General features: G+C 39.8%; 60 protein-coding genes and 2 pseudogenes (1 of these 62 cut by a window edge). 33 read left to right on the plus strand and 29 right to left on the minus strand.

The window, feature by feature from the left end:
• Nucleotides 1–22 precede the first annotated feature (22 nt).
• Nucleotides 23–238 carry a chlorophyll a/b-binding protein gene (locus WA1_RS19575; protein WP_017741865.1) on the minus strand — a complete coding sequence of 72 codons (216 nt, stop codon included), beginning with the start codon at nt 236–238 and terminating at the stop codon, nt 23–25.
• Nucleotides 239–479: 241 nt separating this feature from the next.
• Here WA1_RS19575 and WA1_RS19580 point away from each other — a divergent pair, with 241 nt between their 5' ends.
• The gene (locus WA1_RS19580) at nt 480–1988 is read left to right on the plus strand and encodes a thymidylate synthase (RefSeq protein ID WP_017741864.1); all 1509 of its coding nucleotides are present in this window, start codon (nt 480–482) and stop codon (nt 1986–1988) included.
• A gap of 635 nt (nt 1989–2623) precedes the next feature.
• Nucleotides 2624–3076, plus strand: coding sequence for a hypothetical protein (locus WA1_RS19585; protein WP_017741862.1), 453 nt, complete (start codon nt 2624–2626; stop codon nt 3074–3076).
• A gap of 133 nt (nt 3077–3209) precedes the next feature.
• Here the strand turns inward: WA1_RS19585 and dcd are convergent, their stop codons facing one another.
• Together dcd and WA1_RS19595 are read right to left on the minus strand one after the other, a co-directional pair.
• Nucleotides 3210–3779 carry a dCTP deaminase gene (gene dcd / locus WA1_RS19590; RefSeq protein ID WP_017741861.1) on the minus strand — a complete coding sequence of 190 codons (570 nt, stop codon included), beginning with the start codon at nt 3777–3779 and terminating at the stop codon, nt 3210–3212.
• Between the two features lie 132 nt (nt 3780–3911).
• Nucleotides 3912–4448: a P-loop NTPase family protein gene (locus WA1_RS19595; RefSeq protein WP_026134485.1), complete on the minus strand. Its 537-nt coding sequence runs from the start codon at nt 4446–4448 to the stop codon at nt 3912–3914.
• Nucleotides 4449–4808: 360 nt separating this feature from the next.
• Between WA1_RS19595 and WA1_RS19600 the strand changes: the two genes are divergently transcribed.
• The 6 genes from WA1_RS19600 (at nt 4809) to WA1_RS19630 (ending at nt 9543) form a co-directional block, all read left to right on the plus strand.
• Nucleotides 4809–5366 (plus strand): adenylate kinase family protein, encoded by a 558-nt coding sequence (locus WA1_RS19600; RefSeq protein ID WP_017741859.1) that lies wholly within the window; start codon nt 4809–4811, stop codon nt 5364–5366.
• A 156-nt stretch (nt 5367–5522) separates the two neighbouring features.
• The gene (gene rph / locus WA1_RS19605; RefSeq protein WP_017741858.1) at nt 5523–6254 is read left to right on the plus strand and encodes a ribonuclease PH; all 732 of its coding nucleotides are present in this window, start codon (nt 5523–5525) and stop codon (nt 6252–6254) included.
• A 221-nt stretch (nt 6255–6475) separates the two neighbouring features.
• Nucleotides 6476–7201, plus strand: a complete 726-nt coding sequence (pgl, locus tag WA1_RS19615) for a 6-phosphogluconolactonase (RefSeq protein ID WP_017741856.1) — start codon at nt 6476–6478, stop codon at nt 7199–7201.
• 170 nt (nt 7202–7371) lie between these two features.
• The gene (locus WA1_RS19620; protein WP_017741855.1) at nt 7372–8316 is read left to right on the plus strand and encodes an FHA domain-containing protein; all 945 of its coding nucleotides are present in this window, start codon (nt 7372–7374) and stop codon (nt 8314–8316) included.
• Between the two features lie 34 nt (nt 8317–8350).
• Entirely contained in the window at nt 8351–8656 is a 306-nt protein-coding gene (locus tag WA1_RS19625; protein WP_017741854.1) for an FHA domain-containing protein, read from the plus strand.
• A gap of 143 nt (nt 8657–8799) precedes the next feature.
• Nucleotides 8800–9543 carry a M50 family metallopeptidase gene (locus WA1_RS19630; RefSeq protein WP_017741853.1) on the plus strand — a complete coding sequence of 248 codons (744 nt, stop codon included), beginning with the start codon at nt 8800–8802 and terminating at the stop codon, nt 9541–9543.
• Between the two features lie 418 nt (nt 9544–9961).
• Here the strand turns inward: WA1_RS19630 and WA1_RS19635 are convergent, their stop codons facing one another.
• Nucleotides 9962–10978, minus strand: coding sequence for a 2-hydroxyacid dehydrogenase (locus tag WA1_RS19635; RefSeq protein ID WP_017741852.1), 1017 nt, complete (start codon nt 10976–10978; stop codon nt 9962–9964).
• A 421-nt stretch (nt 10979–11399) separates the two neighbouring features.
• On the opposite strand from WA1_RS19635, the gene WA1_RS19640 reads away from it, so the two are divergent.
• Both WA1_RS19640 and WA1_RS52955 read left to right on the plus strand, forming a co-directional pair.
• Complete coding sequence (locus WA1_RS19640) at nt 11400–11693, plus strand: DUF2281 domain-containing protein (RefSeq protein ID WP_017741851.1); 294 nt, start codon at nt 11400–11402, stop codon at nt 11691–11693.
• On the plus strand, nt 11690–12070 hold the full coding sequence (locus WA1_RS52955) for a type II toxin-antitoxin system PemK/MazF family toxin (protein WP_017741850.1): 381 nt from the start codon (nt 11690–11692) through the stop codon (nt 12068–12070). The genes WA1_RS19640 and WA1_RS52955 overlap by 4 nt, the downstream gene beginning before the upstream one ends.
• A gap of 254 nt (nt 12071–12324) precedes the next feature.
• Here WA1_RS52955 and WA1_RS19650 read toward each other — a convergent pair whose 3' ends face one another.
• From WA1_RS19650 to msrB, 11 genes and pseudogenes are all read right to left on the minus strand, one after another.
• Nucleotides 12325–15480 (minus strand): plasmid replication protein, CyRepA1 family, encoded by a 3156-nt coding sequence (locus WA1_RS19650; protein ID WP_017741849.1) that lies wholly within the window; start codon nt 15478–15480, stop codon nt 12325–12327.
• Between the two features lie 375 nt (nt 15481–15855).
• Nucleotides 15856–16203: a hypothetical protein gene (locus tag WA1_RS19655; RefSeq protein WP_017741848.1), complete on the minus strand. Its 348-nt coding sequence runs from the start codon at nt 16201–16203 to the stop codon at nt 15856–15858.
• A gap of 140 nt (nt 16204–16343) precedes the next feature.
• Nucleotides 16344–16688 carry a hypothetical protein gene (locus tag WA1_RS19660; protein ID WP_017741846.1) on the minus strand — a complete coding sequence of 115 codons (345 nt, stop codon included), beginning with the start codon at nt 16686–16688 and terminating at the stop codon, nt 16344–16346.
• Nucleotides 16689–16703: 15 nt separating this feature from the next.
• The gene (locus WA1_RS19665) at nt 16704–17096 is read right to left on the minus strand and encodes a hypothetical protein (RefSeq protein WP_017741845.1); all 393 of its coding nucleotides are present in this window, start codon (nt 17094–17096) and stop codon (nt 16704–16706) included.
• Between the two features lie 25 nt (nt 17097–17121).
• Nucleotides 17122–17328, minus strand: coding sequence for a type II toxin-antitoxin system Phd/YefM family antitoxin (locus WA1_RS19670; RefSeq protein ID WP_017741844.1), 207 nt, complete (start codon nt 17326–17328; stop codon nt 17122–17124).
• Between the two features lie 42 nt (nt 17329–17370).
• On the minus strand, nt 17371–19062 hold the full coding sequence (locus WA1_RS19675; RefSeq protein WP_017741843.1) for an IS200/IS605 family accessory protein TnpB-related protein: 1692 nt from the start codon (nt 19060–19062) through the stop codon (nt 17371–17373).
• Nucleotides 19063–19118: 56 nt separating this feature from the next.
• Nucleotides 19119–19744: pseudogene (locus WA1_RS61745) on the minus strand (IS607 family transposase).
• A gap of 728 nt (nt 19745–20472) precedes the next feature.
• Nucleotides 20473–21072, minus strand: a complete 600-nt coding sequence (locus WA1_RS19685; RefSeq protein ID WP_017741841.1) for a hypothetical protein — start codon at nt 21070–21072, stop codon at nt 20473–20475.
• A 191-nt stretch (nt 21073–21263) separates the two neighbouring features.
• Nucleotides 21264–22790 (minus strand): ferredoxin:protochlorophyllide reductase (ATP-dependent) subunit B, encoded by a 1527-nt coding sequence (bchB, locus tag WA1_RS19690; RefSeq protein ID WP_066612921.1) that lies wholly within the window; start codon nt 22788–22790, stop codon nt 21264–21266.
• A 345-nt stretch (nt 22791–23135) separates the two neighbouring features.
• Nucleotides 23136–23660: a tetratricopeptide repeat protein gene (locus tag WA1_RS19695; protein ID WP_017741839.1), complete on the minus strand. Its 525-nt coding sequence runs from the start codon at nt 23658–23660 to the stop codon at nt 23136–23138.
• Between the two features lie 217 nt (nt 23661–23877).
• Nucleotides 23878–24342, minus strand: a complete 465-nt coding sequence (gene msrB / locus WA1_RS19700) for a peptide-methionine (R)-S-oxide reductase MsrB (RefSeq protein WP_419183591.1) — start codon at nt 24340–24342, stop codon at nt 23878–23880.
• Nucleotides 24343–24811: 469 nt separating this feature from the next.
• On the opposite strand from msrB, the gene WA1_RS19705 reads away from it, so the two are divergent.
• On the plus strand, nt 24812–25000 hold the full coding sequence (locus WA1_RS19705) for a hypothetical protein (protein ID WP_017741837.1): 189 nt from the start codon (nt 24812–24814) through the stop codon (nt 24998–25000).
• Here the strand turns inward: WA1_RS19705 and WA1_RS19710 are convergent.
• Nucleotides 24997–25278: a DUF7219 family protein gene (locus WA1_RS19710; RefSeq protein WP_017741836.1), complete on the minus strand. Its 282-nt coding sequence runs from the start codon at nt 25276–25278 to the stop codon at nt 24997–24999. The two genes, WA1_RS19705 and WA1_RS19710, sit on opposite strands and share 4 nt — an antisense overlap.
• 296 nt (nt 25279–25574) lie before the next feature.
• Here WA1_RS19710 and WA1_RS19715 point away from each other — a divergent pair, with 296 nt between their 5' ends.
• A complete protein-coding gene (locus WA1_RS19715) occupies nt 25575–26141 on the plus strand; it encodes a GNAT family N-acetyltransferase (protein ID WP_017741835.1) in 567 nt (188 codons plus the stop codon).
• Nucleotides 26142–26143: 2 nt separating this feature from the next.
• On the opposite strand, the gene WA1_RS19720 is transcribed toward WA1_RS19715, so the two are convergent.
• A complete protein-coding gene (locus tag WA1_RS19720) occupies nt 26144–26329 on the minus strand; it encodes a hypothetical protein (RefSeq protein WP_066612923.1) in 186 nt (61 codons plus the stop codon).
• A gap of 573 nt (nt 26330–26902) precedes the next feature.
• Nucleotides 26903–27247, minus strand: a complete 345-nt coding sequence (locus WA1_RS19725) for a hypothetical protein (RefSeq protein WP_017741834.1) — start codon at nt 27245–27247, stop codon at nt 26903–26905.
• Between the two features lie 32 nt (nt 27248–27279).
• On the opposite strand from WA1_RS19725, the gene WA1_RS59980 reads away from it, so the two are divergent.
• Both WA1_RS59980 and WA1_RS19730 read left to right on the plus strand, forming a co-directional pair.
• Nucleotides 27280–27408 (plus strand): hypothetical protein, encoded by a 129-nt coding sequence (locus tag WA1_RS59980; protein WP_017741833.1) that lies wholly within the window; start codon nt 27280–27282, stop codon nt 27406–27408.
• 147 nt (nt 27409–27555) lie between these two features.
• On the plus strand, nt 27556–28359 hold the full coding sequence (locus tag WA1_RS19730) for a hypothetical protein (RefSeq protein WP_017741832.1): 804 nt from the start codon (nt 27556–27558) through the stop codon (nt 28357–28359).
• A 125-nt stretch (nt 28360–28484) separates the two neighbouring features.
• Here WA1_RS19730 and WA1_RS19735 read toward each other — a convergent pair whose 3' ends face one another.
• Complete coding sequence (locus WA1_RS19735) at nt 28485–29699, minus strand: acetate kinase (protein WP_017741831.1); 1215 nt, start codon at nt 29697–29699, stop codon at nt 28485–28487.
• A gap of 142 nt (nt 29700–29841) precedes the next feature.
• Here WA1_RS19735 and WA1_RS19740 point away from each other — a divergent pair, with 142 nt between their 5' ends.
• The 5 genes from WA1_RS19740 (at nt 29842) to WA1_RS19760 (ending at nt 31884) form a co-directional block, all read left to right on the plus strand.
• Complete coding sequence (locus WA1_RS19740; protein ID WP_017741830.1) at nt 29842–30390, plus strand: hypothetical protein; 549 nt, start codon at nt 29842–29844, stop codon at nt 30388–30390.
• A gap of 26 nt (nt 30391–30416) precedes the next feature.
• Nucleotides 30417–30911 carry a hypothetical protein gene (locus WA1_RS19745; protein WP_017741829.1) on the plus strand — a complete coding sequence of 165 codons (495 nt, stop codon included), beginning with the start codon at nt 30417–30419 and terminating at the stop codon, nt 30909–30911.
• 135 nt (nt 30912–31046) lie between these two features.
• Complete coding sequence (locus WA1_RS19750; RefSeq protein WP_026134482.1) at nt 31047–31280, plus strand: hypothetical protein; 234 nt, start codon at nt 31047–31049, stop codon at nt 31278–31280.
• Nucleotides 31281–31286: 6 nt separating this feature from the next.
• Nucleotides 31287–31544: a type II toxin-antitoxin system VapC family toxin gene (locus tag WA1_RS19755; protein WP_017741827.1), complete on the plus strand. Its 258-nt coding sequence runs from the start codon at nt 31287–31289 to the stop codon at nt 31542–31544.
• 214 nt (nt 31545–31758) lie between these two features.
• The gene (locus WA1_RS19760; protein ID WP_017741826.1) at nt 31759–31884 is read left to right on the plus strand and encodes a hypothetical protein; all 126 of its coding nucleotides are present in this window, start codon (nt 31759–31761) and stop codon (nt 31882–31884) included.
• A gap of 308 nt (nt 31885–32192) precedes the next feature.
• Here the strand turns inward: WA1_RS19760 and WA1_RS19765 are convergent, their stop codons facing one another.
• Nucleotides 32193–33377 (minus strand): transaldolase, encoded by a 1185-nt coding sequence (locus tag WA1_RS19765; RefSeq protein WP_017741825.1) that lies wholly within the window; start codon nt 33375–33377, stop codon nt 32193–32195.
• 446 nt (nt 33378–33823) lie between these two features.
• Between WA1_RS19765 and WA1_RS19770 the strand changes: the two genes are divergently transcribed.
• A complete protein-coding gene (locus tag WA1_RS19770; RefSeq protein WP_017741823.1) occupies nt 33824–34705 on the plus strand; it encodes a DUF5131 family protein in 882 nt (293 codons plus the stop codon).
• A gap of 37 nt (nt 34706–34742) precedes the next feature.
• On the opposite strand, the pseudogene WA1_RS19775 reads toward WA1_RS19770, so the two are convergent.
• Together WA1_RS19775 and WA1_RS19780 are read right to left on the minus strand one after the other, a co-directional pair.
• Nucleotides 34743–34979, minus strand: a pseudogene (locus WA1_RS19775) (type II toxin-antitoxin system RelE family toxin); the annotation flags it as partial.
• A gap of 40 nt (nt 34980–35019) precedes the next feature.
• A complete protein-coding gene (locus tag WA1_RS19780) occupies nt 35020–35283 on the minus strand; it encodes a type II toxin-antitoxin system Phd/YefM family antitoxin (protein ID WP_017741821.1) in 264 nt (87 codons plus the stop codon).
• A gap of 327 nt (nt 35284–35610) precedes the next feature.
• Here WA1_RS19780 and WA1_RS19785 point away from each other — a divergent pair, with 327 nt between their 5' ends.
• The 3 genes from WA1_RS19785 to WA1_RS19795 all read left to right on the plus strand — a co-directional run bounded on the left by WA1_RS19785 (nt 35611) and on the right by WA1_RS19795 (nt 41962).
• On the plus strand, nt 35611–36795 hold the full coding sequence (locus WA1_RS19785; protein ID WP_017741820.1) for a DUF4159 domain-containing protein: 1185 nt from the start codon (nt 35611–35613) through the stop codon (nt 36793–36795).
• A gap of 387 nt (nt 36796–37182) precedes the next feature.
• Entirely contained in the window at nt 37183–39375 is a 2193-nt protein-coding gene (locus WA1_RS19790; protein WP_017741819.1) for a WD40 repeat domain-containing protein, read from the plus strand.
• The gene (locus WA1_RS19795; RefSeq protein WP_017741818.1) at nt 39359–41962 is read left to right on the plus strand and encodes a COG1470 family protein; all 2604 of its coding nucleotides are present in this window, start codon (nt 39359–39361) and stop codon (nt 41960–41962) included. Before WA1_RS19790 ends, WA1_RS19795 begins: the two co-directional genes overlap by 17 nt.
• Before the next feature lie 114 nt (nt 41963–42076).
• Here WA1_RS19795 and WA1_RS19800 read toward each other — a convergent pair whose 3' ends face one another.
• The 7 genes from WA1_RS19800 to WA1_RS19830 all read right to left on the minus strand — a co-directional run bounded on the left by WA1_RS19800 (nt 42077) and on the right by WA1_RS19830 (nt 49626).
• Complete coding sequence (locus WA1_RS19800) at nt 42077–43630, minus strand: ATP-binding protein (RefSeq protein WP_017741817.1); 1554 nt, start codon at nt 43628–43630, stop codon at nt 42077–42079.
• 123 nt (nt 43631–43753) lie between these two features.
• Nucleotides 43754–43945 carry a DUF6887 family protein gene (locus tag WA1_RS19805; protein ID WP_017741816.1) on the minus strand — a complete coding sequence of 64 codons (192 nt, stop codon included), beginning with the start codon at nt 43943–43945 and terminating at the stop codon, nt 43754–43756.
• The gene (locus WA1_RS19810; RefSeq protein ID WP_017741815.1) at nt 43942–44124 is read right to left on the minus strand and encodes a DUF6888 family protein; all 183 of its coding nucleotides are present in this window, start codon (nt 44122–44124) and stop codon (nt 43942–43944) included. Before WA1_RS19810 ends, WA1_RS19805 begins: the two co-directional genes overlap by 4 nt.
• A gap of 16 nt (nt 44125–44140) precedes the next feature.
• Entirely contained in the window at nt 44141–44437 is a 297-nt protein-coding gene (locus WA1_RS19815) for a hypothetical protein (RefSeq protein WP_017741814.1), read from the minus strand.
• 183 nt (nt 44438–44620) lie between these two features.
• The gene (locus WA1_RS19820) at nt 44621–46672 is read right to left on the minus strand and encodes an ATP-binding protein (RefSeq protein WP_017741813.1); all 2052 of its coding nucleotides are present in this window, start codon (nt 46670–46672) and stop codon (nt 44621–44623) included.
• A 74-nt stretch (nt 46673–46746) separates the two neighbouring features.
• Nucleotides 46747–48276 carry a C2 family cysteine protease gene (locus WA1_RS19825; RefSeq protein WP_017741812.1) on the minus strand — a complete coding sequence of 510 codons (1530 nt, stop codon included), beginning with the start codon at nt 48274–48276 and terminating at the stop codon, nt 46747–46749.
• Between the two features lie 54 nt (nt 48277–48330).
• Complete coding sequence (locus WA1_RS19830) at nt 48331–49626, minus strand: Pvc16 family protein (protein WP_017741811.1); 1296 nt, start codon at nt 49624–49626, stop codon at nt 48331–48333.
• A 474-nt stretch (nt 49627–50100) separates the two neighbouring features.
• Here WA1_RS19830 and WA1_RS59985 point away from each other — a divergent pair, with 474 nt between their 5' ends.
• From WA1_RS59985 to WA1_RS19870, 10 genes are all read left to right on the plus strand, one after another.
• Nucleotides 50101–50271, plus strand: coding sequence for a hypothetical protein (locus WA1_RS59985; RefSeq protein WP_272819180.1), 171 nt, complete (start codon nt 50101–50103; stop codon nt 50269–50271).
• A gap of 5 nt (nt 50272–50276) precedes the next feature.
• On the plus strand, nt 50277–50516 hold the full coding sequence (locus WA1_RS59990; protein WP_272819181.1) for a hypothetical protein: 240 nt from the start codon (nt 50277–50279) through the stop codon (nt 50514–50516).
• Nucleotides 50513–51142 carry a hypothetical protein gene (locus tag WA1_RS19840; RefSeq protein ID WP_017741809.1) on the plus strand — a complete coding sequence of 210 codons (630 nt, stop codon included), beginning with the start codon at nt 50513–50515 and terminating at the stop codon, nt 51140–51142. Before WA1_RS59990 ends, WA1_RS19840 begins: the two co-directional genes overlap by 4 nt.
• A gap of 674 nt (nt 51143–51816) precedes the next feature.
• On the plus strand, nt 51817–53475 hold the full coding sequence (locus WA1_RS19845) for a phage tail sheath family protein (RefSeq protein WP_017741808.1): 1659 nt from the start codon (nt 51817–51819) through the stop codon (nt 53473–53475).
• A 189-nt stretch (nt 53476–53664) separates the two neighbouring features.
• On the plus strand, nt 53665–54132 hold the full coding sequence (locus tag WA1_RS19850; protein WP_017741807.1) for a phage tail protein: 468 nt from the start codon (nt 53665–53667) through the stop codon (nt 54130–54132).
• Nucleotides 54133–54216: 84 nt separating this feature from the next.
• Nucleotides 54217–54708 (plus strand): phage tail protein, encoded by a 492-nt coding sequence (locus WA1_RS19855; RefSeq protein WP_017741806.1) that lies wholly within the window; start codon nt 54217–54219, stop codon nt 54706–54708.
• A 68-nt stretch (nt 54709–54776) separates the two neighbouring features.
• Nucleotides 54777–55076, plus strand: a complete 300-nt coding sequence (locus tag WA1_RS19860) for a hypothetical protein (RefSeq protein WP_017741805.1) — start codon at nt 54777–54779, stop codon at nt 55074–55076.
• Between the two features lie 244 nt (nt 55077–55320).
• Complete coding sequence (locus WA1_RS19865) at nt 55321–57381, plus strand: PstS family phosphate ABC transporter substrate-binding protein (RefSeq protein ID WP_017741804.1); 2061 nt, start codon at nt 55321–55323, stop codon at nt 57379–57381.
• 14 nt (nt 57382–57395) lie between these two features.
• Nucleotides 57396–57542: a hypothetical protein gene (locus WA1_RS57090; RefSeq protein WP_017741803.1), complete on the plus strand. Its 147-nt coding sequence runs from the start codon at nt 57396–57398 to the stop codon at nt 57540–57542.
• Between the two features lie 5 nt (nt 57543–57547).
• A protein-coding gene (locus WA1_RS19870; RefSeq protein WP_017741802.1) for a phage tail protein crosses the window boundary here: on the plus strand, nt 57548–57671 show its beginning. The gene runs 392 nt beyond the window's last position; only the first 124 of its 516 coding nucleotides appear in the window; the start codon lies at nt 57548–57550; the stop codon falls past the right edge of the window.

Here is a 57671-nt window from a genome sequence, read left to right on the forward strand (position 1 = left end):
TTACCAAAAGTAAAAATAATTTTTACAAGTTTTGCAATAAACCAAAGATTCCATGCCCTGTAAACACCTCTAACGCTATCAGAGACAGGAAGCCAATCATTGCCAAACGACCATTGGTAAGTTCGGAGTAAGGAGTGAAACCAGTGCGATCGCCTTGCTCATCTACGTATACTTTAGGTTCTATGGCAAAATTGTTCATCTTACCTGCTTCGTCAATTATGGCACCTTTGTATTGCATGAGAATGTCCTGAATGAAATAATTGCTTTTATGTAAATAAATGTAACAAATTAATTAAGGAATGTAAAGCAATATAAGTTTTGTTGTGGATGTTGGCAGTTAAGCTTTTAATCTAGTTATGAAAAAATTTATAGATTTGGTGAGAAGTTTTTCTGTGGTGTAGGATTAGAAGTTTGTATATATGGTTTTAGATCCCCGACTTCTTTAAGAAGTCGGGGATCTGGCAGCGCATTAAGTAATTATGACAGTAAGCACATTTCATTTTGAATACAAAGCACTATACAAGCCCAATCAGTTGATTTACGGCCAAGGACAAACGGCAGTCATTACAGGGTGGACGGTGAAAACGAGTCTGGCAAAGCATTTGCTTCCACAAGAATATGCAGTCATCGGACAGTTGTACTCACCTACGCGGGGACTGAACTTACTGGTTCGCAATTTGCTATTTAACCCTCACGTTCGTTATTTGGTAGTGTTGAATGCGACAAAGGAAGATAAGAACGCAGGGGCGAGTCAATGTCTGCTGGATTTTTTCCATCACGGCTTTGACGAAGGTTTAAGCGATACTGGGCGACAGTGCTGGGTCGTTCGTTCTTGCTATCCTGGATACATTGATATTGAAGTTGATGCGAAGTCCCTACAAAAGCTGCGACAGTCTATAGAGTGTCGCGAAGCCAAATCCATTGCTGAAGCTGTATCTTGTGTGAAATCCTATGCACAAAGAGGAACAATGGAACCCTGGGAGTTACCTTTAAAATTTGATACCCCCAGCGTTGAGTCAACAATTCTACCTGGACAACGGTATGGACATCGAATTGAAGGAAAAACCATTGCTGAAACATGGGTAAAAATAATTCATCTGATTAAGACAACGGGAACTGTTCGACCAACTGCGTATGATGGACAATGGCAAGAATTGATTGATTTGATGGCAATAGTCACCTCAGAACCAAAAAACTTTTATTTTCCAGACCCTAATTATTTACCGATTGACCCTAGCTTTGTTCAAGAATACGTTTCTCAAATTTTAGATGATGCTCCACAACAGGAAGGCATTAAATATACTTACGGGCAAAGATTACGTTCTCATTTTGGGCGGGATCAAATTCAGTTTTGTATTGACAAACTTGTGAACGATATTAATTCAGCAAGAGTTGTGATGTCTTTGTGGGATGTGGGTAATGATGCCAACGATAGCCCACCTTGCCTTAATCATATTTGGGTTAGAGTCGTTGATAACGAGCTATCTCTAACAGCAACTTTCCGCAGTAATGATATGTTCTCAGCATGGTGTGCTAATGCTATGGGTTTGAGGGCATTGCAAATGCATTGCTTAGATGAAATTAATAAAAGATCGGGGTGTGATTTGGAACTGGGACCGCTTGTTACTATTAGTCAAAGCGCTCACATATATGATGATTGTTTTGAGAACGCAGAAAAAGTTATCAAAACTTACTACCCCAAAATTCGCCAACAACGAGACTATAGCGATCCTGCAGGTAGTTTTGCGATCGCAGTGCATTCCGGAGAAATTATTGTAGAACACATGACTCCCGGTTCGGGAGAAGTGGTAAATTGTTATTCAGGGAAATCCGCGAAACAAGTTTCAAGAGCAATCGCCGCAGACTGTCCTGGATTGCAAGTCGAACACGCCATGTATTTGGGGACAGAGTTACAAAAAGCAGAAATTGCTTTGTCAAGCAAACGAGAGTTTATCTACGAGCAAGATCAGCCATTAAGAAAAGTTTGAAGTTGCTGTTCACTCATATCCGATTCTTACAATTTCCCTAATTTTGGACAATCCTTTCCTCTTGTAGCTCCGTGTCTGTTAATGCACGCGATTTAGGTGTAATGCGAACGAAAATAGAATTAATTCGTGGTCAAGATAGCGTGACCGTAGAAGCATATTTACAGGACTTAACGCATAGCCCCCTTTTTAAGCGATCGCCACATTCAGGCTCCGAATGAGCGAACTCGGTCTTCAAGATCTGCTATATATTCAGGACAAAGTTAGCGAATTCGATCATAATAATTCATCGAAGAAACACGAGTTTAAATACTTAGTCTTAAACGTGGTTGTACCATGACATCAAAACATACTTTTGAAGAAAGCTCTAATCCTTTAGCACAATTAGACTATATTCCTGCACTAAATAGGATTTTAAACTTACTTCAGACCAACCTAGCTAATAAAAAAAAACATTTTTAAATTTTCTGATGATGGTAATAGACTTGGCTCTTCAGTACTTGTTAGTTTAGCATAACAAGTACTGAAGAACCGTTTATATCCAAAATAAAGATAGCCTTAAGCAATTAATTACTAATATTTCCAAGGAACGACCAAGTTTTAAGCTGCATCAAGAATATCTGGAAATACATGCTAGCTTGTCAGAAAGGGAAGAATCTGAGATTCAGAAATATCAAAACAAAGTAAAAGTAGTATTTATAACTGCCTCTGCATCTCGTGGTTTATCTTTCCCTAACACTAAATATATTCTTGTACAAATTCCAGGATTTCAAATTGAGCAAAACTTGATGGAAATCATACAAGTGATTTACCGGGGAAGAGGAGGTGAACTAGATAAAGGTGAGAAAAATTTGGTTTTTTACTTGTCTGATAAAGCAATTTATTACCTCAAAGAAGTCGATGAAGATGGAAAATGTCTAAGTGCTGATGAATCGGAAAAGCTTGCAAATCTCTCATTGCAAGAGGCTTGTTTGAATATGTTAAATATTCTCATTATTCTCAAAGCCTCCATTAGCCTATTTAATGAAAATCAAATTTTTCAATCGAAGGAAATGAATATTCTAAATTTAATTCTCTCACAAGATGAGTGAATTTAGTAGATGCTCAACAGTCAAGTTAGATACATGGGAGATGAAACAGCCCTGCTTTCAACCTGCACTCGTTGGGTGTAAAGGGGCTATTTATGCCCGTAAGAGCGATCTCGCTTACGTAATTAATTCTCTTTCAAATTCTTGCAAGCGTTACTCTTTCTAGCTGATCCTGATATTTACCTTGACGAGCCTCGTAACTAATTGCACAAGGCTCCCCTTCAAAAAATAGTAACTGTACAACACCCTCATTAGCGTAAATGCGACAATCAGCACTAGAAGAATTTGAGAACTCTAATGTCAGATGACCCCGCCATGCTGCCTCTGCAGGAGTTAAGTTTGCTATTATACCACAACGAGCGTAAGTTGATTTACCTATACAAATCACTGTAATGTTGTCAGGAACTTCAAGTTTTTCCAGAGCAACTCCCAACCCATAGGAATGAGCAGGTAGTATGAAGTAACTGCCATTTTCATCTACGTGTAGTGATGTAGGTTCTAGATTTTGAGGATTAAAGTTTTTGGGATCGACGACAGTTCCAGGAATGTGGCGAAAAATCCGAAACTCTACTGGAGAAAGCCTTATGTCATATCCATAAGAAGACAAGCCGTAGCTGATAACACGGCGCAAAGCTCCATCTTCGTCAATTGTTATTTGTCGAATCAGGCTAGGCTCAAAGGGTGAAATCATTCCTTTTTGAGCCATTTGAGTAATCCAAATGTCGTTCTTAATCACTGTGTCGAAAATAGGGAGTAGGGAGTGGGGAGTGGGGAGTAGGGAGTGTCTTGATTAGATTGCGGATGATGATAAAATCCAAAATCTAAAATCCAAAATTTCCTAGGGCTCATGACTGCGCCGAACCTCCGTAATCTGATCTGCCATATCCAAAATAGAGTGAGGCATTTCTGGTCCCGTAAGAATAATTTCAATGTGTACCGGACGATTGGCTAAAAATGCCAGAACTTCTGTTTCAGGAATGAAGCCAAAGTGAATGGCTAAACTGAGTTCATCCAATACAACAAGAGAATACTTATCCTCGAAGACAACTTTTTGTGTGTGTTGCCACAACTTTTGTAAAGATTGGGCTTCAGTTTCATCCAAATGTGGTGTCTCAACACATCGAGGCAAATCACAACGTATCCAGTCTAATTTTTGCCCCAAGCGCATTGGGCGATTGTGTCCTTGATGAATACCACCCTTAAGAAATTGTACAACTAACACTGGTGTACCCTGACCGGCTATTCTCAGTGATTGAGCCATAACACTGGTAAAAAAGCTACGGTGAGAACTTGTAAAAACTTGTACTAGCCCTTTCATGGAATACGGCAAGTCAAGGGTCGAATTTTCACTGGAGGTTTCTAGCTGAGCAACCATAAATAATGTCTAATAAAATACAAAGAAATAGAGTGTTTGTGCTGAGGCTGTTTTTGGCAAGCCTACCTGTATAATTTAGCTGTTTTTTACGATATGTAATTTTTGTAGCTTGTTGCATTCTTAGTCAACCACTAGGTTTGCGCTTAAGTCAAGAGTGACCGTTATTGAATTCCTTGCCTTTTTTGAGGAAGAAGCTGTAAAAAATAAAACGTAGAACTAGAAAAACAAGTTAATTAAGTAGGGGGCATTGCTGTAATATTTTGAAAATCTTTGAATTCCAGAGATATGCTATTTGCTGTCTGTAGGGACGGTACAGATATCAGAAGTTATAAATATGACATATAAAAGGAGCCAACATTTGTGAGATTAGTTATTTTGGGAGGATCGGGATCGGGGAAAAGTACTCAAGCACACAGGCTGAGTAAGTATTTTGAGGTTCCTTTGGTCTCTGTAGGTGGGATTTTGCGCTCTGCGATCGCTAGCCTAACAGATTTAGGTCGTTTCGCTCAGCCATACGTGGACACAGGGGAGCTTGTTCCAGATGAAATGATAATTGAATTTATAAGTGAGCGACTGACAAAACCTGATGTAGCCTGTGGTTGGGTGTTAGAAGGTTACCCCCGCACGGCTTTTCAAGCAGAAGAACTGGATTTTTTACTGGACGGTTTGGGGCAAAAATTAGATTGGGCGATTTATCTCCAAGTGTCGCAGGCGGTAATGGTAACTCGTTCAGTGGGGCGTTCTCTTCCAGATGATTTACCAGAAATCGTGCAGCGCCGTGTGGAGTTGTTCTACGATCGCACCGTTCCTATCTTGGAATACTACGATCGCCGCCGTCGATTGTTAACCATTAACGGCGATCAGTTACCAGAGATGGTACAGCACAACATTGTTTCTCTCCTTTGCAAACCGTTATAAAATTTGGGCATGGGGGATTGGGCATTGGGCATTGGGCAATCTCTCAATCCAAAATCCAAAATCCAAAATTGTATTCGTTATCTTTAAAAATACTTAAAGCATTACATTCAAATTTTAGTACGCTGTATTGTATATGAAAATTTCGAGGCAATCCCAATGGCTTGGCAGCGTCCAGACGGTCGGCGACCCCACCAACTACGTCCTATTAGCTTCCAGCAAGGTTTTACCCGTTATGCATCTGGCTCCGTGCTAACAAAATTTGGAGAAACTCACGTACTTTGTACTGTCAGCGTTACTAAAGGAGTGCCAAGATTTCTAGAAGGTACAGGTAAAGGTTGGTTGACGGCTGAGTATCGAATGCTACCATCAGCAACTCATCAACGACAAGAACGAGAATTTATGAAATTGTCTGGAAGGACACAAGAAATCCAACGGTTGATTGGACGTAGCTTGCGAGCTGCCTTGGATTTAGAAGCGCTAGGAGAACGAACACTGACTGTAGATACAGACGTGTTGCAGGCGGACGCAGGCACAAGAACAACAGCCATCACAGGGGGGTTTGTTGCCTTAGCAAATGCAATTTCCAAGTTATTGCAACAGGGAGTCATAGAGCGATCGCCCCTGATTGGACAGGTGGCGGCAGTATCAGTAGGATTACTGGAAGAAGAACCATTTCTAGATTTAGATTATACAGAAGATGTTGCAGCTGGAGTCGATTTTAATGTCGTGATGAATCAAAACTTGGGAATCATTGAAATCCAAGGAACTGCCGAAGAGGGGAGTTTTAGTCGCCAGCAACTTGGGGAACTTCTCAATTTTGCCGAAAAAGGAATTCAACAATTGTTAATTTTGCAACAGCAAGCGATCGGAAATCTATTGAGGGAGTAGGGAGTGGGGAGTGGGGAGTGGGATAAGGAGGACAAGGAAGCACTATTAATAACCAATCCCTACCCACTACCCCCTACCCACTACCCCCTACTCCCTACTCCCCACTCCCTAATCCCCACTCCCCAACCAAAGATGATGTTAAAAGTTTTAAAAGGGAAAAAGGGAAATTGTCAGAATTTCGCTATTGTAATGCTGGAAGTGGCTAGTGTTATGAGAGAGCGATGAGCAAAAAAGTTGAAGTTCTAACGGATCGAGCTGCCCTGGTTTCGCAAGCGTTAGAATTGATAATATCTAAGATGGAAACTGCTATTGCAGAGCAGGGACGATTTACTATTGCCCTTGCTGGAGGTAGTACACCCAAACCATTGTACGAGGCAATCGCGTCACAAAACCTGCCTTGGGATAAAATTCACGTGTTTTGGGGAGATGAACGTTACGTTCCGCCCGATCATCCAGATAGCAATCAACTCATGGCACGTAATGCCTGGTTAGATCGTGTCGAGATTCCGACGGCTAATATTCACTCCATGCCAACAGATGAAGCAGATCCCGCAATGGCAGCAGCCAAGTACGAAAAGCATCTGCAAGAATTTTTTCACTCTTCACCCGGAGAGTTTCCTTCTTTGGATGTTGTTTTATTGGGCATGGGAGATGATGCACACACGGCTTCTTTGTTTCCCCACACGGCAGCATTAAAAGTAAAGGACAAGCTGATTACTGTAGGTAACAAAGACGACAACCAACGTCTCACCTTTACATACCCCTTCATTAACGCTGCTCGTTGCGTTATGTTTTTAGCTACTGGTGCTAATAAAAAACCAGCCCTGGCTCAAGTCTTTGCTCCAACTGCAGATGACCTCGCCTACCCAACCCGCCTTATTCAACCTAAAGGAGAACTTTTGTGGTTGTTAGATGCAGCCGCAGGTAGTGACCTGAACAAAGGATGAAGTATAAAGGATGAAGTACAAAGTATGAAGGAACCATGATTTGGACTTCATACTTTATACGACCCACTGAATACTTTAAGAAGGTACTTGTTAAAATCGGAAGCTAGAGTAGCCCCTCTGCTTGTCGGCACTATATTTTACGATTGAACTTCAACTAAAGGCTTAACTCCATGATCGTCTGCCCAAATTGCAATCACCCAAACCCAGACGGCGCTGTCCAGTGTGAAGCTTGCTACACCCCTTTACCAGCAACCACTAACTGTCCCAACTGTGGGGCAACCGTACAGGCAGATGCGTCTTTTTGCGGTCAATGTGGCTATAACCTGCGTGCGGCTGCTCCTGCTGCTGCTATTGCGCCTACCGCTGTTGCAGTCACTGTCGCTCCTGACATTTCAGAACCGCCACCCTTGGTTGTACCCGATCCGCTAGTACCGCCACAGCCCGTGACGGTGAATGGTTCTGCCAACAACAACGCGTCTAACTCTTCACCTTTCACACCAACAGCTGTTTCGGTTCCCGATCCACAATTCACCGAAGCCCAGAACAGCGAGCCACCAACTATTGCTGCACCACCGCCTCCTGTTAGTCCAGAACCAGTTGCAGCACCAGAACCCGAGCCAATCACTGCTGCAGCGCAACCAGTAGCGCCTCCACCAGTGGTAGCAGCCCCCGCACCCACTGTAACACCACCCCCTCCAGAGCCAGTACCCGCACCAATACCCACCCCCGCGCCGCCACCTCCTACTCCAGTGGCTGTACCACCTGCTTCCAGGACTCAATTACAGCAAGTTACCGCACGCCTCATCCACGTCCAAAGCGATCGGGATATTGAGTTACCGCTCAATCTCTCTGTTGTACACATAGGCAAGCCGAACGATCGCATTCCACCGGATATAGATGTCTCAGGATTTCCAAATTCAGAGATTGTCTCGCGAATTCATGCTGATCTTCGTATTGAGGGAGATGCTTATTATATGGAAGATGTCGGCAGTTCTAACGGCACTTACGTTAATAATTTACCCCTATTGCCAGGGAACCGCCACCGCTTGCGACCTGGCGATCGCATCAGTTTAGGTAAAGGAGACTTAGTGACATTCCTGTTCCAAATCTCTTAGCCGATTTTATTTCTAACACAACACGCGTGCTTGTGTGATTAAACTCATCCTGTTACATTCATTGCAATCTCTCCCGGCTCAAAGTTGGACTTTTGAAGATGAACCCATCATCCGCATCGGACGGGCGACGGATAATCATGTTGTTCTCTACAGTGCCGTGGTTTCCCGCCATCACGTTGAGGTAAGACGGGTAGATAAGGGCTGGGAAATTGTCAGCGTAGGTGCAAATGGCACTTATGTGGATGGAGAACGGATTCACCAAGTAGCGGTTAGTGATGGAGTCATCTTTCGCCTTGCTCGTTCCGGTCCTCAAATCCAAATCCGCCTCAATAATTCGTAATTCGTAATTCGTAATTTGTAATTAAATTTATGAATTATGAATTATGAATTGTGGTACAGCGGTTCAGCACAAACAACAGTTAGGATGGATGTGCAACTGCGACCAAATGCATTATCTGGTCATACGATTAGGAAGACAAACCCATGAGCAACTTTGGGAAAGATTTTGAACCCCTGCTTGCTAAAGAGGCACCACAAGCAATTGACCGCATGGGATTTACTTGGTTAATTGCAGCTGCTGCAGCCACTATTGTGCTGTGGCAGGTTCCCAGAGGAGATTACATTTTATACCCATTTTCTATCTTGGCAACTTGGTTTCATGAAATGGGTCATGGTATAACGGCGCTTCTCTTAGGAGGAAACTTTCAGCAGTTACAGGTTTTTCCTGATGGCTCTGGTGTCGCATATCACAGTGGAGCTTTATACTTAGGACCAATTGGTCGCGCTTTGGTTGCAGCCGCAGGACCAATGGGACCCCCAATTGCAGGTGCAGCCCTAATTCTCGCTTCCCGCACTTTTAAAACTGCAAATCTTAGTTTGAAGATTTTAGGGGGTTTTTTGCTCCTCTCAACAGCTATATGGGTGCGATCGCTGTTTGGAATTGTGGCAATTCCCCTTTTAGGTTTAATTATTCTTGGTATTGCCTTGAAAGCTCCTCATTGGGTACAGGGGTTTGTCATTCAATTTCTTGGCGTACAAGCTTGTGTAAGTACTTACCATCAACTGAATTATTTGTTCAGTGCTTCTGCTGGTCCCGGTTTACTTTCTGATTCAGCACAAATACAGCAGCAGTTGCTTTTACCCTACTGGTTTTGGGGTGGGTTGATGGCGATCGCATCTCTCGTTATTTTGGTACAAAGTCTTCGTATAGCGTATCGTTCAAGGTAAATAATTAATACCCCTTTGTAGGTTGGGTTGAGGAACGAAACCCAACATATATACCAAAAACGGTTTAGAAGATGACTTTCCGACAATTGTCAAGCATTCGTAGGGGCGCGGCGGCCTTGCGCCCCTACATAGGCGGTGAAACCATTTTGAAAAAGAACAGTTGTTAGCCGTTCACAGTATAGCAATCTTATTTGAGATCTAAACAAGGGGGACACGGGAGACAAGGAAGAGGGGTTGTAACTCCTACACGGACTACTATAGAATCGAATCGTAGGGTTTCCTGAAACCCAACATAAAATCGAGTTGTTGGGTTTCGCTATCGCTCAACCCAGCCTACACTGTCTTAATGAATCACATATATCGCCACGAATCACGTCGAGACGTTACACATAACGTCCCTAGAGTAAAAAACTGCCATCTAAACCTTAGCTGCAACTTTTTGTTGAGCAGCTATTTCATTTTGACAAGGGCGACCTTGCTCAAAATCAGATATATTAGCTACAGTTGTCTCCGAAATATTACGCAATGCTTCTTCTGTAAAGAAAGCTTGATGTCCGGTAATCAAGACATTTGGAAAGGTTATTAAGCGTTGAAAAATGTCATCTTGGATAATTTTTTCTGACAAATCCTCGAAAAACAAGTCAGATTCCTGCTCGTAAACATCAATACCGAGATACTTAATCTTACCAGACTTTAATCCTTCAATTACTGCTGTAGTATCAATTAAAGCTCCCCTACTCGTGTTGATGAGCATTATTCCTTGCTTCATCTGCTGTATGGCTTCGGTATTAATCAAATGATGAGTTTGAGGTGTTAAAGGGCAGTGCAAGGTAATGATATCAGAATTAGCAAACAACTCTGATAGTTCTACATATTTAGCTCCTAATTTTTCAACTGCTGGATTGCGGTAAACATCGTAAGTCAGAAGGTGACAGCCAAATCCTTTTAAAATCTGTCCCACAATTTGACCTATTTTTCCAGTACCAATAATTCCTACCGTCCGCCCGTTCAGATCGAATCCCAAAAGCCCTTCAATCGAGAAATTTCCTTCCCTAACACGACTATGAGCGCGATGAATCTTACGATTGAGGCTTAATATTAATCCAACGGTGTGTTCTGCTACTGCATAGGGCGAATAAGCTGGAACGCGGACAACAGTTATACCCAACTCGGCGGCGGCTTTTAAGTCCACGTTATTAAAACCCGCACAACGGAGTGCAATCAAGCGGGTTCCTTGTGAAGCAAGAAGTTCTAAAGTTGGGGCGTCAGCGCGATCGTGTACAAATACGCAAACAGCAGGAAATCCGGTTGCTAAGATTGCTGTATCTCGGTCAAGACGTGGTTCAAAGAAAACCAATTCATGTTGATTTTGGGGATTTGCAGCTTCTAAAAACTGGCGATCGTAGGCTTTTGTACTGAAGACTGCTACTTTCATAAAAAACTTCAAGCCTTATGCTGGGTTACTTTCCAGTACATGATAGCTTGTGACGGATTACGTATTGTGCTGTATTCCTTGAAGGAATCTTAAAAAAAATGAGGTAGCTTTTGTAGGCGGCTCGTGCTCTAATAACCCAAGTTGCGGGTTATCGATTGCTGTGTGCAAGTCACTCCTCAATTGATGCGAATACGTACAAAAAGTAGTGGTGACGCCACGCGCCACCGCGCTTTAGATTTGACTGAGGATTTAAGTACTTAAATGGTCTCGTTGCAATCACCTGCTGAATTCAAGTTATCGGTGTTGACGGCTTCGATTACTTGCTACAACTGCTGGATAAATACAACCAATTATTTTCACCTAAAGTGATATAATTTTAGCAAAGAAGTATTTCACTATTAAGCAAAGATGGTAACTTAAAATGGATTCACTAAAAGCAAAAATTTTTAAAAAACTAGAACAATTTCCAGAAAATACACTTCAGGAGGTTCTGGATTTTGTTGATTTTTTGGAGTACCGAAAGGTCAATAATCAAGAAATTTCTTTATCTACAGCTAGCAATGACACGCGAGAAAAATCTGATGTTGAATGGCTAGATAATGATTTATCTAATTTGGGTAGCTATGAATCTTATGATTGGCAACCAGGAGAACTAGAGGAGGGGTTACCTGTTAAATACATTCCAGGAGAGGGGGTAGTCATCGTTAGGGAATGACAACTACTTCTTTAGAATTTGGTGACATTGTTACAGCACGCTTTCCCGAACACAATCCTCAAGGTCGTGAACAACAAGGCTACCGACCCTCTATTGTGGTAGGTTTTCCAAATCGCATAGGAATACCCCGGTTCTCGTTGGTGATAGTAGTTCCAATGACTACAGATAAGGGACAGTTATGGGCATTATCTTCTCCCCATTTATATCCACGTTTTCCAATAGGAATGGCGCAGTTAAGAACACCATCTATTGCTTTGTTAGATCAGGTAAGGGTTATAGATGTTAACCGGATTGTTGCTTATCGCGGGAGTTTAACACCTGACCAATATGAGCCTATCTTAATTGGACTTCAACGCATTATTAGTCCTGAATTGTAAGTAAATCAGCAAAAAAAAGATGCAGAATAAAAGTAAAATTTCGTATCTGTCTCATAGGAGCGCTGTCTTCAAAGACAGCGCTACTACAAACTATAGCGGGTTACAACTGAATGAGGATACAAATTCATTTGTGTTCATCTGTGTTTCAAAAAAATCAATTTCACAAATTTTGTCAGATTCCTACAAACGCGATACGGCTGTCTTCCGTTCAGCCTCCGGTTTATCGCACCTCAAATTATGCAACCGCTGAGCTTTCATATCATGTAACTTGCTGGTGTAGGCTCGAACTTTCCATTCAAAGACGTATTGGACATTTCCTCTTTGACTCCACTGATATTTAACAACATCAATTCATCTCGCTGATGCCATACTGTAAATATTTTTTGCCTCTCATCATAGAGTGTTTCTAAATTTATTTGATAAACCTCATTATCGATACGCTTGAGCTTTAAGCCCAACAACTTCAATAACCTCTCCAGTATTCTGATTGCTGAAACACTCTTTTTTCCCATCTCAATATTAATTCCCAGAGTTCTGCGAATGTGTTTGCTACATTGAAGTGAAATATTTTTCAACAATATCAAATCAGCATCATTTTCAGTAAACTTGCGTTCTGACTGAAGAAATTTAAGCATTCCCAAGGCTCGTAATGCTTCTATTTTCAGGGTGTAATTCTTTAAATCCGGTAAAAAGACTTTACCATTACCCCAAGATAATTGCTGATGGAACTCTTGCTTATCTTTGAGATGAAAGTACTCGCTTTCATGGGTGAGGTAGTAGTGAGAAAGTAATTGACAGTAATACCCTTTATCATCCCGTAGCTTCAATTCTGGAGTCACTTCAATACCATACCTTTGCCTAAGGACATATTTGTTGATTTTGTGACGTTCCTCATTAGTTAAAGAATGTTTGGTCAGAAGTTGGTCGTATTCCAAGTAATCAATATCTCGTGCATTAGCTACAGCCGTTGCCAATGTCAATTGATTCTGTCGCTTAATTTCTCGAATTTTACAATCGATTTCTTGTGTATTTTTCCGGCTTTGCGACCAATCTTTCTGTACTTTTACAATTTCTAAAACTAATCTTTTCCGAGTTGCTAAATCCTTGGGATCGGTTGCCAAAAAGGCAAAGCGTAAATCTCGAATAATATTCTTTTGCGTATCATTGCTCCGCAGCGAAACTGGATGACCATCTGCAATCAACCCTTCTTTCATTGATTGGCGGAAAAAGATGATAGAAGCATTAACTCTTGCAGCTAGCTTTGACCAAGTTCGTAAATGGATGGGATCGTAAACTAAAGGTAAATCTATATCAATTTTATGTAATGGACTTAGCAAAGCTAAATTTTCTTTTTGATTGTCCTGATACCAACAGGAAAGCGATCGATAATTTGTGCTACCACTTCCAATTAAACCAATTCCTCGCTTAGCACACCAAATAAAACGGGGTATATTATCGCGGACTCTTGCTAATGCTTGTCGTGCATCAAAATCAGGAACAACTCCTTGAAAAATACCATAAACTCTATCAAAATGTTGCACATCAATACTAATTCCCGTACCCAAACTTGGAGTGACAAAAACGGTGTCATAGGCAGTCACTTTTTGATTAATGGACGCAACAAAATCAACAGCTGCATGACCGGGTGTGTTAGTTGTATGGCTGCTAACAACTAGACTATTGGGAAATTTGTGTTGCAATCTTGCCAAACGTTCTTTTAGGTAACGTTCAATTGTTTCACAACTATAACGTCCGGAACGACTATCAGTAGTTACATAACATTTATACCCTGTCATTAAATCTAATTCAAGTTGATGAATCAAAGGAGTGGGATTGGGAGAATCATAAAAAGTGGTATCCCAACCTTGCTGTGGTTTCCATTTATTAATTGCAATCCAAGGGACTACCTTAATTCCTGCCAATCCCTGTAAATATTCTAAGGAAACGTCTGATAAGTCAGCATCTTGGGCTATAATTAATCCCCCTGTTTTTAATACAGTTGAAATTAATTCCTGAAATATTTTTAAAATTTTGACTCGTTTATCTTTACAAGTACTGCTATTGAGTAGATGCCATAATGATTGTTCGACTTCATCCAAAATAACGATCGCACCTTGCCAATCTTCAGGATTCAGTCTCCAAATAGAATCAATGCATAATCCGAGGGAGTGGGGAGTAGGGGCGCAATGCCTTGCGCCCGTACAGGAGTAGGGGGTAGGGGAGTGTGGTTGATAAATCCCCCCCTTACCCTCTCTCCCCCTCATCCCCTCCTCTTTACAAAGTCCCCATTGAATACCGATTTTTTCACATAAAAATCGTCCGAGTTGAATCCTATGAGTCATTAATAAGACGGGTTGATTTTGACTTTTTGCTCGCTCTACAACCGATTGAAGTGCTGTGGTTTTTCCCGTTCCTTTTGCTGACTTAACTCCAACTAATCCAGAAGTTGGAAAAGGTATTTCTCCCAAGTAAGGACGGTTGATGGTGAGTGCAGCTGGAAGAGTTAATTCAGTATGGGGTTTAGTATGAGCAAGATAGACTTCTAAATCAATGCTTTGGCGATAAACGGATTCAAAAGCACTAGCGCCTTTGCCAACAAGAAAATCATCTACGCCTTTCTCCATTCCAGGAAGTTCAACGACTTGAACGGGGCAATTTTTTTGTTGGAATAAAAATCCTATTTGAGAAATAGCGTTATTTATAGCTACGATTTTCTTTGGTTGAGTTTCAAAATCAAAGCAAATATAAAATGTCCGCTTAGTAATGGTGAATGCGCCTAAATCGGGAATAAGCTGGCGACTGACAACATTACCAAACTCATCTCTGACAACACGATAACCATTAGTAATTCCGGGAATACCTATCGCTGCAAATCCTTGTGTTAATAGTGCTGCTGCTTTCTTGACCCCTTCACAAATAATTACGGGTACATTGCGTTCCATCACCCACGACCAAAAACCTTCTGCTTCACCATTAGGTTGAAGGACGATCTCCTCAGGTATAGCCACATTGTAACGTTGAGAAATTTGCTGCCAAATGTAAAGTGGGACTCGCAGACAAAAAATTCGTGTTGGCGTACTGGGAGGATGCTCGTACTTGATAGATTTGAAATTTTCATTCATGCGGGGTTGGTTTGGCTTAAAGCATCCCCACTCCATAGCTTTCCAGTGATTCAATGGATCGAGACCCGAACACCACCAGCCGCCATTTGCAACGTGTTCGTAACGCTGCAACCAGCCACTCTTAACCATTCCGGTGTTCGTGCGGGGTAAATGTTCGGAAATTAACAAATATTCATAAGCAGTGTTGCCTTGAAGAGATTTAAAATTCAATTTAACAATGTCTGAGTTTATACCACTACCGTTAACTAATTCTTCAAGGTGTTGGTTGTGTAAGTCGTGCGAGTACATTGGTCAGGTAGTAACAGAGGACGATGGACTTAAAACCTTAACACGCATCCTCTGATTTTTATAGGTAGGAAATGTAAAAGTTGTGTGACACTTTTGTACTCAGGGAAGTAGAAGATACATCGGTTAATGATTAAGAAGTTATTCTCGTCTTCTGTATAAGTAAAACAATAATTATGTATTGTTATATTTATAACGTTATAAAAAATATATATTAGTAAAAACACTATAACTCGAATACGTAGCATTCCTATTCCTAAATTATTCGTGAGACAAAGAAACCCGGTATCTTGGAGATACCGGGTTTCTGACGCTCAGTATTTTCGGTTCTTTCGTACATATCGTGCTAAATTGTTAAGTCTCAATATAGTCTTGCTACTAAGCCACAACTTCCAATTCACTGAGATGGGTCATGACTTTACTTAGTTTTTCGCTAAAGTAGACGACTTCATAGTTAGGCGCGAGTTCTTTTTGCAGTTGCTTCCACAGACTGATTCCTTCTTCGTCAAAAGCTGCTTCAGCCTCTGCACTAGGGAAACCTGGTGAGTCAATTGGATCAGACCAATTTAATGTTGCATTATAAGCCTTTGCCCATTTATGCAAGCGGTTAATCGTTTCTTGACTTAAAGACAGTTTTGCTGTATCTATGTTACCAACTTTATCTGCATCTGCCCACCACAAAGGATCGCATCCATAGTCAGCCATTAGTTTAATCTTTATTGCCATAGATGTTCTGGTTGAATTAGGGTAATGAAGCTGGATTGGCTCCGACTATATAACCATTATTACTCACACTCACTGCAATGTACTGTGTTTGTCCATTAAAACTTACTTCATACTCTTCCTTATTTACCATATCAACCAAATTAAGCTACAGCTTCCAATTCACTCCAATGAATAATCACTTTGCGTAGTTTTTCGCTAAAATAAATAACTTCATAAGTAGATGCAAGTTCTTTTTGCAGTTGCTTCCACAAGCTAATTCCTTCTTCCTCAAAAGCATCTTTTGCATCATTACTTAGGAAACTAGATGAGGCTGGATCATCCCAATTCAACTTTGCGTCGTAAACTTCTGCCCACTTCTCCAAACGACTAATAGTTTCTTGACTAAGCGGTAGTGTTGCTGGATCGATGTCGCCAACTTTCTCAGAATCTACCCACCACAGTGGGTAGCATCCATAATCAGCCATGAGTTTAATTTTTTCTGCCATAGTTGCTTTACCAAATTATGGGGAAGTTCTAGGGTTTGCACCTACTATATAACCATTATTGCTGATAGTTACTGCTATGTAATGAATTTTGCTATTAAAGCTCACTTCATAAATAAGACGAGTTTTCTTTCTCCCCTGATAGCCAACAATTCTACCTTGTGTTACCGCCGCGATTACAGCATCAGGTATTTGATGTGGTTCAATTCCCACATCAGTAAATTGGTCAAAATGGTTTTCAAGTATATGCTGCAGTCCTGCTTCAGTATTTCCCTCTTCCAAAAAGACTATTTTGCCATCTGGTTGCCGAGCAATCCGCACAATTTTTTCAGGAGTATGCTTGATACCGAGTAGGCTTAGTTCCTTAATTAAAGCTGTTTTCTCTACTTGATAATCTGGTTGTTGATTCAATAATTTAGCCCTCAGTATCTACGTCTCATCCTTCACCAATACCTAACTCCTGATGTAGTTCATTGATTGTTTGTGGTTTGAAAGTTCTGGCTCTCGCTCTTTGCAACGCAGTTAGCAAGCGATCGGCATTTTTAGGCGAGCGAAGTAAATAAGCTGTTTCTAGCAAACTGTTTAATTCTTCAACAGCAATTAGGGCAACGCTTTCGCCTTCTTGCCGATTAATAATCACCACATCACGCTCGGCAATGACGCGCTACTCTAAACCTGGGCAAACTTAAGGATTTAAGCCCTTAAGGACAGGGATGCCGATAGCGCAAGGCTTTTTACGGATATGAGGGGTCACTAAAACCTGCACAGTATCAAACCTCCTAGAGGTCTTTGTTTGCCGTAGCGTGCCGTGCAAAAGACAGTTAGTCTTTACCTGTTTGATACCAGGAGAATAAAATTTATGACGTTTAAAAGCGCCACAAATATCAATCTTCCTAGCTACCTTCTTCCAAGCTCCCGACTTCAATTTGTCCTCTGGCTTTTTAAAGTAAGAATCAAGGTGTTTGGGTAATCTTTCAGTTCGATTCTGACCGCGCCGCGCTATTACCAACGCTGCGGCACACCCAGAATTCAAACCATAAATTGCCATGTATTTCGTCACACCAATAACACTGGTGTAAGCAGCTTCAACTTTAATCAGTTCTACCCCAGATTTGACACATCTAGATTCAATCATCTGGGTAAACTGACTGTATGCCATATTAGAAAGCATCCGCGCATATTTTGCACTTTTTTCTTTCATAGATGCTTTCTTTTGGGCAAAATCTAAATTCTCAATAACTACGGGTACGCCGCATCTCAATGCAATTCTGACTACTTCGGATACGGCTTTTCCAATAATGTCTTTTGTTTGCGCTGAGCGCTTATCCTGAACATTGATTTTAATAGATCCGTGGCGCTTCAAGTTCCCATGCCGGTCTATTACGCTCCAATCAATACTATTAGGATTAAAGTCAATTCCCAGCGCACCATTTTCTAAAAATGTTTGGGTTACTGGGTCAACTGTTTCGAGGGTTGCATTAACATAAAACTCCCCATCTTTGTTAACTATTTCATAGGTGACTGGCTGCTTGCTACCGTTCCTAGAAGCCGCTTTCTTCTCCCCATCATTACCTTTACGGGTAGAGGTGTGTTTAACTGGTTCTATTGCAGTCAGCAACCACTCTTGACCGTAGGCAAAACTAATATTATGCAGGGTAACGGCATCACCGTACTTTGCTCTTAACTCCGGGGTAACAGTTATAGTTAATGTCTGCGATATAGCATTATATCTAACTAACTGATTTCCTGATGCAAAGTTCTTTGAGCCTATAAAGAAAGAACGATTAGACCGCTCTGCACGCCAGTCCTCCAGCCATTCTTTTTTATTTTTGTAACCGTTTTCTTTTAACCTGTACTGCTTTTCAAATAACCTGGACGATCCAAAAGTTACGGTAAAATGTCCTGTAGTTTTCGACTCTTTTAGACGGAGGATTTTAGCCTCAAGCTTGTTAATTTTCTGTTGCTTGAAGTGAATCTTTCTTTTCAACCTTTTAGCGGTTGATTCATGTCCAGACACAACAGCTTTGCTTAGCTTAAATTCTAATTTCTTAATAGTCTGTCGAATCTCTTTGATGCGGTCGTAGTTGTCCTCTATGTATAGGTCTACTAACTCTACTTGAGAACTATAAGTAGACGCCGCTTTATTGTAAGCGTTTTTAGCTTCTGAGTTGGAAATACCAAACCGCTTTTCAAGCTCCTTGCAAATAGTCTTTTCTAACCCAGATTCTTTGGTTGTTGTCTTACCAATTCGATTTCGTAGCGCAAATGCTGTTCGGGTAGCTTGTCCGAAAATTATCCCGTATTCTTCTAGGTAATCTAACGCCGTTCTATTTTGATTAGTGTTGAATGCTGTTGTTTGGATAGTTACGACGGACAAGTTTTATCACCTCCTTAAATTATTTAGCTTATCAGTATTATACACAAGATTCTAACTCAATTCCGTTTGTTTGCTGAGATTTTCTTAGCACTTTTATCCAATTCCTCAATCAAAGACTTATTTTGATGACTTCTCAGCCCATACAATCGGGCAGAAAACACGCTTGTTGACTTCCAAAACGTCTTGCACTAACTCTTATTCGGGTGAGGCGTTAACATCGTGGTTGATGATTATGACTTCAACGTTTAACTGTTCGCATAAAGAAAAAATTAGCTCGGCTCCAAACCTTAATAAGCGGTCTTTATGTGTAACAATCAGTCGCCGTACTTCACTTCTCTAGAAGTAGCTTCACCAACTTCGATAAACCACGTTTATTGTAGTTAATTCCTGAACCTATATCGGTAATTATTTCGTGCTTCCAACCTTGTCTTTCGCAGAAAGACGGCAAGTACAAGTCCTTGACGTTGTAAATCTTCCTTCTGTGGGCGCGTGCTCAACGAATGCATAACAAATTGTTTTTCCTTCACGCTCAGTTGTACCCAGAAGCTTAGCAACATCATACCGTCTATGTCCGCCACTGGTACGTTCTGCAACGATTTTGCCTTCTTCCTCCCACATAGCTCAAAGTGTCGGGGTGTACACCTAACAGGTCACTGGCATCTTGTATGGAAATCTTCGGCATCGTGTGAATTTACGCAACTTTACCTAGATTAACATAGAATTTTCGCAGTGGAACTCACCCGATCGCACAGTTCAGCTAGCTTAGTACTGGCATCAGTCAAGGTTGTCTGATTAGACATGATGCAACAATTCCTCATGCTGTATGTTTTTCAAATACATCATAACTTGAACGCTTAGAGAATTACTCCATTCATCATCTCTGCTCCCTTAGAAAACAGTGACATTACAGAAGAATGCTTTTAATAACCATAAGATTTACTATTTGTATATAGTCATTATACGTAGTACTGCTATATTATTAAGCACAACTTGAGACTTAAGATGAAATAGTAACAGCACTTTTTTTCAGTGTTTCCTCTGTTTTTTTAGCACTCAGTAACTGATACAAACATAAATAAAGAAGGAAATTAACGATTAATATCTCTTTTAATCAGCACTTCCATCGTAGCAAACCAAGGTTAATGGGTAATTAAATTAATGCAGGGAAATATACTCGTAGCAACTGTATATTTGGTCAATAAAGATATTGACAATATTCTAATTTTTTTCATTTCAATGATAAGTATTTTCATTGCTTTTTTGTATTTCGATGATTTTGTCCAAGCGCAACACCGAAAATATCTTGATAGTTTAATTGAAAGGAGATACGTTAAAAGTCACAAACGCAAAAATGGAAAATATGTTAAAGGTTACTACCGCCGCAAATACAAGTAGTTATTATCTGTAGGTTTATCTATTGACAATTTGCAAAAAAATTCCTAGCAATCGCTCTAGCGGTTCAAGCGGAATTTCCACTTTATCAATAGACAAACCCTGATTTTCTAAACATAAAAATCTCCACAATACACCTGTAGTCACACAACCATAAATAGCATTAATGAATTGGTTATTCTTAGCATTGTATATTTGTGCTGCAACCATTTCTGCACCACATTGACCTAAGCCACTGTTAATATCTTGGTTTTTTGCTTCCACAAGCGTCATGACTGGAGCACGAATAAAAAATTGCTCGCGACTCTTACTAATCAAAAAATCAGGATTGCCATTTAACCCACGTTCTGGCTCAACAGCAAATTCTTTTCCAGAAAAGATGGATATTTGATAATTCATCTTACGTTTAACTTCTAATAACACTGGAAAAATAATTAACTCACCACGTGCCTTCTCAGTATTAATAGCCGTTGCCAAGGGTAAATTTTCTTCTAGAAGAGTTAGCAGTAACTCACTAGGTTCAGCCAACTCTACATTGGGAAATAATCTAGTATTTTCTGACAACTCTAAATTAAAATCAGCAACAAGAGTTTGAAGGTCAAATTTGTTGTAAGGCATACATTAACAACGCTTATCAGAATGAAGTACAGTTTTATCTGCGTTCATCCGCGTTCATCTGCGGTTTAATAAACAAATTTAAGAGGCAGTCGCAATGAAAAAAATTCACCGCCAAGCATGAAAAAGGTGAAGTAGGTAGGGCTGTGCCGCACGTTAGTAGGTGGGCTTTAGCCCTACCTACTCCTCAGAACTTATGCCCCAACAGCTTCCTTAGCAGCGTACATCACTTCCACAGTAATTTGATTGAAACTCCGCTCGCGAGCAAATTTCTCTGTGTTGCGCTTCACTTTACCGCGTACAAAACCAGGAACTTTGTTTAATTCTACCTGAGCTTCCTTAGTCCAAGCGAGGTCAGAATCAGCAGAAATCCCCTTGGTAATCACTTCTTTGGTATCGTGTCCGCCAAAAATTTCTAACAAGTGGTCTTCCATTCCCAAAGTGAAGGAATTGTATACCAAATCGGCAATTTGATTTGTCCCTTCGTAACCTACAAAAGGTTTGTAACCAATGGGGAAGTTCTGGATATGGATGGGCGCAGCAATGACACCGCAAGGAATATCCAACCGCTTACCAACGTGGCGTTCCATCTGAGTACCGAAAATCGCAGAGGGTTCAACTCGAGCGATCGCATTTCCAATCTCAGTATGGTCATCGGTAATAATCACTTCATCGCAATACTCGCTGACTTGTTCTCGGAACCAATCAGCATCGTACTTGCAGTATGTTCCAGCCCAAACAACATGAATGCCCATTTCCCTTGCCAGAATTTTGGTCATGGCTGCTGCATGGGTATTGTCACCAAACACAACAGCTTTCTTCCCGGTTAAGTTCTGACAGTCAATAGAACGAGAAAACCATGCGGCTTGAGAGACATACAGGGTTTGGTTGTTGATGTACTCTTCGTAATCAACACCAGCACCTTGAGCGTTAATCCCCTGCTGAATTTTGCGAATGCAACGAGCCGTTTCCACAACTCCCATAGGAGTGATATCTACATAGGGCATCCCAAATTCTTTTTCTAGGTAACGAGCTGCCATCATACCTAGTTCCCGGTACACTACGAAGTTAAACCAGGCGCGAGGCAAATTTTTTAACTCGTGAACGGAAGCCCCATCTGGCATCACAACATTCACCTCAATCCCCAAGTCAGCCATCAGCCGCTTCAGTTCGGTGGAGTCATGTTGGTTGTGGAAACCAAGAGTGGAAATACCAATAATGTTGACAGAGGGCTTTTCAGTTTTCCCTTGTGGAAGTTCGCCCTTCTTGCGAGCTTTCTCAATGTAGAATTGAACGATTTGGTGCAGGGTGCTATCGGCGGCCTGTATTTCGTTAACCCGGTAGTGGTTGACATCTGCTAACATCACGTCGGACTTTGTTTCCAGTGTTGCCCGCTCTACAAAGTTTTGTAAATCTTCTTGCAAAATGCTAGAAGTACAGGTAGGCGTCAACACAATCAAGTCTGGGTGTTCTTCTGCATCTTTACGGGTGATGTTGTCCACCACTTTTTCTTGTGAACCGCGTGCCAAAACGTTACGGTCTACAATACTGGCTGTCACCGGGGTAAAGTTCCTCTCCCGTTCTAGCATGGAGCGCATGACGTTGAAGTAATCATCGCCTAGTGGCGCGTGCATGATAGCGTGAACGTTTTTGAAGGAACTAGCAATTCGCAAAGTTCCTATATGAGCGGGACCCGCATACATCCAGTAAGCCAATTTCATTAGTGATGTCTCCTTAAAGGGTAGGGAGTAGGGAGTGGGGAGTGGGGAGTAGGGGAAGCAACCAATGCCCATTTCCCAATGTCCCCCTCAGTGTTTGTTGCTTTTTTAAATCGCTTTTGATTCTCTCAAAATTTGACGTTGATAGAAGTGGGTCGAACAAAGGTTTTTGGGATGTGCGATCGCTAAAACTTTGTTCCTGAGCAGAATTCAGCTTCTCATTTAAACAACAACACGGTTGTTTAAGTGAAATAAATTGTAATGTTTGGGGAAATTTCTTAACTGTTGTTAATATAGAGCAACGCCTCTATACCCCCCACTTCCCACTCCCCACTCCCCACTCCCTCCCTATGCATTTACCAAACGGCGCAAAGATTCAGCGCGACGTTTTGCTGTGGGATTATTGGGATTAATTTTTATTGCGTTTTCGTAAGCTTCCAGTGCTTGGGCGTTTAATTTTTTCCGTTCGTATGAATGACCTAAATTGTTAAACGCTGTCACATAGTCTGGTTTGATTCTCAGAGCTTCTTTGTACTGACGAATCGCTAAGTCATACTGTTCTTGGGCAAAGTAGGCATAACCCAACCCATTGTAAATATAAGCGATATTTTCTTCCCCTTCTTCTTCAGAAGCGTTGAGTGCTTTTTGAAAGAGGGTAATCGCCTGAGAAAAAATCTTTTTTTCCGAATAAATACTAGCTAATTCGTAATATTCTTGAGTCGTACCCTTTTCTTTGGCTAGCTTCTTTCGCAAGCGTGACAGAGAACCTTCACGCTTGCGAGTTTTAAAGATTTGGCGAAAAATGATGACAACTGTAAATGCAAGCAGACCTACTAAAACTGAGAGATAAATAATTGCTAGATTGTTATCCATTGCGAAAAATACAGAACTTTTCTCAAAATAGGACAAATGGCTCAGATAACAATTGTAGCTCTAATGCAGCAGGTCGAATCACTCTGAATGACAATAGGTAGCGAGCGATCGCAACCAAGAATAAAAATCCTTCTCTCCCCCTGCTACCTATTCACGGGAAAATTCCTCTTCCCCCACTCCCCACTCCCCACTCCCTACTCCCTATTCTCTAGACAGTTCACTCTGACTCTGGGATAAACTTTAGAGCAACACCGTTGATACAGTAGCGTTTGCCAGTAGGTTTGGGACCGTCATCAAAGACATGACCCAAATGACCACCACAACGACTGCAGTGGACTTCCATTCTAGTCATAAACAAGGACTTATCCACAGAGATGTCGATCGCATTTTCAATGGGATTAAAGAAGCTAGGCCAGCCAGTCCCACTGTTATACTTAGTATCTGATACAAATAGCGGCTGACTACACCCAGCACACACATAAGTACCTTTAGCGTACTCCTTGTTCAGTGGGCTTGTATGAGGACGCTCTGTAGTATGTTGGCGGAGTACGCAAAACTGCTCTTGGGTCAAACTTTCCTGCCATTCTTGTTCGGTTTTGTTGACTTCAAACTCTCTATTTTTTGAAGTTGTCATAACTTTTGATTTCCTTCTTACTAATGAATAGATTTCAACTATTGCCATTTGCTTTGCGAGCAATTAACCAGTTAAGCCCTTACAAAAATGACTCTTTATTACAGAATAACTGTTTTCTCTACATTAAACCTTAATAACATTTAGATTTAGCAGAGGCTTCAAACCAACTCTTTGCAATTTATTTAGTTCTCCGCAGTACTGCTTCTATTCAAATTTTGCCAATCCGGGTTCGTACTGTGACTCGTCATGACGTTAATACCAAATTTAGGTAGGCTGACGAGCAAATCCTGTCTAAATGGCGTGAGGATTGAACGCAATACTGGAGCGTTGGTCAAAATAAACAAACCTTTATTCCCAAAAAGGTATGCTGATTCATTATTGACTACCTCTTTGGGAGGATTTTTGTATAAGCTAATATAAGATTAAGATAAGGTTATTAAATTCATCGGAATTTACTTGTATATTTTTTTGTATTTTGTCAGTGAGGAGTGCTATTAACCCCAAAATAGGAGACAAGGTGCTGATTTTACGTCCAGCATATGTGGCTGGCAAGATAGGGGAAATTTGCGGTCAAGAAAGTTTAGGCGATGGCACTCAAGAGCGGTGGCTTATCAGAGTTGAAGCTGAAAATGCCACAGAAAGTCTAGTGGTATCGCTGTTTCCAAAAGAGTTTGAGGTCTTCAAGAATGACGTTGAGTCATTTTAGGGTTCATCTGGCGGAGATTCTATGTCGTTAGGAGGCGGCTCCCCAATTCCCAATTCCTTTTTGCTGCGCTTTAACTGTTTCCAGAGCGCTTTAACTTGGTCGTAAGCTTCTTCAGGAGAAAGTTTCCCAGATGTTTCTAAACTGGTGATAATGCCAATTTTCTGGGCAAATTCTTGAAGATTAGCGTTAAAGATTAAATTTTCAGGCTTGACTTGACCGTAATAGCGACCGCGAGGATAGAGAAAATTTTCTTTGTCTGCTGGGTTTGATTGTTCCATTTGTTGACTTCCATTGTATGATTATTCTTCTATTATATTTAATCTTATCTTAATCAAGGTAATCTTTATAACATTAATATCGAAAGTGTTTACGTGTCTACTTGCATGAGATATATTTTTCTCAGCCAAAAAAAACTAAACTATGTAACGAAAAGTAAAATTTCTACATTTAGTTTGTAGTAGCTCTGTCTCCGAAGACAGGGCTACTACAAACTAATTATGGTTATTAACACTGACTTACTTATACGCTATAAGGGATATTTCTGAACCCTAACTTTGAACTTTTAACTTTAGTCATGAGTATCCATCTTCCCCAAGAAACACCACGTCTTATACTTCGCGACTTTGTGGAATCAGATTGGCAAGGAGTCCATAGCTATGCTTCCGATCCAGAAGTCGTTCGTTACTTACCTTTTGGTCCCAACACCAAAGAAGACACTAAGAATTATATACAAACAGAGATTAAAGCTCACCGAAAAAGAAACCGTCAGCATTTTGCCCTCGCAATCACTTTAAAAGAGGACAAGCAATTCATTGGCGCTTGTCGCATTTCCATCACAGAGCCAAATAAGTCAGAAGGTTCTATAGGGTTTTCCTTTGCTAAGCAATTCTGGGGACAGGGATATGCAACAGAAGCAGGGGAAAAACTTTTAGAGTTTGGTTTCCAGCAGTTAAAACTGCATCGAATTTTTGCGATTTGTGACTCTCATAATCATCTCTCTGCAAGGGTTTTGGTAAAAATTGGTATGAGACAGGAAGGCTATTTGCGGGAGTATGAATGGATGCGAGGAGAGTGGCGAGATGTTTTGCTGTACGCGATTTTAGAGAAGGATTGGATACAGATGCAGATTCGGAATATTTAGCTTTAATGTCCTTTGACTTCTACCCCTTTTATCAACTGCGATGATTCATTTCCTAGAGAGGTATCGGGTGTTATTTCAGCAAGGAGAACTGTTTTCCCAACGATTCCACCACAAAGCTCGGAGAGTGATAACCCAATGACCAACAAACTGTGTAACAACCACTTCCTCACTTTAGTAGTATAAAGCATTACTCTTATTATGTTTGGAGAAATTTAAGTATACTACTATTGGATAAAATACCCACCCAATTTTTAAATTATGGGTTTGAAGCTGCTCGCTAATAAGTGTGCATATCTAGGCAAAGCTCTGTAGATTTGCCTAGATATTTTGTGATATGGTGTTTGTAGTGGTTTTATTCACATCCGACAGTGATGCCTAGTTAGCCGTGAAGGTTAAAAAGCTCGTCCTGGGGCTTGTGCGCCACTCAAAACAACTGAATATACACTTTAAGTCTCGTACTGAAATCCGTTTCAGTATCTCTAACTGGGAATTAGTAGTCAAGGAACCTGAGCTACGAAGCAAGGGAACCAAGCAGCAATGCACTTCTAATTGAGCAAACTTACACCGTAGAGTTGGACTTGCCTATATTTACGGATTTATACCTAGATATGCGTAGGTTTTTAGAAGCGGTGGGGACTGCATCAACATTTTTTGTTCATGAGACATCTCCAGAAATTAATTGTGCATGACCTGAAAGTCTTGGTAGGGGCGCAAGGCATTGCGCCCCTACATCTTTTCCACCAGATGTCTATGGGTTTCTTTTAATTGCTTTCGACATTTTGTTCGACTTTTGGCTGAATTTCGCAGACAACTTCATGGAAAAAAGTTGTTGGAGCTTTGACGAACAAAGGTAACATTTCTTGGAGGATGCGATCATAAGCTTCGCTGTGGTTGGTATCCATATCTTCAACGTTTTCCCAAAAAATAACAGCGATTCCTTTGTCAGTTCCTGGTTGTTGTAGGAGGTATGCTCCTTTGAAGCCATGAGTATAGGTTGCTACTGCTTGTTCGTAGAGTCGCTTGGCTTCTTCAAATTTGCCCGGTTTAAACTCTCCTATAGCTACGTATGCAAATTGGTGTCTCAGAAAATCTTGGAAATCTGACATAATTTTTCTCCTGGAAAATATATTTACCACAGATGAACGAACAGGTCATCGATTTAGCTGAAGATGCTGTTGTATTGCTGGCGCAAGGAATTCTTCGCCAATATAGCCGAATTTTTCAGACTGGCGTCCTTATTAAAAAAACTTGCCTGTTTTTACCGTAAAATTGCAGTTTAATACATTTATTTTACAAAAGCTTAACAGTATATTTGTAAAAATTTGATAAAAAGGTAACAATACGTACTTTAACTTGCCTGAAAAGTAAGTGTTCTTCTGTATTAATTACCGTGGTACTTCTACTTAAAAAAACTATGCTGAAAATTTTTCGTATATTTCTTAACAAGAATTTCTTCAAGATCGGGTTTGCTGCTACTGCTATCAGTCTGATGTCTGCTCATAGTGCTACAGCAGCGACGTTTAATCTCGATAAATTTATCAAGCTCCCTGGTTTGACTGGTGGCAATCCTAAAGGAACTGCTGTTTATTACGCAGAAATATCCAATCTTCCCTCTGATATCAAATCTATTACGATCGCTGATAGTGATAGCAAGCAAGGTGGTACTACTGGAAGATTTAGTGGCTTTGATTTAGATGCCATTAAGATTAGTAACGTTTTAGTGAATGATGCGGCTAATATCAACAGCGTAGCAGGCTTAAACGTATTCAATTTTACTTCTACTGGAGTTGTCCTCACTCCTGGAACACAACGTTCTCCCGTCACTTCAGTAGATGCTGTAGTTGGAGCAGATTTATTTGGAGCAGCAAACGGTACTATAGATAATTCAGTGGCAACATTGCAAAGTTTTGACGCCAACGCCACATCTGCTCTAGTCATTGACTCTGCAAATCCCTCAACAGCTTTTGGATTTGCTAGCTTGGGTGATGGTGGAAAAATATCGTTTAATCTTAAGGGCGCTATTTCTGCTAACAGCAGCCCGTTATATCTTTATCTTGGAGAAGTTGGGGATAACGGAGAAGTAGTCAACGGTCAAATTGCTTTATCAGATAAGCCAGTTCAAGTACCCGAACCCTCTGGTGTAGCTGCTATATCATTGCTTGGTCTATGCTTTGCTATACGTCAAGGGCGAGGACGCTCACTCCACAAGACCTTTTGACCTGAGATTATAATTAACAACTACTCTAGTTGAATTATAAATTGAGCGGGAGTTGAATTATAAATTGAGCGGGCAAGATGCCCGCCCCACAAGATATGAGATGTTCTGACTCCTTGCAATAATCGCTACTTCACTAACCGCCAACATTCGCGAGCAATTTCCCAATCTTCTTCTGTATGAATCACTAAAACTCTAACTGCTGAATCTGGAGTGGAAATATCTACATCTACAGACTTGTGCTTATTCTTTTCTTTATCTATTTGTAAGCCCAAAAATTCAAATGCTTCACAAGTGACTTCCCTGAGTACAGCATCATTTTCACCAACACCTGCAGTAAATATCAGTGCATCCAAACCGAACAAGCTAGCAAGCATTGCACCAATGTACGATCGCAGTCGATGGACATACACATCAAAAGCGAGTTGAGCGCGGGAGTTACCTTGAGAAATTTCTTGGCGAATCTGTCGCATATCACCAGAAATCCCAGAAATTCCACGTAACCCTGAAGCCTTATTTAAAACATTATCTAACTTATCAGCAGAGTAGTCAGATTGTCGTAAAAGATGAATGATAATCCCTGGATCGACTGCACCAGAACGGCTACCCATCATCAATCCATCTAAGGGTGTGAAACCCATTGTCGTGTCTATACTGTAACCATTTTTAACTGCTGCTAACGAGCAACCGTTGCCCAAATGACAGGTAATCAACCGCAACCCTGCTAAATCCCGACCTAAGATGCGAGCTGCACGTTGAGCGCAATACTGATGACTGATACCATGAAACCCATAGCGACGAATGCCTTGTTCTACCCATTCATAAGGACCGGGATAGATTGCAGCTGCATCAGGTATTTGAGCGTGAAATGCAGTATCAAAAACTGCGACTTGGGTAATCGTTCCCAAATTTTGCTCGATAGCTTCTATGCCTTCTAAATTGACTGGATTGTGTGCTGGGGCTATGGTTGCCAGACGAGCGATCGCCTGTTTGACATCCTCAGTAATCACCACACTTTCACGGTAATCTTCTCCACCATGTACCACTCGATGTCCCACTGCATTAATTTCTGAAGGCTCATTAATCACTTTGGTAGAGCCATTGCACAGCGTATCGAGCATACGAGCAACAACTTCAGATCGGGAGTTTGAGGCAATTTCTTCTTCTAGTTTTGCTCCCGTTGCCGTCTTTACCTCAATTTCTGCAAATCCTTGATGGTGAGTCCAATCTACTTTTGCTTCCCATAGTGGTTTGAGAGGTTCTTCAGGAAAGGTATCACCAGCAATGTCGTACAGGCAACTCTTTTGGCTGCTAGATCCGGCATTCAGTACCAGTATTTTCATAATCAGCAAATCCAAATTTTTAGGGAGAGCGATGCAGATAAAATTATGCGATTATTGGGCTTGACCAACATCTGTCTAGCGTACAATGCTTTGTCAGTATTCCAACGCATACTGGTATTATAATTATAATAATGTATAAAATGTGAATTTCAAAGTAAAATTAAATCTCGGTACTGATAATTTGTCAATTGATGGAGCTATTGTTGAATTAGCACAAAATCACGTTGATGATTTTATTAATTTATGGCTGAATCAATTACGTGTTGTTGAAACCGATGATAAATTCTGGGATTGGTTATTCAAACTTGATTTTATTAGTAGAAATGAAGAGTATGAAGGATACGCATTGGAAGCGGAAGGATGTACCCAAGGATTGATGCAAATAGAAACGCAGCATCACAAGTCGCAGGTATCCGGACAACGGTTGGTGTATATTGAGTATTTAACGTCGGCTCCATGGAATAGAAAAGAAATCCAGCGTCCGCCAAGGTTTCGAGGAGTTGGAGCAAATTTATTGCGGTATGCAAGGATTAGAAGTGTTGAGCTAGGATATGGAGGAAGGGTAGGTTTGCATTCACTGCCCAGAAGTGAACGGTTTTACGACAACCAGTTGATGACTAACTACGGAATTGATGGGGAGAAGAATGATTTAGTTTATTTTGAGTACGGGCTGCTGCGCCGACAATTATAGAAGTAGTAGGGTATAGAAGAAAGAAAATGGAAGAAGAAAATATTACTGTCACCGAAGCTATTGAGTTATTATTCGGCTCTGCGTCATTACAGCAAGCAATTCAAGCTGAGGATGAAGCAGATTGTGACGTCAGTGCGGGATTAGATTGGGATAATCAAGCATTTCTTGCTTTTATCCAGAATCCAGCTTTATTAGGAAGGTTGGCTCAATTGCGTGTTTCCCTGAACTGCGAAATCCAACGTCTGCTAGCCGAACGAAATTTAGGAGTAGGGGAAAATGCTGCTTTTGAAGTTGCGCGTTTGCGTTTGTTATCTCGTTTGCGATTACCTGAACCGACGGTAATTCCCGTACTAAAAACAACATTAATGCGCGATGATTTATGTAAAGAAGAGTTTATTAATCATAGCCAGGTTTTACGTAATTTATTGAGTATATTGCTACTTGAAAGCGATTGGGAAGATATTGCTACAGCTGCCGGAAATGCTGTACGAGACCAAGTCATGCTTTTAATTATTGCGTAGAATTATTGGGATCTCTCCGATTTCTTATTTCATGCTAGATGAATTTGACCCTATTTGTCCAGTCAGTTCCTCGAAGACAAGTCAAATTTAGAGTTGCTGCTATATTTGATATTAAGTATGAATTTTGAAAAAACTATGTTGCAGTCAATTGAAGGAATGTACAAGCACGGCAAGGTAGAACTTTCTGAATTACCATTGAACGTATCAGAAAGCCGTGTAATTGTAACTTTTTTAGAACCGAAAACAGCTTCAGAACCAAAACAGATAATGCAGTTTGGTATGTTTTCGGGAAAAAAACAATCAACAGACGAAGATTTCCAAGTTTCTGAATTTCATATGGATATCGAAGACAGATTAGACTGGTCTTAAACAATTATGAAGTATGTCCTTGATACTCATGCACTAATCTGGTTTCTTGAAGGAAATTCACGATTAGGTGCGAATGCTAATTCTATCCTTTCCGATCTTGATTCTCAATTAATCATTCCTGCAATTAGATTAGCTGAAGCTGTTTTGATTGTTGAAAGAGGAAGAACGTCTATTCCTTATCCAGAGGATTTACTTTCAGCGATTCAAGCTGACCCCTGTGTGGTAATTTATCCACTAAATGAAGAAATAATTAGGGCTTGCTGAAAACAATCGTAAGGTATGACAGATAAGGGTTTCAAGCCTTTTTTTGCCAAACAAGTGCAAGTTTATAACATCTATAGTCTCAAAAACCTTGCTTTTTCGTCGGCGAGCGCTGGGTAAATTGGGAAACTAAGAGACGAAAGTCCAATTTTGCAAGGCGTGTGGCTTCTATATTCACCAAGCTCAACTTTTTCAGCAAGCCCTAATTACACTAACTATGAGTTTATCTGCCATTAATGAAATGCACGAGCGGCAAATTGTGGCAACCGTGCTAGTTTTGACAAGCAAAGGTGAAGATATACAATTATTGACTTGTGACCAAAAATCACAGCTTCAGGTTTAGTCCCAATTATTTGGTAGTTTTATTAACTAATATTTCGCTTGGTATAGATCCTTAAAGAAGTTAAGGATTTACAGCGATTTGCAATTCAATCAGATAATACTGTAAGAGCGCAAAGTGTTGCGCTCTTAGGGAACTGCAAAAAATAAATTATCCCCGGAATGTGGGATGGGCGTCAAGGCCCGTCTCTTATTAATGGCGGGCAAGATGCCCGCACCACAAGAAACTTTGGGACATTTTTTATTTGGAAGTCCCTTAGCAGGGAGGTTGTAGTTTACCTAATTGTAAAGCGCTGCATAAACCAACCTGTCTTATTTTGCAACTTCTACCATTTGAATGACTGCTCCCAAGCCAGCACCCATTTCTTCTGGTGTAATTTTGCCATCTTTATTTACGTCTAACGCATCAAATACAGCATCAGTACCCATCCATTCTTCACGGGTGATGAAGCCATCACCGTCAAGATCGTACACGTGGAAGATGTCTTTAGTCGCATGGCTGAGAGTTGATTTTCCGTCCAAACGAGCCAGTTTTTCTGCCAGGAGTGTTTCTAAAGTCTCTAGTGCTTTGGTGAAACCCTTAATCCCTTCATCCAGTTTGTCATGTGCCATGCGATCTTCCGCATGCATCTTGTCAAAGGTAGCTTTGTCCATCGGAATTTTTTCAATATCCGATGTTGCTGCTTTGCTAGGTTCGAGTTTGCGTGGTAAGTCTCCTATCGTGGCTTTTAACTCACCTAACAGCGCTGGAGAAATGGTTAGCAAGTCACAACCGGCGAGTTCTATAATTTCCCCAATGTTGCGGAAACTAGCTCCCATGACTTCAGTTTTGTAACCAAATTTTTTGTAGTAGTTGTAAATTGTGGTTACAGATAATACACCTGGGTCTTCAGCAGAAGGGTAACTATCGCGTCCGGTTTCTTTTTTGTACCAGTCGAGAATACGTCCTACAAATGGGGAAATCAAAGTGACACCAGCTTCCGCACAAGCGATCGCCTGGTGAAGTCCAAACAATAAGGTCAAGTTACAATGTATACCTTCTTTTTCCAAGATTTCTGCAGCGCGAATTCCTTCCCAGGTAGCGGCAATTTTAATCAGGACGCGATCGCGAGAAATTCCTGCAGCTTTATACTGAGCAATTAAGTCGCGTGCTTTGGCAACAGTTGCTTCTGTATCGTAGGAAAGGCGTGCATCAACTTCTGTAGACACCCGACCCGGAATAATTTGTAAAATCTTTAAGCCAAAGGACACCGCCAAACGGTCAAATGCTAAAGCAGCTACGTCCTTTTGACTTGCTCCCCGTCCTGCATCTTTTTGTGCTTGGAGTAAAGTCTGGTTAACAATTTCCTGATACTCTGGCATTTGTGCTGCAGCAGTAATTAGGGAAGGATTTGTGGTAGCATCTTGCGGCTTAAACTTTTCAATTGCCCGGATATCGCCCGTGTCAGCAACCACAACTGTAAACTCTCTTAACTGTTCCAGTAAATTTTTAGACATAATCCTCCTAGTATGTTTGCGATTCGCAAAAAAAACAGCTTTCCTCGTCCTCACAATACCCATCAACCTCTTACCATCTTAGATTGCACAGAGAACAGCTGCCATTGTTCTAAATCTGTATCAAACCTGTTGGTAATTGGAACTTCATCTCAAATCTACAAATTTCCGCAACAGCTTGAATTGACTTAAGATACAGACCTCAAAAATGAGATAGTTCTTAATCAATGGTCAATAACGTTGTTTGGAAATCTTTATTTTGTTTGTTTTTTTTAAGATTTTGTTGTTTCGATCGCACCGCTAATGGAAAAAACAATCCTGCAAGCCCAAATATGATAACGTAGAGAGCAAGAGCCATCACGATAGGACTTACGCAACTTCAACATCATTCAAAGGTGAGTTCTTATACTACCAACCAAAATGAAAAACTGAGGTACTTTAGAAGGACGATGAGTAAAATTCCCACAGGAACCATAACTCTAAATCCAATTACTGTGAAATCTGGTGGTTGGTGGTGTAGCAAGGTTTCTCCTGGTTGTGCAAATTGCTATGCAGAGTACATTAATCAACACGATCGCTTTAATCGCGGTAACTCACTCCCATACCAAGGCTCACCACCGGAATTAACTCTGAATAGAGAAATGCTTGGAAGTTGGTGTAGGATGCGAAAACACCATTTTATCTTTGTCGGTAGCATGACAGATATTTTTGGAGAATGGATAGACCGCAATTGGCACTTTGAAATTCTAGATGCCATGCTTGCTTCTCCTAACCAAACATTCCAGCTTTTGACCAAGCGACCACAAGTTATGCTAAGTACTACAATGGCTTGGATAGAAGCAAGAAATCTTTTAGCCCTTCCTCCAAATATCTGGGTAGGCGCTACAACTGAAGACCAACGTACTTTTAACGAACGCATCCCTACCCTGTTAAAAATTCCTGCATGGGTTAGATGGCTAACCGTGGAACCAATGCTGGAGGAAATCAATCCTATGAAACCAGGGCAAAGTTTGTTTCCTACCATTACAAGAAAAGAGAAAGAATTATGGCAAGAATATTTGCCTCTACACCAACATATCGACTGGGTGATTTTAGGCTTTGAAAGCGGTCATAAAGCGCGAGTTGGTCAACTGTCTTGGATGCGCTCCTTTGTTCGAATGTGTACTTTGGCACAAACAGAACAAAATGCGGCTCTAGCAATCTACGTGAAGCAATTAGGTAGCAACTGCTGGGATGGTGAAAAACCTTTCAAGCTCAAATCTGCTCGCACTGGTGGCACTAATATTGAAGAGTTTCCTACTGACTTACAAATGAGACAAATGCCTTTATAAATCTTTACCTTAAGTTCGTTTTCCCAAAGTAATCTTTTTATTCTTCGTCTAACTTATTTTCTAAAATAGTAGAAATATCGTCTCCATCGCCCTCTTTACGCATTCCAACACCCACAATTACAACAATGACTTGATTGCGATCGACAGGATAAACAATGCGATAGCGTTGACCGACTGCCCTCACACTACGATAACCTTGAAACTGACCTGTAAGAGCTTTACCCTGTTTTTCTGGTTCTATTTTCAGTTTTTCAATTTTTTGCCGGAGTGCTTTTTGTTCTCTTTGGTCTTTTACCTTTTTTAAATTCCATTATTTACCATTCTAATTCTTTCATAGCTTCTGACCAACTTACCCTTTTACCTTCTCTATCTTCCTGGATGCCAGCTATTAATTGTTCTTTAAATTCTGTATCGGATAAAATTTCCATAGTTTCTAACATAGACATATATTGTTCGTAGCTAATAGCTACCATAACTGGAGAGCCTTGATCGGTAATAATTATAGGTTCATTACCTAACTGTTCTGGGAGTTGAAGAAGTTGGTTTCTTGTTTCAGTAATACTAATTGATTTAGACATATTACATTAAGTTTTTCACACTAAAATTAGTCTAACATTAAAATTGTCTTGAGTAAGATAAGTAGATACATAACTAAAATGTATATCCGATAAACTGCGGCTAACTCCGCGTTGTTCGGTCATTTAAAGTTAATTTTTATACTAAAAGTCAAAACTAAAAATTGAGTTTGTACTAGCTGTATCGTAGCCCTCTTCGCTCATTATATGGTTCAAAGTCTTCCTCTAAAGTTTCGTTATAAAAGCTGCATAAGTTGATTTCAATTGCATTTATAAAAAAACAACAAACCAACATAGGATTACTATTCTGTTTTTTGAATTAAACTGATTATGGCTCACCAAATTTTCCCCTCACCATCTATTAATCCTTTACAGCGCTTGCATGTGTATGATAGCTTAATGATGAATGCGGAGCGCTGGCATCTAGCTCATTACTATCATAGACATCGCCAAAATATTCACTACCAATCTCTGAATGACCCAGGAGTTGTTTCTGGTTTGGGTGTACGAGTTACTGCACCACCAGATGATGCACCTGCAAAGTTCCGCGACCAACGTTGGTTAGAAATTCAACCAGGTATTGCTATTGACCTCGAAGGAAATCCAATTATTGTAGACTCATCTATTGACCGTAGATTTAGAATTTCGACTGCAGCTCCTACAACCGGAAGCGTGACAGTATATTTAGTTACAAGTTATGTAGAGCCGCAAAACCCAGGACTGAGACAAAGCTCTGACCTAATTCGCGAATGGTTCCGGTTTGATGAAAAGACTAGCCCACCCAATGAAAGGGAAATAGAATTATGCCGTATTCGTTTGTCACCAGGTACGGTGCAGCTAGAAAACCCAACAGATGTATTATTTCCCGAAGTTAACCAGTTAGATTTGCGCTACCGTCCTCAAGCAAAAGCCAGACCGCAATCTGTTGTTCGTCTAGCGACAACACTCAATGCAAGCGATCGCACTTTCTATAATCTTGCCTATTTAATGCAATCTGTAGAGGTACTTTACCCAGCTTTGCAGGGAGTCACGCCCATTGGACAGATAATGCTAACAGAAGTCAACGATTATGATTTAGTTTATCTAACAGCTTGGCAAGCATTACATCTTGAGCCAGCAGAACTAAATGCACTTAGCCAATATTTACAAACAGGTGGCGTAATTTTGATTGAAGTTTCGAGTAAGAGTTCCAAATTAACAAGGGACATCAAAAATTTAATTGCAGACGAATTCCAGATTACAATGCAAACCTGGCAAACCTTAAATAATCAACATCCATTACGAACTCAACCATTTTTATTCGCTGCACTTGGAAGGATTAACGAAAAAAATATTCAACTATCCTATGGAGGAGGAATTATTTTATTGGAAGGCGATTTATCTGATGCTTGGGGAATAGATGATAATTTAACACTGGAGCGCAACGACATTCGCACAGCCCAAGAATTAGGTATCAACATCCTCAATTTTGCTTTGCAACGGCGAAAAATAACCCTGCAATTGTTGGGGTCGTAAATATCTCTCTGTGGTCATAAGTAAGTTGGTGTGAATAAATCATTCTTAGTATGTAGTTGAAATGTCTTCAAAGACAGTGCAACTATAGCATTCCTATTTGATTTGTGAAAATTTGAGTGTCCAGATCCCCGACTTCTTTAAGAAGTCGGGGATCTAACTGTTTATAAACCATTTAGGATTGCTATATATATAATTTATTATTTTCTATTTTTCTCATTGATTTACTTAAGTCAATTTTTTAGTAGCTAATGTGAATTTCTTTAGTGCATAAGCTGATTTTAATTACAACTATTAATAAATGGGAAAATTAAAATTTAAAAACTAAGCATCCGAAAATTAACAACGACTTTGATTTTGCTGAAAAAAATTATAAAGGTGATATTTATTATGGCAGGTAATGTTAAAGCTATAGCTAGCAAAAAAACTTTAGAGTTTACACCAGATTCCTTTGATTATTTAGATGTCAATACTAACGGTGAAAATGAGTTTGATGTCAGTGTTATTAATGGAAGTGATAAATTCGCTAGTTTTCAATTAGAACTAACAACACCCGGTTTAGATGATAGCACACAAATGAAATGGTATAATACAGAACCAAAAATTTGTGCTAAAAAGCCACCGGGAAGCGAGACAAAATTTCATGTAAAAATTATAAGAGCGCCAATTCCAGCTTACGAAACCACTATTGATTTAATATTAAAAGTCTTCTCAGTCGAATACGCAAATATATACACAAGCCAAAAACTTAAGTTAACAATTAATAAACCTTTGAGGTCTTTAAGAGTTGAAATGCCTGTTAAAGAACTTAAAGTAATTCCGGGCGATAAAGTTGAGTTACCTATTTTTGTATATAATTTAAGCACTAAGTTCTCGGAAATAACCCTGACTTGTTTGGGATTAAATCCTGATTGGATAGAGCAAGGCAATCAACAGAAGTTATCTATCGAGCCTGGAGAATCGGCAAAAAGCATTTTTGTGTTTCAACCGCCAAAGGATGCTGAGAGCGAAAACTATGAATTTAAAATTAAGGTAGAGTCGGACGCCAGTCAATACACTGTTACAGAAAAGGGATTTTTAGAAGTCACCCCTGATGGAATTGTCGAATTTAACTGTAGCAATGAACAACAAATAATCCCCATAAAAGGAAAAAAAGGTGCAAATACTGTTAATTACGAACTAGTATTTAGAAATGATAGCAATTTACGCCAGCTAGTTAATGTTAATATTCCAGAGCAAAAGCTAAGCCTCGATAATGTTCAAACTATTCCTCAAGAGGTAATTCTCGCACTTGGTGAAACAAAAATAATGAACTTGGTTGTTCAAAAAAAGCAACCTTGGTTAGGGATGAAACAACACTTGCTATTTGAAGTTGCGGCTAATTTAACTAATCCTAAATCAGAAAAAGATAATAATGATATTTATGCCGAACCTAATACCCGTGTTTTAGCACTGGATGTTTTCCCTATTATTCCTTTTTGGCTTCAGGTTGCAGGAGGAACTTTAATCCTGTTGCTATTATTATTATACTGGATGTTGCTTCCTCATACTTATCATCAAGGAGCAGTTAGTTCGGTACGTATTTTTGGAAATGGAAGCCTTGTTTTTAGTGCTTCTAGCGACCAAACAATCCGACGCTGGCGGGTTGACGATACTCCTTGGATATTTGATAGTTTACGTCTAAAAGATAAATTTCCTTTTATCGCAAATAAAAGTCAAACTAAACAAGCAGTTCGTGTAATTCGTCAAAGTCCAAAAGATAATGATCTGCTTGCAGTCGGTTTAGAAAATGGAGAGGTTAAGCTATGGGATATTTCCACAAATCAAGAGAAAGCAACATTATCTGATAAAAAAGCTAATCGTGTTTTTGACACCGTATTTACTCAAAATGGTCGCTATTTATTTAGCGGTCATGGAAGCGGGCTTGTTAATTTTTGGAATTTAGATAAGTCAAGTAAACCAGAAAAATCTGTCAATGTTGGCTATGCAGTTTATGGTTTAGCAATTAATGAAAGCCGCCCTAATAAACCTCTAAATTTTATTGCTGGACAGTACAATAAGCTTTCTGTTTGGAATCCAAATAACGGCTCAAAATACGATCTTGAATATCGATGGTTAGATGCAAAACATCAGCAACCGATTTACAGTCAACACCACTACATAACTAGCCTAGCGACTGCTAAAAATACTTTAGTAACGGCTGACAATCAAGGTTATGTAACTTTGTGGGATATTAATAAAATACGTCAATGCACTAATCGAGCAACTAAATCATCCATATCATGCGATAAAGCTATTCTCTCTCAATGGCATAATGAAGGTGTGAATCCAGCAATTCGTTCAGTTGCTTTGACGCAAAATGCTTGTTATCTAGCAAGTGCGGGAGATGGAGGAAAAATTAAGCTTTGGCATTTGTCAAAAGGGTTAAAAGAAGGAAAAACTGTTACTCAAGACGATGCAAGAATTAACAGTGTTGATATCAAAGCTTTAAATAATCACGTTTTCATTACCAGTGGGGATGATAAATACAAAGTCAGATTATATAGAGTTAATGGGTTAAAAGAAAATGAAAACTGTAAGTAGCCCTTTGTTTATAGAAGATAAACCCGGAAATAGCAATGAAGTTGCACGGGGTTTTGTAGCTAAGCGTCAGATAATTGTTAAAAATACAGGCGATACAAGAGCCGATGTTGACATTTGGATATCTGCAACTGACAATAAATCAGATTCTCTATTAAGTTGGTGTAAGTTTAGCGAAAAAAACCCTTTAAGTATTGAAGCAAAAAGATCTCAAGAAGTGACGCTAAATTTCCAAATACCTCCGCAAGCTCCACCAGATTTGTATAACTATGAAATTATCGTTGAAGCTGCGGCTCAATATCCTGGTAAAGTATCTCGTCGTCCGCAGCAACTTCGAGTTTTACCTTCCCAGCAAGATGCAGAATGGGTAAATGAACCAGGGTTTAGTATACAGCCAATTAGTAATTCTACTAATCCTTTGGCTTTACAAGCAGGAGAACAACTTGTTGTTAATGTAAAGGTAGAGAACCATTCTAAAAGGGTAGACCGTTTTTATATTAATTGTCCCGAATTATCAAATGAATGGTACACTGTACAGTACCCAGAAGATAACTTAAATTTTCCTGGCATAGTCAGGGAAAGCGATGGCTTAGAATTAAATCCAGATAGTACGGGCGAAATAATTTTAATTTTCCATCCACCGCGATATACGCTAGCAGGATATTATTTTCCTACTATTAATCTTATATCCACCAACAGAGGGGAAGATGCTGCGTTGTTGGATGTGGTGTATTTGCAAATTCTGGCTGACGATAAATTAAGCGTACAAATGCGCTCACTGTCGCGGAAAATTCCCCAAGAAGCAGGAGAGTTTGAACTTGAGTTGATTAACCAGGGTAATATTGAGCGAGAAATTGGTGTTCGCGCAAAAGATAAGGATGAACTTTTTAGCTATGTTTTGACACCTGCGATCGCACAACTTGAGCCAGGAGAAGCGCAAATAGTTACATTAAAAGCAAAGTCTCAAAAATGGTGGCGTCGTCATTGGCGATCGCAAGGGTTGACCTTTAATGTTGAAGTCGAACTAGAAAACGCCAGTACAGAACCAAGTAAATCTCCGGCTCCTGCTTTACCAAGTATATTACCTCAACCAACAATAGTTTGGCAACCTCACCCTTGGTGGCGATACTGGTTGCTGATTTTGTTAGGTTTAGGAAGTATTGGAGGAATCGGTTTTGCTGTTTGGTTAAATTATCTTAACAATCAAATACCATCTCCGAAGGTAGTTGATTTTGTCACTAAAGCTAAGAAATATCAAGAAGGTAAAGATAAAAATATTGATATTAATTGGCAAATTAGCCATCCTAGCCAAGTCAAGAAAGTTACGTTGATTCGTTTGCAAGGTAATGTAGAAACAGACAGAATAAGTTATTCATTACCAGAGAAGCTTTCCAATAATTTCGGCTTAGGGAATGGGAACTGTCAAGTTGTTAAGAAATTATCTTCTGAAGTTGAGAAAGAAAAGCAGGAAAATAAATCTTGGTTATCGAGTATATTGCATCACTTTAGCAAAAGTAATTCAGAAAAAACTATAGATTTTCTTACCTGCAAAACAAGGATTCCCAATAATCAAAAAGCTGGAAGCTTCAATTTTAAAATTGAGGTATTCCCCAAAAATAATCCCGAACAGCCTTCATCTTCTCAACTGACAGACACGATCGCAGTTCAACCGAGGAATTTACCAAAAATAGTAAATTTTAATTCTACTTACCATAATTATCAAGAAGCAAATAAGCTTTTTCTGCAGCCAACTACAACAAGAGCATCAAATACTTTAAACCCGTCATTAAAATCGACACAAACTTCTTCACAACTAGTTATATGGCTTCCAACTAAGCCAGAATTATTAGATCGCGCCGAGTTGCAGAGAACGCAGAGGAGGAATAACTCTAATACAAACAAATTGGGTGCGATCGCAAAATCTATACCAACACAAAATGGTGTAACACCAGCACCAATTCTTCTCAATTGGGAAATTAGTCATTTAGAAGAGGTAAAAGAATTGAGAATTATTGGGAGAGCACCAGATGGATCGGTTAATAGTGTTGAAAAACGCTACGTATTGACACATAACAATCTTTCTCCAGACTTGAAAAAGTTTTGCCAACCTCAAGAAGCGCTTGGACAGAAACACAATCTGGTGTGTAAGAATGTGCCTATGAATGATGCACGCGAAGCAGGAAACTACATTTTTACACTTACAGTGATTCCTAAAGAAGGCGAAGAAGTATCTAAAAAGACAGATACTATTAAAGTTCAACCAAAGCCAGTTAAGCCTGCTACACCTATCAATATCGTGTCTTTTAAAGTAGATAGTCAAGAAGTTAATCAAAATCCCAAACGGATTTTTCGATTAAATGAATTAGCGCCTAATGCATCAATTCATCTGACTTGGCAAGTAGAGGATGGTGAAGATATTAAAGTTGAACTGGGTGCTTTTGGAGAAGTGGAAAAGCAAGGTTCGAGAAATTATGCTATCAGTCAAAGTCCCATTCGAGAAATCGTGGAGTTGAAAGTGACAAATAAGGCTGGTGAGACAAAAACTCAGCAGGTTGTGATTGAAACTGTTGGGGAAAAGCAGCAAAGTTGATATCTAGAAACCCAGTTTCACCTACCAAGAATCCTGATTTCTTCAAGAAACCGGAATTCTGACCTTTCAAAACCCATCAAAATTAATGGGACAGACTACTAGTCAATTTGACTTCTACGCTCGTATAATAACTACAGAACGCCCTTGCTTCGTCGTTGCAGTTTTAGTTTTCAAGCGTTCTGCAAAAGATGGCGCGTCCTTACGTCGGTCAAAAACAAACAACCAACCGTAATCTACTTTTATCCGCTTCAAATAAGAATCAAGCTGGTCTAACCCTTCTGATTCCGGGTCTTTTTTCTTCTCTCGCCAAGCCTTTAGCTCAATTCCCAAGGTAACATTTCTATACCTCAAACACAAATCCATGCGATCGCGTCCGATTGCATATTCCCGCTCTAAAGTACCACCACCATTGACAACGCGGTGTAAAAATGCCATTAGTACTATGTGCGGTGCGATTTCATGAAATGATGTAGTACCCAGTAAAGGTTCTCCATGTTGACGCCAAAATTCTATAAACGCTTGCAACAAAGCATCAACATTTAACTCACCTTCTGGAGTCAACCAAGTAGGACTAATACTGGGTAAACTATCTTGAGTTCCCTGAGTTAAAACACGAGGAATAACCTCGCGGTAAATAGGATTAGCAATTGTTAGTCCTGCATTTGGGTCGCGACGCAATAACCCTAGGTCAACCAAATATTGTCGGTCGTCATTTGGTGTATCACCTAATGCAATTCCTGCTAGCATTGGTTCAATTATTGCCTTAACCCTCGGTTCAGTGAGTTTTTCCGCAAGGGAATCGAGGTGAGTATCTTGACGTGCAATCAGTATTTCTTTTGCTTGATTAATATGTTCTGCTGTAATTTCTACGGATGTATCCGTTACCAATTCTTCAACAATTTCTTTCGCCAAAGCATTAACTAACCAAGGTTGTCCCTGAGTTAAATCATAAGCCGTCTGGACTGCTTCTTGTGTAAAAACTTGACCCGTATCCTCAGTATGCTGCTGATATAATTGTCCCACCTCCAATGCATTAAAATCTCTCATCGTTAGCGAACGGTCTTTAATATTAAACGGACTCGCAGTTTTTAATCTCGTGCTACTACCAGAAGCCACTTTATAATCTCGCACATCCCGTAAACCTATTAAGCCAACACTCGTGGGAAAAGTTGTCGGACGACCGCGATAACCATCCCGCAATTGTCGCAAAATAGAAATCAACGCCTCGTCTTGTAAAGAGTCAATTTCATCAATAAATAATACCAATGGTCGCTCTGATGCTTGCGCCCAAACCTGCAAAGCACCTTGAATTCTTCGTCCTGGCTGTGCTTGAATCCAATTGTCGGGAGGGCGTAAATCTTCTGGTAAATCAAACTGCGCGATCGCTTTCCAAGAATCGAGAATAGGTATTTCTGCCGTGGCTGGGTCGTGACTAAAAGGTGCGCCTACTTCCGCCGATACCATAAGTGCTGTATATCGCCCGCTTTGAGTTAGCTGTTTGGCTAGCGCTAGCATTGCTGTAGTTTTACCTGTTTGGCGCGGAGCGTGAATTACAAAGTAGCTGCGTTGCTCAATCAACCGCGATAAGTTGGGCAACCTCATGGTGGGTGATAACATATAGTGAATGTCAGGTTGACACGGACCTGAAATGTTGAACCAACGAGCCATAACGATTTGCCATCACCAGAACAATGCTGTCAGTTTAGCGCATATCGTTATTTGCTAGATAGCGCTTAGGACAGAGCGATCGCCTTGTTCACAAAAACACAATGGACGATCGCACTACAAGAGCTAATGTTTTGTGATTTTTTCCATAAAAATTCGTTCTTGCTCTTCTAAAGGCATATCTTTAGAATAAATGACAGGATTGGGATCGCGCTTTAATAATTCTGCTAGTGCTTCACTAAATTTCTCATCATCACTGCGATTTTCAGATAAGTATTGTTTTAATTCTGTTACTGTCATTTGAGTTAAATCAGTCATGAGAAAAACCTCCAGTTTCCATCAGAATAGATGACTAATGCGATTTCATCATTGGCACCCCCTTGAATATAAATCGTTTTTAATTTGGAGTCATAACGAAAAATGTTGATGGGTTGATAACCATTAGATAACCATTGACAAAGAATAACAGCTTGAATAGATTGTGCTGCGGTTGGCAAATTCTCAGACTCCTTATCATTGACCTTTTGTAGGTTTAAAGAAATTGAACTTTTCGTTCGCTAATGGCTTGCGGATAACCTCTACTCCTCCTTCTTGCAAGTCTTTTGCGGCTCGATCTTCTAAAGCTTTGCGTCTCTTTATTTCTTCTGGTATTGATTCTTCCTCTGAGAACTGTTTTTTAAATGATTCCTCTGAATCATTAACTATAACTTGTCCATTATCTATCATCAGTAACCCCATATCCAAATGAAAGCGTCCGGGTTGTTCTACAAACAGCACTTGAGCTTCATCTTCCAGTCCAAAGTCCTCCATTATTATTTTACGAACTTCGTTTTCACCAATTTTATATGCCTTGGCAGTTGCTGCTACAGAGTCTTTACCAACAAGAACAATTATTTACTATACGTTGTTTAGTCATAATATCTTTTACCTACTCCTAATTTATTTTTCAGTTATTTTCTGTATGAATTTTGCACGCCATACAACATCAATGTGCTACACCCAACCCCTAACTTCCGCGTCAGTAAGCGTTCGCTCCAACTTAATATATTCAGCCTGAGCAGCTATCTTAATATGCTTCATCTGCACGGGTTCCCCTGCATCTGCTGCAATAAAAGCCGCATTCAAAGCAATGTTACGGATATTTCCACCCGCTACATTCAACCGTGCCAACTTAGCAAACTCCAGCCCTTCAGTAGGTGTATTTTTAGGGAAAATACGTCGCCAAATCTCCTCTCTTTGACTAGCATCCGGAAAGGTAAACTTCACAACAAAACGGATACGACGCAGAAAAGCACTATCAATTGAATCTTTCAGGTTAGTTGTGAGGATAGCTAAACCTTGGTAAGACTCCATCCGCTGCAACAAATAACTAACTTCCATATTTGCATAGCGGTCTTGAGTGTCTTTTACCTCAGAACGCTTACCAAATAAAGAATCAGCCTCATCAAACAGCAAAATTGTCGCTCCAGCATCTGCTGCATCAAAGATACGACCTAGATTTTTCTCTGTTTCACCAATGTACTTGCTGACGACTGCACTTAAATCTATGCGGTATAAATCTAGCCGTAGTTCTTTTGCTAACACCTCTGCCGAAGTCGTTTTACCAGTACCGCTTACACCAGAAAACAAAGCACTGATACCCAAACCACGTCTACTTTTACTAGCAAACCCCCATTTTTCGTAAACATGAATACGTTGTCTCAGGTGAGATGCGATACTCTTTAAGGTTTGCATTTGTAATTCGCTCATCGCCAAGTCATCCCAAGATGTAGTCGGTTCAATGCGTTGTGCTAACTCATCCAAACTCGGACGAGCCTGAACGCGACAAGCATCCCAGAGGAGGAGGGGGAGAGAGGGGGCTAGGGGTCCCCTCTGGGGTTGGGGGCAGGGGGAGAGGGGGGGAGAAGGATTTTCTGTTTGTTCCCACTCACCTTCTAGCAAGCGTCCTCGCACTTCGGTACATACAGCATCAACGGTGGGGGCGTTGAGGTTGAATTGGTTTACTAGAGTTTCAACATGTCCGTTGAGGTCGGATGTCATTTCACCTAGAGCTTTTTCCCAAAGGGTACGTTGTTCTTGTTTGGTTGGTAGATGAACATTTAAAGTAATTAAGGGTCGTTGTCTTTGGCGAACGCCCTCGCGACTGGTGACAATCAGTAAACTTTGGATGTTCTCGATGATGTGGGTGATGGCGCTTTCTCTTTCTGGGTTGCTAATATCAATTTCAGTATCTAAAAGTAAAACGGAATTGCTTAATTTTGCTTCCCGCTCCCATAACTGCAACAGGTTATTTAAATCACTTATTTGTGTTGGTATCGCCATTGCTGACATAACATGAACTTGCAGCCCTAATATTGCACTGGCTGACTTGGCGATCGCTTGCATACTAGCAGTATCATACCCACGCAACTGTATAATCGGTAGCTTTAAATCTGACTTGGCTTGCATCCAAGTAGCTGCAATCTGCTGTGCCAATTTTTGATGAGACGGCACTAATTCATCACTAGGAGCAATAGGCGAAATCATTCCCCTAAGTTGTGCGTCAGTAGATTCCACACCAATAAGGTAGTGTAAAACTCGCTCGTCAATCTGTAAAGATTTGCTTGTCAGAGTTGAACCCGAACCAACTTCAATCAACTTCCAGTGACGCAATGCTCCATCAGGTGTAATAGCGTTCCAATGGGGTTTTGGTAAAGCTGCAATTGCTAAAGCAAAGGTAGGATAAGTTAGTTCCTCATCTCCCTGAGCTTCTGCACAAAGGTTTGCAACTGAAGATTTCAACTCAACTCCAGTGCATAACACTAATATATCCCGCTCAAAATCTGAAAGCTCAAAAGTTGTACAGAGTTGCTCTAACGCCGATGGAATAGGCATTTTTTCGATTTTGGATTGAGGATTTTGTTCTACTGGGTGGTCTTGTAAACGAGCTATGTATTTTTCTAAACTTTCAGATACAGAAGCTATTGCAGCCATTAAATAGCGACGGTTAAGTTCTTGCCAACAGTCGTTATGAATTTCATTTTTTGGTTTTTGAGTTAATAGCATTGTAGGTATATTCCTAATATTTCCTAATATTTCATATCAGGATTGTTCTCAAATAATAAATTTTATGGTTTTGTTTACCCAGTGTGAACCGCATCGAACTTATCTTTACTTAGCACTTGCTTAAGGGTACGTTTAAAGGTTTTACCTTTGGGATCTCTTGGGTCGCGTAATGTCAGCGAAACATCTGGAATAGCATTATCTTGAAAATCATTTTCTGTGAGATTTCTGTTATCCATATCCAACACAGCATAAGCGTGCATGACGCGAACCTTACCGAGAGGTTTGTCTTTGGGGGCTGACCTATCATTAAAGGAGTTGAGTAACTTTTTCAATTTACCTTGCTTGGCGAATACAGAAGTAGTAAGCACTGCGGCTCTTCGGTCATTTAGCGCCGTTACTAGATTGTTATAAATATTCCAATGATGGGTCAAACGAAATGGTGTACTTCTGCCTTCACCAGTAATAGCCTTGATAGTATCTGTTACTACCCCCATTGCTGATTCTGCATATCCACCTTTAACTACTGCCCATGCTTTTTGGATGAAAGCAGGCCAAAGATAGTTATTGTTACCAATTTTACCACCATAAACTAGTTGTCCGTCGTTATTAAGTAGTAGGGATTTCTTCACAGTAATCTCTATTGGTCTTAACTCCTGGTTGAGATTAGAAGCATTATTTTCGTTATTTTCGGGCAAGTGAAACGTTACCCTAACGTCATTGTCATTCACGCTGACCATATCCCAAATTTGTTGTGGATTTTGCTTTGCTACTGCAATCATTGCGGCTTGTAAATAGCAGTCAGAAACCCCATTTTGATATACATCTTCTTGTCTAATTCCACGCACATTATTAGGTAAAATTTGTACTGGTCTGTTTCTTCTACCTGTATTTATGTTTTCTAAAGGCGTTTGTTGCCTACTTCCTTTCACAACGTTATCTTTTTCAATCCGGCCTTGAATTTCTTCTAAGCGTTGCCTTGGTTCAGAATTATTACTATTCCATTTGTAATACTGAATTATATAACTTGTTTCGTCTTCTTCAGTATCAGTAATTTTAAAATTCTGCTCTTTGCTAATGGTTTCTTCCTTGCCTTCTGTGGTAGTAACTTGAGCTTGATTCAATCTTAATCTATCAGGTTTTCTTAAAGGTTTTTCAAGTGCATTTTCGTTTGTTTTATATCTTTCTTCATTATTTTCATCATTTTGTTCTTCGTCTGTTTCTCTTTGGTCATGTATATTTAAGATTTCGTCAAAATCATCATTTTGTTCATGCGATAACGGTGGGTGGGAATCTGAATTTATGGGACTTAAATCAAGGTTTCTTGAATTAGTGGTAGTCTGCTGTGAGTTAGTAGCATCTTCGTCTGTTTCTCTTTGGTCATATAGGTCTAATATTTCGTCAAAATCATCATTTTGTTCATGTGATGACAGTGGGTGGGAATATGAATTTATAGACCTTAAATCAAGGTTTCTTAAACTAGTGGTAGTCTGCTGTGAGTTAGTAGCATCTTGCCGCCAATTACTCGAACCTGCCTCAGATTGTAGAACAGCAGTTTCTTGAGTCGGTAATCTTGGTGGTGCTGAATTGCTTCGTTGCCGTGTCATAGTTTTATCTCTTATCTCGTAATTCAAAATCTAAAATCAAAATTAATACAACTACTATCCAATTACAACCATCGGATGAATATATTGCTCGTAGGTTTCGCTCTCTGGGTTAGTATCTACATATAAAGGGCTTTCCGCACCATCTACCTGTACGCGCACTAAATAATCTCCTGCTTTCACATCATTTATAGAAAACATCATTACGTTGGTATCTTGACTGCGAGACTTTGCAGGAAAAATGTACGCAGCAGGATGAGAGGACGATCGCTCAGTTTCTTTGGAGGAGTTCCGCTCATTTAATAACAAAAATACTCGCTGATTAGCACCTACTGTTAAATCTAGTTGCACGCTTAACTCTGCTGAATATAAATCATATCCGTCATCTTCTAATTTTTTAACTTCCACCTCTGTAATTATTGGACACAAGACAAACGGTACTACATTAGACCCAATAAAACGCTCTGGGTCAATTTTTGATAGTTTTGCAAACGAATGTAATACTTGTAAACTCTGCACACCAGCTCGCAACCACTTGACTTGCTCTATTGGTAGTGAGGATAAATTTAATAAAATCTCTTTTTCACTTACCTCTTGTGGCTGTAGCTTGCAATCACCTATCTTAATTTGTGAGCGATCGCATTGTAATTGCTGACCGCGAATTATCAAACTACTGTTAGCTAAAATCGGTTGATTGATCCCTACATCCGGTACGACTTGGGAAATCACAGGCTGATAAGGCGCAGTATAAAATCCAGTACTTCTTACAGGTAAAGCTCTACGGCTAGGTTTACTACCCTCAATTAAGACTGCACTTGCTTGAAAAGTAAAAGACAATGTATAAGGAGACTGAACAAAGTCAGACCAAGTTTTTGACTGTTCTTCTACACTAATCATATTAGGAAGAATTTTTACCTGCTCCACTTGTTGTTCGAGGTCAGAATCAGCTAAAAAGCTAAAAGTTGGGTTGTTCACCGTTTCCCGAATCATCTCTGACGTTAAAAGCGGGTAGTCAACAATAGTACGCACCACACTACCCATTAGCCGTTGCGGTTCCAGTTCTATATCATCGCCGTAACAAGTTATTATGTAGTATAAATCAAGACCAGTTTGTGCTTGTTTGATTAAATCTCCCTTTGGACGACGGTTCCGTAAATCAGAATTACGCCAAGCAGGATTGGGGGAAATTAGGTATAAATAAATATTTACTCCTAGTTCTGGCGTACCACCACCGCTACCTGTATTAGATTGAGTAGTAGTGACTTTTGCACCGGGTAAATCTACTTGTATATTGGCTTGCAATATTCTTTGTAGAGTTGCCGTAACAGTAGCGATCGCTAAATAATTACTCATTGTTGTTACCGTTTAATATAAATTTTGGTGTGTCAAATATTGCGTTATTAGGCTACTAGCCAGTACCTATAAGTTGCTGGCTAATAGCTTAAGTCTGTTGAAACGGGCGCATAGAGAAAGGCTTAGTGCAAAATTTGAGGCATCAAATCCAGGTTGATTATATGTAGATGCAAATTTGTACAGCTTATGCATACTAAACTCCCCACTTCCAATACATACTGTACGTTCGCTCATTTTTTAAGGGTGAGAGGAATAGATGCCTTACACCAAAATGGTGTAGGTGGAAGATATAAGTTAATGGAATTTTTTCGGAAGTGCCGTTTTTACTTTTGTAGCTTTATCCATGCGAGAATCAATTACATGACTGCAAAAACTACTAAAGAAATGCACATCAACATTTCAGATGATTTGAAAAAGCAGTTTTATGATTTAAGAAAAACTTTTCAACTTAATATAGCTGGAGCTAATTAATTTATGCAACAAAAAATCTTGATTTTAGCAGCAAATCCTAAAAGCACGACACCACTGCGTTTAGATGAGGAGGTGCGTGAAATTGATGCTGGGTTGCAGCGAGCTAAACACCGCGAACAGTTTGTCTTAGAGCAGAAGTGGGCAGTGCGATCGCTCAACACATTAATTGTGTGATTGGTATGAGCAAGGCAATCAGCGATAGAGCAGCAATTGAATTCGCTGTGGGCTTTTACGATGCTCTAGGAGCAGGAAAGTCTGTTGAATTTGCCTACAAATTTGGTTGTGCTGCAATTCGGTTGGCAGGTATTCCAGAGCAACTAACTCCGATTTTAAAGAAAAAGCCAAATATTAAGGAAACGGTTGCTAAGGTAAGTTGGTTTAATGAACAGCCTCCATTCAAAAAGGTGTTAAAAGTATGACAACTCAATTCTTTTTAGACGAAACTGATATAGACACATTAATAAACCTTCTACTCCGTAGCCAACAATCAAGAACACGAGAAGCACTATGTTATAACATTGGAATCGACCCCAAACGACTTTCATTTATCAGAGACTCTTCAGAATATGACTTTTTTCTACTACTTATTAAGTATTTGAATGAAATAGGTGAAGAAGAAGCTCTTTGCAAGCTTTGTTGTAAAGAATTATTTCCGGTTTTTTCTCAAGGAAAATATGCAACTATTTTAAGTGAAATTGCCGCCAAACTTAATTGCGATCAAAACTTTAGCAATATTAATTCAAATAGTTCAAAGAATCAAAATTTAACTGTAGTTTTAACAAATGGTTCAATTTTTAGTAAGGGGATCAGTATTATTGCAGCAGTTACAGGTGTTATGATTTGCTTTTATTATTTTACATCACAGCCGCAGCCATTGCCATCAGGAACCTATCAACATACTTGTAAAAATATTTCTGTAAAGGATAGTATTTTGACTGCTACTTGTGGAGATGGTCGTGGTCAAGACAAAACAAGTAGTTTAGCGTATAAGCAATGTATTTATGGTATTGAGAACAGTTGGGGAAGACTGGAATGTAAACAGTAGACGAAGCTATTGGCGATTGCTCTCTTGAATACAGCATTATTTCGCTCGCATAGGAAGCTTATGCATATTCCGGTAGCTCAAGCAGCTAGTGGGGACAAAATGCCATTGAGGGTGGTGATTGTAGTTCACTTCTATTCCAAGGCGGTTTGCTAAGTATATTTGCTTATTCTATAGCATTCCTATTTGATTTGTGAAAATTTGAGTGTCCAGATACCCGATTTCTCAAAGAAGTCGGGTATCTAACGTTTATAAATCATTTAGGATTGCTATATAACTGGATCTGAAGACACTGATGTAAAAACTGAAAAGACAAATAAAATAACTTCCTAATCCTCCTCTGGACAGTATCGTATTGATCCCTTTCTCATCAAAAAGTCCTCGCAAATTGCATATGTAAATTCTAGTGAAAACTATAAAAAGATAACGAGGGGGCTGAAACACTATAAAGCTTACCTACAAATAGTTTAGCACTCGCCAGAAAACTATCAATCTGAAATTGTTGAAAATTTGCTCAACAAAAAAGCCGAGTGACTACATAAAGAAGAAACAATCTTTGCTAACAGCAAAATATCTTCATTTTAGTTGTTAGCTAACTGCATTCATATGCAATTTAATGCATATGAATGCATTGAAACCGATCGACTTGATATCTGTTATCCTAAGGAAGACAATTTATGCCAAGACTTGATTACTTTGCTCCTGGTGTCTACGTTGAAGAAATTGAAAAAGGTAGTCGCCCGATAGACGGTGTACAAACTAACATTGCGGGCTTTGTTGGCTTTACCGAAGCCATCCGCAATGGAGCCGAAATTGGTCAACCAATGCTGGTCACCAGTTGGGATCAATATCTGCAATACTTCGCCAAAGAAAATTCCGATGGCTATACCGACTTTGACGCATATTTACCCTTTACGGTTCAAGGTTGGTTTAATAATGGAGGCGCTCGCTGTTGGGTTGTGAGTATTGGTACTCAACTACCCAAACCGACTCAAGAAACAAATCAACCAGGTCCCGACTATAGCGCATTGAAACTGAAAACCTCAAGTAAACGCGAATCTCTAGAGTTTGCTTTAAAGCCAGAAGAGGTAGAAAATGGAGCCGTAACAATAGAAATTTTATCGGGCGAACCTAAAACAGACAAACCCAATGACCCAAATGCACTAGCACCAGTACCTGATGAATTTTTCACCATAGCACTGCGCCGGGATAGTCAACTGTTGGAGCGTTACGAAAACCTGACTATGGATCGCAACGTTCTACCCGAATTGGGAGACTATGTTGTAACCAAGTTAGAGCAGTCTCAGTATGTGTCTGTTGTTGATATGACACAAAAAGGGCTACCTCTCGCTCGCCGTCCGGTAAATGGTCAATTTGAGCTTAGTCCACCCCCAGTTTTACCAACCCAAGAAAATTTGGCGCGTTACGTACAAGGCGTTCGCGATGACCGCAGCGGTATCCAAGGCTTATTCGAGGTTGACGAAATCACCATGCTGGCTTGTCCAGACTTGATGAAAGCTTACGAAGTTGGTTTGCTCGATGAAGACCAAGTTCACGGCATTATGGAGTTAATGATTAGCCTATGCGAAAACTCAAGCCCAAATCCTCCCAACCGCATGGTCGTTTTAGATACACCACCTGACCGAGTTAAACCGCAACAGGTAGTCAACTGGTTGAACAACGACTTTCAGCGTCGCTCTATGTTTGCAGCACTATATTACCCTTGGGTACAGGTAGCAAACCCCCGCAAAAACGGTAAACCGATTTTAGTTCCTCCTTGCGGTTATATGATGGGCGTTTGGTCGCGTAACGATGAATCGAGGGGAGTATACAAAGCTCCAGCTAACGAAACTCCTCGCGGTATTACTGGTCTAGCTTACGATTGCAACTTCCGCGAACAAGAGTTGTTAAACCCTCAAGGTATTAATTGTATCCGTACCTTCCCCAGTAGAGGCATTAAGATTTGGGGTGCAAGAACTCTGGTAGAACCCGACAAGACCGAATGGCGTTATATCAGCGTCCGTCGTCTAATGAGCTACATCGAAAAATCTATCGAATTAGGTACTCAATGGGTAGTATTCGAGCCAAACGACGAAGATCTGTGGGCTAGAGTACGGCGTACCATCAACAATTTCTTAGAACGGTTATGGCGAGAAGGAGCATTGTACGGAGCATCACCTGAACAAGCTTTCTACGTTAAGTGTGACGAAACAATTAATACCCCTGACACGATGATCTTAGGAAGGTTGTACGTAGAAGTCGGTGTTTGTCCAGTTCGTCCAGCGGAGTTCGTTATCTTCCGCATTAGTCAGTGGACTGCTCAAGACGAAGAGTAAATTCTGTAGGGTGGGCTAAAAGCCCACTAAAGAAGGAATCATACCAGTTTGAACAAAGAGTGCGACAGATAGTTGGTCAAGATCGAGTCTAAACACGACTTTCTCAATCCAAAATCTAAAATCCAAAATGGTATCAGGTTTTCAATTCGCAAAAAAACACAACAAAAGTAAACAGGAAGGATTTGAATTATGCCAGCTCAAGATGAATTATTAGTTAGTTGTAGATTTTACTTTGAAGCTGATAACATTCAAGACAAGCTAATTTTAGAAGTTTCTGGTCTGAGCGCCGAAAGCCCAGCAGCTGGTGGAGACACAGTACTTGGTTCTGGTAAAGGTGCTAAGAACTTACGCCAAGCAGCACCCACTCAGGTTAAATTTGAGCCAGTTATTGTCAAAGTTGTTGCAACTACTAATAAAGACCTTTATAAATGGTACGAAGATTGTAACAAAAACGAAGGTGGAAAATCAGATTGGAAAACAAAACGTCAAGGTGCTTCGATCACTGTTTATAACCAAGCAGGCGAGCCACAAGCAAAATGGCAATTAAAAGAGGCTTATCCCACCAAATACGAAGGACCACAATTACAAGCTGGTTCAAATGAAGTGGCTAACGAAACAATAACGCTAGTTCACACAGGTATTAACCGAGTGCAATAAAAATTTAGGAGTTATGAGTAATGAGTTATTAATTAATTTTTTTACTCGTAACTCGTAACTCCTAATTCTTAACTCCCAACTCCTATGGCAAACTTAACTAATAAATTCCCAGAGATTCTCATAAATGCTCGGTTTTATATAGAACTTAAACTTGATGGTAGTCAAGAACCTGTAGATGCTTACTTCATGGAATGTACGGGGATTCAACGCTCTCAAGAAGCAATAGAAGTTCAGGAAGTCATTCCCCGACGAGGTAAAAAAGAAATAGGTAACGTTCTTTGTACTAAAATTCCTGGCAACCTTAAGACTAATAATATAACTTTGCGCCGAGGAATGACTCAATCTAAAACGTTGTCTCAATGGTTTGAATCGGTTGAAAGGGGAAATTGGTCTAAACAAATTCGGGATGGTTCTATAACTATCTACAATCAAGCAGCACAAGCACAAGCAGTATTTCAATTTCGAGGAGCTTGGCCAGTTAGATATAGTATTTCTGACTTAAGTGCTAATGGTACGGATGTGGAAATTGAAGAAATTGAAATAGCTGTCGAAAGATTTTATCGTCAAAGAAAATAAGAAGATTTCTTGTAGCCCGTGCCACAAGAGGTATAAGTTGTAAAATTTTGAGTGAAAAGTAAAGACTTATGTTGCAAAAAGAATTTGAGTTTACTTTACCTAAAGGATACCTGGACGAGAATAGCAATTTACACCGTATAGGGCTGATGCGTTTAGCAAAAACCATGGATGAAATTGACCCTTTGAGCGACCCTCGCGTTCAATCCAATCCATCATATGCTACGGTTATTGTCTTAGCTCGCGTCATTACTAAATTGGGAGCATTAGAAGAAATAACTCCTACAGTTATAGAAGAACTATTTGCTTGCGACCTCAATTATCTTCATAAGTTTTATCGTCAAATAAATGAATTAGAGCCTGAAGAATAAGTAAGGAATGGAGCTACATAGGAGGTAAACTATGCCTCCTTCACGCTCCGAAAACAATAACGTAACACAATACTGCTCGGATAAGAATCTTTGTAGGTTGGGTTGAGGAACGAAACCCAACATTTATAAATATTTGTTGGGTTTCACTGTCGTTCAACCCAACCTACGTGTTTTCTGATTTTTATGCTTAACCGACAAGTATTGTAACGTAACGCACCATGATGATAAAATATGAGAGGTCAAGATGAAATCTCTACCGCCTTCTGCTAAATCAGCAATTCCCCCATTACCCAAAAATCAAACTCTTAAAAGTCAAAAAGGAACATATCGAATTATTAGTAATGTACCCTTTACAGAACTTGAAAAAGTACGCTTTTATCAAGGAGTTCAAATCGTAAGTCATAAATCACTTGTAATTAAAGAATATTTGCTACCCGAAGGAGAATTTAACAACACAGAAGTTAGCGATCGCAAAGAAAAATTTGAGCAATTAATCAGCATCAATCTCAAACAGAAGGGAGGACAAGATTTTCGCTTGGTAATTCCTTATGATGCGATCGCTCCTAGAGACGAAAGACGTTGCTACTTAATCAATGAACCCATTAATAATGCCATAACTCTAAGAGAATACCTCAAGCAATTAAACTCTCCTCTAACTTCTAAGCAGGTACGCGAAGTCCTAAAACAAGTTTTGCAAACTCTTTGGTTCCTCCACACCCAAAAGGTACGTTTACCTAATGGTCAGGTACTTTACGGTTTGGCTCATGGTAATTTGAGTTTAGATAGCTTATTAATTGTGACAAATAACCATCAATTCTTTATCTATCTTTGTGATTTAGCTATTTGGGAAGATTTATTTCAATCTCCAACCGCTAAAATTACAACTCATTCACCAGAACAAGATTTACAAGACTTAGGAAAACTTAGCTTGTATTTATTATGGGGAGCAGATCGACACCCAGATAATGGCAAGCCTATAGACCATAAAAATGAACAACATTGGTCACAAGTTAAGGATATTACCCTCAAGAGATTTATTCGCCGTATTTTGGGAATGGAGACACCTTTTGCTGATGCAAGAGAAGCTTTACATACACTTTTAGCAACAGAGTTTCAGTCAGAAACTCAACAAGCTGAACAACTAATAATTCAAGAGGTAGAATCAGAGAAAAAACCAGCCACAACGACTAAAAATTTGCTAAAAGTCATATTAATTTGCCTATCTTTAGGAATTTTTGGGTCATTATCAGGCAGATTAGTGTGGTCGCAAATATCAACAGCAGCAGAAATGTCAGATGGTAAAACATCTCAAACGGCATATTCATTGATTAAAGATATCATCAATGTACCTACTGGCAAATTTCAATACACTTCTGCAAAATCAGAAGGGACATGGGACTATTTGATGACAACCCCAGGTTTGTTATCTCCTAATGAGAAATTTGGACAAGTTCTTAGCGATCGCGAAATCAAATTGCAGCTTAGTTATAAGAGCGTTAATTCACTTAACGAAGCTCTTAACCAAGTTGAAAATAAAAAGATAAATTTTTTCATCACTCAACATGCAAGTAATTTTGGATTACCACTACAAGATAAACAATTAACATCTGAAACAATTGCTTACGACGGTATAGTCATATTTGTACCTTTTAGTGATGCTCAAAGAGTAGGAAGTATCCCTCAAGGATTAAATGGAAAAATCTCCTTAGAGCAATTGCGGAGATTATATAGTGGTCAAATAACTAACTGGAAAGAATTGGATGATAAATTACCAGACTTACCAGTAAAACTCTATATACCAATAGAAAAAGCAGTTGTTCAGCGATTTAAGGAGATTATATTTAAAAATTACCCCCTAGAAGCAGAACGTTTTCAACAACTCATAGACCAAAAAATCATTACCCTGCAAGAAACTATCAATACCCTGAGAAGTAATATACTTGCTGATTTTGAAAACAGACAAAATGGTGGTATTGGTTTTGGACTTTTAAGTAAAGTATACAATCAATGCTCTGTTTATCCTTTAAGCGTGGGCGAAAAAGGTAAAGAGGTACAACCCTTAGTCCAGAACAATGGTGAAGACATAAATCCACAACTTGATTTATGTAACGATAAAGGAAGTTATAAACCTAATGCTGAGGCTTTTTCTCAAAAACTTTATCCTTTTGTCTCTCCAATTGCGGTAGTTTATCCTAATGACGAAATTCGCTCTCAAGCCGGAAAAAGTTTTGCTGAGATACTAAAAACTGATGAAGGACAACAATTACTTAAGGAAACGGGACTAATACCACAAAATAAAAAGTAAAACCTGAAAAATCTATGAATAACCAATCAGCGCTTTCTCAACTAGCTGAACAAGTTTTGCAAAATCCAATTCTACTACGAAAACTTAGTGAAAAAGTTTATGAATTGATGTTGGCTGATATACAAAATCAACGCGATCGTTCTGGAAAATATAGGAGATAATAATCATGGCTAACAATTATAAATTTAGCAATTACGAACTAAATTACGTCACAGCAAATCGCTTCTATGTAGAAATTGAGAGTAAAATTACTGCCTCATTTAGCGAATGTTCTGGTTTTGGCGTAACGG

The organism is Scytonema hofmannii PCC 7110, assembly GCF_000346485.2.
GTDB classification, from domain to species: domain Bacteria; phylum Cyanobacteriota; class Cyanobacteriia; order Cyanobacteriales; family Nostocaceae; genus Scytonema; species Scytonema hofmannii.

Coding starts and splice junctions, on each gene's coding strand:
- WA1_RS19830 (WP_017741811.1), bottom strand. CDS start 49,626: ATGAGTAATTATTTAGCGATCGCTACTGTTACGGCAACTCTACAAAGA.
- WA1_RS19695 (WP_017741839.1), bottom strand. CDS start 23,660: ATGGATAACAATCTAGCAATTATTTATCTCTCAGTTTTAGTAGGTCTG.
- WA1_RS19845 (WP_017741808.1), top strand. CDS start 51,817: ATGCCAAGACTTGATTACTTTGCTCCTGGTGTCTACGTTGAAGAAATT.
- WA1_RS19710 (WP_017741836.1), bottom strand. CDS start 25,278: ATGGAACAATCAAACCCAGCAGACAAAGAAAATTTTCTCTATCCTCGC.
- WA1_RS19745 (WP_017741829.1), top strand. CDS start 30,417: ATGGAAGAAGAAAATATTACTGTCACCGAAGCTATTGAGTTATTATTC.
- WA1_RS19735 (WP_017741831.1), bottom strand. CDS start 29,699: ATGAAAATACTGGTACTGAATGCCGGATCTAGCAGCCAAAAGAGTTGC.
- WA1_RS52955 (WP_017741850.1), top strand. CDS start 11,690: ATGACAACTACTTCTTTAGAATTTGGTGACATTGTTACAGCACGCTTT.
- WA1_RS19860 (WP_017741805.1), top strand. CDS start 54,777: ATGTTGCAAAAAGAATTTGAGTTTACTTTACCTAAAGGATACCTGGAC.
- pgl (WP_017741856.1), top strand. CDS start 6,476: ATGAGCAAAAAAGTTGAAGTTCTAACGGATCGAGCTGCCCTGGTTTCG.
- WA1_RS19840 (WP_017741809.1), top strand. CDS start 50,513: ATGACAACTCAATTCTTTTTAGACGAAACTGATATAGACACATTAATA.
- msrB (WP_419183591.1), bottom strand. CDS start 24,342: ATGGCAATAGTTGAAATCTATTCATTAGTAAGAAGGAAATCAAAAGTT.
- WA1_RS19685 (WP_017741841.1), bottom strand. CDS start 21,072: ATGCCTTACAACAAATTTGACCTTCAAACTCTTGTTGCTGATTTTAAT.
- WA1_RS19755 (WP_017741827.1), top strand. CDS start 31,287: ATGAAGTATGTCCTTGATACTCATGCACTAATCTGGTTTCTTGAAGGA.
- WA1_RS19725 (WP_017741834.1), bottom strand. CDS start 27,247: ATGTCAGATTTCCAAGATTTTCTGAGACACCAATTTGCATACGTAGCT.
- WA1_RS19800 (WP_017741817.1), bottom strand. CDS start 43,630: ATGGCTCGTTGGTTCAACATTTCAGGTCCGTGTCAACCTGACATTCAC.
- WA1_RS19785 (WP_017741820.1), top strand. CDS start 35,611: ATGGCTCACCAAATTTTCCCCTCACCATCTATTAATCCTTTACAGCGC.
- WA1_RS19655 (WP_017741848.1), bottom strand. CDS start 16,203: ATGGCAATAAAGATTAAACTAATGGCTGACTATGGATGCGATCCTTTG.
- WA1_RS57090 (WP_017741803.1), top strand. CDS start 57,396: ATGAATAACCAATCAGCGCTTTCTCAACTAGCTGAACAAGTTTTGCAA.
- WA1_RS19760 (WP_017741826.1), top strand. CDS start 31,759: ATGAGTTTATCTGCCATTAATGAAATGCACGAGCGGCAAATTGTGGCA.
- WA1_RS19805 (WP_017741816.1), bottom strand. CDS start 43,945: ATGACTGATTTAACTCAAATGACAGTAACAGAATTAAAACAATACTTA.
- WA1_RS19660 (WP_017741846.1), bottom strand. CDS start 16,688: ATGGCAGAAAAAATTAAACTCATGGCTGATTATGGATGCTACCCACTG.
- WA1_RS59985 (WP_272819180.1), top strand. CDS start 50,101: ATGCAACAAAAAATCTTGATTTTAGCAGCAAATCCTAAAAGCACGACA.
- WA1_RS19620 (WP_017741855.1), top strand. CDS start 7,372: ATGATCGTCTGCCCAAATTGCAATCACCCAAACCCAGACGGCGCTGTC.
- WA1_RS19595 (WP_026134485.1), bottom strand. CDS start 4,448: ATGGTTGCTCAGCTAGAAACCTCCAGTGAAAATTCGACCCTTGACTTG.
- WA1_RS19770 (WP_017741823.1), top strand. CDS start 33,824: ATGAGTAAAATTCCCACAGGAACCATAACTCTAAATCCAATTACTGTG.
- WA1_RS19715 (WP_017741835.1), top strand. CDS start 25,575: ATGAGTATCCATCTTCCCCAAGAAACACCACGTCTTATACTTCGCGAC.
- WA1_RS19825 (WP_017741812.1), bottom strand. CDS start 48,276: ATGACACGGCAACGAAGCAATTCAGCACCACCAAGATTACCGACTCAA.
- WA1_RS59980 (WP_017741833.1), top strand. CDS start 27,280: ATGAACGAACAGGTCATCGATTTAGCTGAAGATGCTGTTGTATTGCTG.
- WA1_RS19730 (WP_017741832.1), top strand. CDS start 27,556: ATGCTGAAAATTTTTCGTATATTTCTTAACAAGAATTTCTTCAAGATC.
- WA1_RS19630 (WP_017741853.1), top strand. CDS start 8,800: ATGAGCAACTTTGGGAAAGATTTTGAACCCCTGCTTGCTAAAGAGGCA.
- WA1_RS19580 (WP_017741864.1), top strand. CDS start 480: ATGACAGTAAGCACATTTCATTTTGAATACAAAGCACTATACAAGCCC.
- bchB (WP_066612921.1), bottom strand. CDS start 22,790: ATGAAATTGGCTTACTGGATGTATGCGGGTCCCGCTCATATAGGAACT.
- WA1_RS19820 (WP_017741813.1), bottom strand. CDS start 46,672: ATGCTATTAACTCAAAAACCAAAAAATGAAATTCATAACGACTGTTGG.
- WA1_RS19815 (WP_017741814.1), bottom strand. CDS start 44,437: ATGGAGGACTTTGGACTGGAAGATGAAGCTCAAGTGCTGTTTGTAGAA.
- WA1_RS19795 (WP_017741818.1), top strand. CDS start 39,359: ATGAAAACTGTAAGTAGCCCTTTGTTTATAGAAGATAAACCCGGAAAT.
- WA1_RS19575 (WP_017741865.1), bottom strand. CDS start 238: ATGCAATACAAAGGTGCCATAATTGACGAAGCAGGTAAGATGAACAAT.
- rph (WP_017741858.1), top strand. CDS start 5,523: ATGGCTTGGCAGCGTCCAGACGGTCGGCGACCCCACCAACTACGTCCT.
- WA1_RS19850 (WP_017741807.1), top strand. CDS start 53,665: ATGCCAGCTCAAGATGAATTATTAGTTAGTTGTAGATTTTACTTTGAA.
- WA1_RS19650 (WP_017741849.1), bottom strand. CDS start 15,480: ATGTACTCGCACGACTTACACAACCAACACCTTGAAGAATTAGTTAAC.
- WA1_RS19790 (WP_017741819.1), top strand. CDS start 37,183: ATGGCAGGTAATGTTAAAGCTATAGCTAGCAAAAAAACTTTAGAGTTT.
- WA1_RS19855 (WP_017741806.1), top strand. CDS start 54,217: ATGGCAAACTTAACTAATAAATTCCCAGAGATTCTCATAAATGCTCGG.
- WA1_RS19780 (WP_017741821.1), bottom strand. CDS start 35,283: ATGTCTAAATCAATTAGTATTACTGAAACAAGAAACCAACTTCTTCAA.
- WA1_RS19720 (WP_066612923.1), bottom strand. CDS start 26,329: ATGCTTTATACTACTAAAGTGAGGAAGTGGTTGTTACACAGTTTGTTG.
- WA1_RS19865 (WP_017741804.1), top strand. CDS start 55,321: ATGAAATCTCTACCGCCTTCTGCTAAATCAGCAATTCCCCCATTACCC.
- WA1_RS19750 (WP_026134482.1), top strand. CDS start 31,047: ATGTTGCAGTCAATTGAAGGAATGTACAAGCACGGCAAGGTAGAACTT.
- WA1_RS19635 (WP_017741852.1), bottom strand. CDS start 10,978: ATGAAAGTAGCAGTCTTCAGTACAAAAGCCTACGATCGCCAGTTTTTA.
- WA1_RS59990 (WP_272819181.1), top strand. CDS start 50,277: ATGAGCAAGGCAATCAGCGATAGAGCAGCAATTGAATTCGCTGTGGGC.
- WA1_RS19640 (WP_017741851.1), top strand. CDS start 11,400: ATGGATTCACTAAAAGCAAAAATTTTTAAAAAACTAGAACAATTTCCA.
- WA1_RS19765 (WP_017741825.1), bottom strand. CDS start 33,377: ATGTCTAAAAATTTACTGGAACAGTTAAGAGAGTTTACAGTTGTGGTT.
- dcd (WP_017741861.1), bottom strand. CDS start 3,779: ATGGCTCAAAAAGGAATGATTTCACCCTTTGAGCCTAGCCTGATTCGA.